This is a genomic window from Rhizobium sp. X9, from assembly GCF_018873185.1.
Classification (GTDB): domain Bacteria; phylum Pseudomonadota; class Alphaproteobacteria; order Rhizobiales; family Rhizobiaceae; genus Agrobacterium; species Agrobacterium oryzihabitans.
In genome coordinates this window covers 2885001-2942671 of record NZ_CP071311.1, presented here as the reverse complement: position 1 = coordinate 2942671, position 57671 = coordinate 2885001, and the positions used below count along the sequence as shown (strand labels likewise).

The following is a 57671-nucleotide window of genomic DNA, read 5'->3' as shown; positions in this document are numbered from 1 at the left end:
CGTCATCCTGGGTGATCGTCATCAATTGATGGGAGCCGAAACTGCCGTTTTTCAGCGGCAGTTCCTTCAAGGTGGCGTTCGCGTAACGGCGGGATGCCTCCGTGCGCGCAAGCCTTTCGGGCGTCAGCGGCATCAGGCCGGAATAAAGCCATTGCGGCGTTCCCGTCATGAAGATGATGCCTTCCGGATCCGATACGAGGATGCGGTTCTCGCCATCACCGAAGGATGCCTCTATGCCTTCAATATCGACCTTGAAGACGATGACGCCCTTGATCTCCTCGTTGAAAAGGATGGGGGCGGAGAAATAATAGCCACGTTTGTGAGAGGTTGTGCCAAGCGCGAAGAAACGTGACTTGAAGCCCTTTGCGGCATCCTGAAAATAGGGTCGGTAGCTGAAATTCTCGCCGACGAAGCTCGTCGGTCCATCGTAATTGCTGGCGGCGATCGTCTCTCCGTCCAGCGTGATGATGTAAATATCGGAGGATTCCAAGAGGGTGTTGATGGATTTGAGATAGACATTGGCGCGCTGGCGCAGCGCCTCATCCTTCGGATGCGCGACCAGCTCCTCAATGTCGTCGTGATCGGCAATCAGAGCCGGCAGCGGTTCGTAACGGCTCAAAAGCCCGCCGAGGGCAGAGACAGCCAGCCTGAGGGTGGTGCGGCCCTGGTCGGATACTTCGCCGAAATAGCTTTCCGCGATGATGCCGCCACCCTTCGTCACGGCGCCGTAGCCGAGACCGAGGCTGAGAAGCATCAACAAAATCCAGCGATATTTCACCGAAACTCCCCCTAACGCGCGCCAAACTGCTCTCCCGAGCAGAGTGTAGGAGGAGTGGCTGAATTTTCCAAGTGAGTGGAAAAGACAGCCAAACGGTCCTGAAAACAAAAAACCGGCCACGAGGGCCGGTTTTTTGCACATACAATGTCGGAAACGCTTATGCGCTTTCCTTCGGCGTCAGAACCTGGCGGCCGCGATACATACCGGTCTTCAGATCGATATGGTGCGGACGGCGCAGTTCGCCGGAGTTCTTGTCTTCAACATAGGTTGCAGACTTGAGACCGTCAGCCGAGCGGCGCATGCCACGCTTGGACGGGCTTGTTTTTCTTTTTGGTACAGCCATTTTTGTTACTCCACTTTAGCGGCGAAACAACGGAACCGGCCAGAACCAAAGGCCGAATGTCGGGTGTCTCGATATCGGAAATTTGGCGCGCTTATACATGCCCAAACGGGCTTTGACCAGCCCTGACGCGCATTTTTTCCGATTCAGCGGAACAGGGACGAGGAGCAGGCTGCAGGTGTGCGCAAATCAGGCCTCACTTCTATCAAAAACGATGAGTTCCTTGAAGTGGTTCATGTCCATGAATTCACAGAAAGCAGGCGGGCGCATCTCGATGACAGGGGCTGCTGCGCGCAGTTTTTCCAGCTCTTCGTCCAGCATTGCCTGCCACCGCGGCAGGCTTTCCGGCGCAAACCAGCGCGTTATGTAGGACAGCGTGATATGAAACTCATAGCTTTCGTGATCGGGATGGCGGTAACCGAAGGCTTCGGCAAATGCATCGCGCCACAGAGCGACGATCCGGTCGTCCTCAGCGGTCGCCCCCTTCATCACCAGTCCCGTCGGTTTAAGACCCGTCACCTGCATGTTGAAGCCCGGCAGAACCGGAAAGGCCGAAAGACGGTCACGATAATATTCCGTCATCGTGTCGATCGGCGTATCGAGCGGCATTTCCTCGGGCCAATAGGGCGCCATGCGCCGGAACTCGATGATGCCCTGAAACACCGTCATGTGCAGGCTGGAAACCGGCGTGAAGGCGAGCAGCGATGCCTCGGGCATGTCCAGAAAGCGCTGGCGTGTCCTGATGATCGCGCTTTCTGTCTGCGAGCCTTCAACGAGATGGCAGACGACGGTATTACCCGGCTCGGGCAGAAATTCGCGCTCGGCGTTAAAGCGGCTACCGAGATGGCGCGGCGGCTGATCGTGGTTGGCCGCGGATATATATTCAAGATCTTTAGAGACGAGCGGGGCGTGCATGGGGAAACTCCTTTTGAGACGTTTCCCCTAGTCCCGATACGCAACAGATCAATGACATCGACCGGTGGATTTCGCAGGTCCTGCGACCTTTCAGTGCGCCTCATCCCAGTTGTCGGCCGCGCGCGCATCCACCTGCAACGGCACCTTCATGGATATCGCCGGCATCGCCGCATTTTCCATCACGGAGACGACAACGGGCAGGGTCTTTTCGATTTCGGCTTCCTCGACCTCGAAGATGAGTTCGTCGTGAACCTGCAGCAGCATGCGGGCGGAAAGCTTCTCCGCCTCCAGCGCCGGCTCGATACGGACCATGGCCCGGCGGATGATATCGGCAGCGGAGCCCTGGATCGGCGCGTTGATGGCCGCGCGTTCGTTGAAGGCCTTCACGGAAGGGTTGGACGAGCGGATCTCCGGATAATGGGCGCGGCGGCCGAAAATCGTTTCGACATAACCGTTCTCGCGGGCGAAAGCCTTGGTCGCTTCCATGTAGTCGCGAATGCCGGGAAAGCGCTCGAAATATTTCTTGATATATTCCCCCGCTTCAGAGCGGGCAATGCTGAGCTGGTTGGCCAGCCCGAAAGCGGAAATGCCATAGATGATGCCGAAGTTGATGGCCTTGGCGCGGCGGCGCACCTCCGACGGCATGCCTTCCACCGGCACACCGAACATTTCCGATGCGGTCATCGCATGAATGTCGATGCCGTTTTCAAACGCGTTGCGAAGTTGGGGAATATCCGCGACATGGGCAAGCACGCGCAATTCGATCTGGCTGTAATCGGCGGAAAGAAGCTTGTGACCGGGCGTGGAGATGAAAGCCGTGCGGATCTTGCGGCCTTCTGCTGTGCGCACCGGGATGTTCTGGAGGTTCGGCTCCGAAGATGACAGGCGCCCCGTCGTGGTGGAGGCAAGCGCGTAGGACGTATGCACCCGCTTCGTCTCCGGGTGAATATAGCCGGGCAGCGCATCCGTATAGGTCGATTTCAGCTTGGTCAGCTGACGCCAGTCGACGATCTTGCGCGGCAGTTCGGCACCTTCCGCCGCCAGATCTTCCAGCACCTGCGCCGATGTCGACCATTGACCGGTCTTTGTTTTCGAGCCGCCAGGCAGGCCCATCCGGCCGAACAGGATATCACCAAGCTGCTTGGGCGATCCGATATTGAAACGCTCGCCCGCCAGCTGATAAACCTCCTCTTCGAAGGCAGCCGCCTTCTGGGCCAGTTCGCCGGAGAGACGCGACAGGATCTGCCGGTCCACGGTGATGCCGCGCTCCTCCATATGCGCCAGAACCGGCACGAGGGGGCGTTCCAGCCGCTCATAGACCTTGGTCAAGCGCTCGGCGGCAAGCCGGGGCTTCAGCACCATCCAGAGGCGCAAAGTTACATCCGCATCTTCCGCCGCGTAAGCCGTCGCCTTGTCGATATCGACGAAATCGAAGGTGACGCTCGACCTGCCCGACCCCGTCACGTCCTTGTAGGCGATCGGTTTGTGACCGAGCCAGCGTTCGGACAGCGAATCCATGCCATGCGTGGCCTTGCCGGCCTCCAGAACATAGGAAATCAGCATGGTATCGTCGAAACTCTGCATGACGACGCCGTGGCGTTTCATCAGCAGGTAATCATATTTGAGGTTCTGGGCGATTTTCAGAACGGCCGGGTCCTCAAGAAGGCTCTTCAGACGCTCCAGCGCCTCACTAAACGGCACCTGCCCTTCGGCGAGCTTGATGCCATCGCTGAAAAGATCGCCACCCGAGCCGGTCTTGTGCGTCAAGGGAACATAGGCGGCGCGGATATCGGTGCCCGAGGCATCCTTGCCATTATCGGCAATCGCCAGCGAAAAACCGACGAGCTCGGCCTGCATGGGGTCGAGCGAGGTCGTTTCCGTATCGAAGGCGACGACGCCCGTTTCGCGGGCCGCCGCAACCCAACGGTCCAGCTCCGCCAGATCCCTGATCGTCACATAGGCGGCCGTGTCGATCTTGGCGGCGGCGAAAACCGTCTGCCGTGCCGTGGCAAGATCGGCAGGCGCGCTGCCCTCCCCTGTCGCCTTCCTTGCAGGCGCTGCCGGTGAAGCCTGTGAACTCGCATCAGCGGCCGTTTCACCAGACGTTATGACGGCGGCCGGCGCATCGAGATCGGGACCATGCGCATCGGCACCCCATTGCACCGGTACATTGGCGGGGTCAATGGCCGAGGCATCGGTTTCGGTCGCTTCGGCAACCCGGCGCGTCAGCGTCGTAAACTCCATCGCCTTCAGGAAGGCAATGAGTTTCGGGCCGTTCTGCGGTTCGAGCACCAGCGCGTCAAGGGACTGGTCCAAAGGTACATCGGTTCTGAGCGCCACGAGCTGCCTGGAAAGGCGGGCAAGTTCCGCATTGGCGATGATGTTTTCCCGGCGTTTCTGCTGCTTGATTTCATCTGCGCGCGCCAGAAGGGTATCGAGATCGCCGTATTCCTCCAGCAATTGCGCCGCCGTCTTCGGGCCAATGCCGGGAATGCCGGGGACATTATCGGTGGAGTCGCCGGTCATCGCCTGAAGGTCGATCATCTTTTCGGGACCTACGCCCCATTTTTCGATGACATCGGGAATGCCGATCTGCTTGTCCTTCATGGCGTCGTACATGTGCACATTGGCCGTGACGAGCTGCATCAGATCCTTGTCGGAAGAGATGATGGTGACGTCGGCGCCGATCGCCTCCGCCTGTCGGGCGTAAGTGGCGATGATATCGTCCGCCTCGAAGCCTTCCGTCTCGATGCAGGGAAGATTAAAGGCGCGTGTTGCCTCACGGATCAGGCCGAATTGCGGAACCAGATCTTCCGGCGGCGCGGTGCGGTTGGCCTTGTAGAGATCATAAAGTTCATTGCGGAAGGTTTTCGACGAATAGTCGAAAATCACGGCGAAATGCGTGGGCGTGACGCCGACATCGGTATTGCGCGCATCCTTCAGGAGCTTCCACAACATGTTGCAGAAGCCGGAAACGGCGTTGACCGGCAGCCCGTCCGACTTGCGGTTCAGCGGCGGAATGGCATGGAACGCCCGGAAAATGAAACCGGAACCGTCAACGAGGAAGAGATGATCGCCTTTTTTCATGGCGATATGGATAGCGCGGGGCTGTTTTGACGTCCATAGAAACTTCGCACAACGCACCGCAAAGCGCTTGAAGCGAAGCGTCTGGAAAGGCCCGTTAAATTCACCTGAACGTTACCGATTTGTAATGGATTTTCCCTTGAAAAGCCGCATTTGCAGACACATTTCATAGAGGACGGCGCCTGATCACGCCGTAGTCTGATTGTAGGCTCGTCCCCCGCCGCATCAGACCGGACAAAGGCCTTTCCCCCTCTCCGGGCCTTTGTCCTCCAATACGACCGCCATGGCCGACCCCTCCCGGCCATGGCGGTTTTATTTTGTGCCGTGTTTCGGACTGGCCTAAACATATCATGCGATATATATCGCACTATCGAAATCGCGCGGAATGCGCCGGCTACGAAGTTTACGGACGGACGAATGGGTTTTTCCCGGGACGAATCGGCGATCTATCTCGCCGCGAGAATGGCAAGGGAATTCACCATGGCGCTCCAGAAGCGAGCCGCCGCGCTGGGTTTCTCTCCCGGGCAATTCCCTATTCTCATCGAACTCTGGCATGAGGAAGGCCTGACGCAGCGGCAATTGCTCGATAGAATCGACATCGAACAGGCAACACTCGCCAATACGCTATCGCGCATGGAGCGTGACGGGTTGATCATCCGCAAATCCCATCCAAGCGACCGCCGCGCGCAGATCATCGAACTGACGCAGCGTGGCAGGGATCTGGAGGCGAATGCGATTGCCGCTTCCGAGGCCACCGAGGACACGCTGCTCAAGGATTTCCGGCGTTTCGAAAGGCAGCTGCTGCTGGAATATATGCGCCGGGCAATCGAGAGCGCAAAAAAGGCCAAATAGCTTTTGCCTTTCTAAACCGCTCTGTCTTCGCCATGGCGCCTTTCATTGCCGAAAGCGTCTCAAGTTTTTGTTTCTGCGCGGTTTCGGATGGAAAACCGCTTCGCAGTTTTCCTGAACTGCTCTATCGTTCGCGCGGCTGCGCGGTTGCCGATTCAACGACACGTCAGCCCCTTGTTCCCACGCGATGCGCGATGCCCGGATATTTCGTCCCATCGCCGGGTCACGACAGACATGACAGGATCAGCGATGACAGACGTTTCCCCCATTCTTTCCACGGCCGACGACAACCTCACCTCCAGCCTCGAGCGGCTGTTCGAACTTGTTCGCATCCCCTCTATTTCCACGGACCCCGCCTACAAGGCGGAGTGCCGCAAGGCGGCGGAATGGCTGGTCAGGACACTTTCCTCACTGGGCTTTGAAGCCTCCGTTCGCGACACGGCCGGCCATCCGATGGTGGTGGCGCATCACGATGCAGCCACGAAAGACGCACCGCATGTGCTTTTTTATGGCCACTACGATGTGCAGCCGGTCGATCCGCTCAACCTTTGGGAAAACGATCCGTTTGAGCCTGCGGTAAAAGATATCGGCGCAGGCAGGCAGGTGATCACCGGGCGTGGAACGGCTGATGACAAGGGCCAGCTAATGACCTTCGTGGAAGCCTGCCGGGCCTACAAGGCGGTCAATGGCGGCCTGCCGGTGCGCGTTACCATTCTTTTCGAAGGCGAAGAAGAATCCGGGTCGCCGTCGCTGAAGCCGTTCCTCGAAGCCAATGCCGATGAGCTGAAGGCCGATTATGCGCTGGTATGTGACACGGGCATGTGGGACCGCGATACGCCCGCCATCGCCGCTGCCCTTCGTGGCCTGGTCGGCGAGGAGATCGTCATCACCGCAGCCGACCGCGATCTGCATTCCGGCCTTTTCGGTGGTGCTGCCGCAAATCCCATCCACATCCTGACCGATATTCTCGCCGGTCTGCATGACGAGACCGGCCGCGTGACACTTGCCGGCTTTTACGACGGCGTCGAGGAAACGCCCGCCAATATCAAGGCTTCCTGGGAAACGCTGGGCCGCAGTGCGGAGGCCTTCCTCGGTGAGGTCGGGCTTTCTGTTCCCTCGGGCGAAAAGGGCCGCTCCGTGCTGGAGCAGACCTGGGCGCGTCCGACGGCGGAGGTAAACGGCATCATCGGCGGCTATACCGGCGACGGCTTCAAGACCGTGATCGCCGCCAAGGCGTCTGCCAAGGTTTCCTTCCGCCTTGTTGGAGAACAGAACCCGGCAGCCATCCGCGAGAGCTTCCGGGCCTATGTCCGCTCGAAAATCCCGGCGGATTGCTCGGTGGAATTTCATGAGCACGGCGCATCGCCGGCCATCCAGCTTTCCTATGATTCACCTGTCCTGACGAAGGCCAAGAATGCGCTTTCGGAAGAGTGGCCCAAGCCCGCCGTTGTGATCGGCATGGGTGGCTCGATCCCGATCGTCGGCGATTTCCAGAAGATGCTGGGCATGGATTCGCTGCTCGTCGGCTTCGGCTTGACCGATGACCGCATTCATTCGCCGAATGAAAAATACGACCTGCAGTCATTCCACAAGGGCATCCGCTCGTGGGTTCGTATTCTCGACGCGCTCGCAACGAAGTAGTCAAAAGAAAGGAGGCGCCGGTTGCCCGACGCCTCTCTTCTTTTCGGTTTTTGATCGCCAAAAACAAAAAGGCCGGGCAAGCCCGACCTTTCCATCCGTTTTTTCGTCAGTGCCAGTACATCCGTGGTCAAAGCGTTGAAACGGTCTGATGTTCCTGAGCGCGTCGATGATATCGACGCTGCTTTCACCATCAGGATCGGCTGCTTCGGTTAATCTTTGGTTAACGCAACAACAGCGGCACTTTTAAACATGCCAGCCTGACGGTTCCTGTCCGGAGCACCGTTGAACCCTATATTGGTATGCGATCCGCGTTTTTCAAGACCGGCCGGTCGATGGACGTCGCGCCAAAAGAAAAAGGCCGGAAAAAATCCGGCCTTTTCATTTGGTATCAATGACCCGTAGGCCAGATCGCTTAATCAGGCAGCGACGAGGTTGCCTGCGGACATCTTGCCCGAGCGGCGATCCTGCATCAGCTCGTAGGAGAGCTTCTGACCGTCGTTGAGGGCGGTCAGACCGGCGCGCTCAACTGCAGAGATGTGCACGAATACGTCCTGCGAACCGTCGTCAGGCTGAATGAAGCCGTAGCCCTTGGTTGCGTTGAACCACTTTACTGTACCAGTCGCCATAACGATTTCCTTCCGTTGGCAATTGTATTTGCACTGCGCGCAGTGCGGTCTTGGGTCGAATTTGAAGGAAAGATCGTCGTGCGCACCTCAAAAAGGTACCGAAGCTCTGGTCGTCAAACAAATATCGATGGGCGAACACCTAGGTTGGCAAGGGCGAAAAGTCAAGTTTCTTTGAAAAAGACGGGCGATCTTTGTGAACCGCCGGGAAACAAAAGCTGCAGGAAACAAGGCCTTAAACAGCAAAAACCCGGCGCGGGAGGAGGTGCGCCGGGTTCTTGAAACTGACTGACAATTGGGAGGAGGAGTATTGTCAGTCCAATCGGGCGACGCTGGGAGGAGGAGTGCGTCGCTTCGATGTTTTGAACATACAGGATACCAGCTTAAAAAACAGACGCTTCATCGCAGCGCAGCATTGCACAAAATGCATAGCTATCTGGTGGCATCTTGAAGCCTCTCCGCTTACCGCCTAATAAATACGCATGACCATAGAATCCGTCAGAGCCTTTTTCACCGAGAATTCGCCCGAAGTGGCCGTGATCGAAACCGAAGCGAGCTCGGCGACGGTTGCACTGGCTGCCGAAGCACACGGTGTCGATCCCGACCAGATCGCCAAGACAATCTGCCTGAAAGCGGGTGACACCATTCTTCTCGTCGTCGCCGCCGGCACGAAACGGCTCGATAACCGCAAATTCCGCGATCATTTCGGGGCCAAGCCGCGCATGCTGGGACCGGAAGAGGTGGTTGTCGTGACCAGCCATCCCATCGGCGGCGTTTGCCCCTTCGGACTGCCCGCGCCGCTTCCCGTATTTTGCGACATATCTCTTAAAAACTATGACGAGGTAGTTCCGGCAGCGGGCGCCACCAATGCGGCGGTGCGGATTTCGCCCGTTATGATGGCGCAACTGACGGGAGCGGAATGGGTCGACGTCTGCCAATGACGCCGATTTGATCCATCCAGGACTTAACCCCGCCTTAAATTGCCGCATTTAAACTCTTCATCCTGGATTAAGGATCGCGCAGGCATAGAAGCCTGAAGCCCACGTGAGGGGCGCGCGCGGTTTCGCGAATAAGGAGCGATTTCGGCTGGATGGCAGGCAAGGGCAAATCACGCGAACGGGTAGAACCTTCCTTCGGGGATTTCCACGAGTCCGGCGATGACCTGCGCCTCGATGCCAGCGAGCGCATCAGCGGAACAGCAAAGCAGCCCGCCAAGAAATCAAAGGCCGCGAGCGGCCGTGCCAAACCACAAAAAAGGGAAAAGCGCAGCCGCAGTTCCGGCCGTGGCCCGACGGGCATGATCCGTTCCTTGGTTTACTGGTGCATCGTGCTTGGTATCTGGGGTGGGATCGGCATTGCCGGTCTGGTCTTTTATTATGGCGCGCGCATGCCGAGCGCCAGCAGCTGGTCGATTCCTGAACGTCCGCCGAATGTGAAGATCGTGTCGGTGAACGGTAGCGTGCTCGCCAATCGCGGCACCACGGGTGGCGAGGCCCTCGCGCTCGAAGACATGTCGCCTTACATTCCGCAAGCGGTGATGGCGATCGAGGACCGCCGGTTTTATTCGCATTTCGGGGTCGATCCCCTTGGTCTGGGGCGCGCTATCGTCACCAATGTGCTGACGGGGCGAACCGTGCAGGGCGGCTCAACGCTGACGCAGCAGCTGGCGAAGAACCTCTTCCTTTCGCCGGACCGGACGCTGGAGCGCAAGGTTCAGGAAGTGCTTTTGTCCTTCTGGCTGGAGCATAAATACACCAAGGATCAGATTCTCGCGATGTATCTCAATCGCGTCTATTTCGGATCCAACGCCTATGGTGTTGAAGCCGCCTCCCGGCGCTACTTCAACAAATCCGCACGCGACGTTAATCTTGGCGAGGCCGCGACACTTGCCGGGCTTCTTAAAGCACCCTCTCGCCTTTCACCGGCGCGCGACCCGCAAGCGGCCGAGCAGCGGGCGCAGGTCGTGCTGCAATCCATGCGCGATGTCGGCTTCATCACCGATGACGAGATCAAAACCGCCATGTCGCAGCCGCCGACCAAGGCCAAACGTTTCTGGTCCGGCGCCGAGCATTATGCCGCCGATATGGTGCTGGAGGAAGTTCGCGGCCTGATTGGCGACGTCAAGCAGGACATCGTCGTCGACACGACCATCGACCCCAATCTCGAACGCGACGCGGAAAAAGCGCTGAGCCATGTTCTGCAGGGCGACGGCAAGAAGCAGGGCGCCTCGCAGGCGGCTCTCGTTTCCATCGATGGTACAGGCGCGATCCGGGCCGTGGTGGGCGGGGCGGATTATGCCGAAAGCCAGTTCAACCGCGCCGCCAAGGCGAAACGGCAACCCGGCTCGGCATTCAAGCCTTTCGTTTACGTCGCCGCGCTCGAATCGGGGCTTACACCTTACACCATTCGCAATGACGGCCCGGTCCGCATCGGAAACTGGACACCGGAAAACTACGAGAAGAAATATCGTGGCGAAGTCACGCTTGCCACGGCGCTCGCCAATTCGCTGAACACCATTGCCGCGCAGCTGGTGATGGAAGTCGGTCCCGATCGTGTGACCCAGGTGGCGCATCGCATGGGAATCGAATCGGAACTGCAGAACAATGCCTCCATCGCGCTCGGCACCTCGGAAGTATCGCTGATGGAGCTGACGGCCTCCTACGCTCCCTTCATGAATGGCGGCTACAAGGCCACGCCGCATATCGTCAAGCGCATCACCGATGCAGACGGCAAGGTGCTCTACGAAAACAAATACGACAATCCGCCGCGCGTGCTGAGCGAAGAGATCGCCGCGACCATGAACGGCATGTTGTCGCGCGTCATCACCGAAGGCACCGGAAAGGCCGCGCGCCTGCAAGGCTGGCAGGCAGCCGGAAAATCCGGCACGACACAGTCTTTCCGCGATGCACTTTTTGTCGGTTACACAAGCAACCTGACCACGGGCGTCTGGTTCGGCAATGACGATGGCACGTCGATGAAAAAGGTCACCGGCGGCGGGTTGCCGGCAAAGGCCTGGAAGGATTTCATGACCGCCGCCCATTCCGGCCTCTCGCCTTCGCCGCTCTTCGGTCTTGGCGGTGGCAATGTACCGCCCCTTGGGGAAATGCAGCAGCCGGCACCTGAAAATGCACCCTCCTCCATCGGCGACATCATTTCCAATGCGCTTGGCGGAGGCTCGACAAATAGCCGCGCCTATCCCGAGGCACCCGTTTCGCCGAACGCCGGTCAGCCGGGTGCGCCCATGCCGCCGACAAACATTCCCTCACGCGACATGGAACCCGGCTACTCAGCAGGAAACGGACCCGTGCCGCCCGCCGATATCGGCGCTCAGGCGCCTGCCACATCCGGGCCGAAGCAGACGACCCTGCTTGATATATTGATGGGGAACTGACCACTTTTCAGGTCACCGGCAGACCGATTTCCCGGGACGGCGAGCGGTATTGACGATCTCACCACCGGCTAGCCATTCACCCTTTCCAAAGGCTTGATGACATCCGATCCGCAGCCACGGGCGGCGGCGACGCTCGGCTCGCAACATATGCGTGCAGACGCATTAACCGTAGATTGCCATTTGCGCAAAGACGGTTACATTTCGGATGACTTTTTACGGTAAATGAATTATTAATCGTTCATATAAATTAATTTTCTTGTTTCAGAATAACTTTTCAGGGCTCTATATTATGCTGGGTACTAAAGGCTCATCGCATGCCGTTTTTTACGGCGCTCCCTATTCCACGGCAGCCACTTTTGAAGCTTCGGAAACGCAACCTTCCGTTTTGGAAAGTAATATCTCGGCGTTCCAGCGCGGCCAGTTCGCACTCAAAAGAACAATCGACATTGCAGGGGCGTCCATCGCCCTTGTTGCACTCGCCCCGGTCCTGCTGACCGTTGCGGTTCTGGTGAAATTCGACAGCAAGGGGCCGGTCCTGTTCTCGCAGGTCCGCTGGGGCATGAACGGCCGGAAAATCCGCGTCTATAAATTTCGCTCGATGAGAACCGAGCTGGGCGACGCCACCGGCGTGGCACAGACGGTGAAGAACGATCCGCGGATAACACGTATCGGCGCCGTTCTCCGCCGTACGAATATCGATGAGCTGCCGCAGCTCATCAACGTGCTGAAAGGCGACATGTCTTTGGTCGGCCCACGCTGCCATGCCATCGGTATGCTGGCGGCTGGCCGTCTTTATGAGGACCTTGTTCCCCACTACCACATGCGGCACCGGGTGCGGCCAGGCATTACCGGTCTTGCCCAGATGCGGGGATTACGCGGCCCGACCGACCGCAGCGACAAGGCGCGCGCCCGGATCGTTTCCGATCTTTATTACGTCGAGAATTTTTCGGTCTGGCTGGATATCAAGATCATGGTCGGGACCGTTATTTCCGAATTGCGCGGCGGCAAGGGTTTCTGACCTTTCAAACGCGGGATGCACGCCAGAATCAAAAAAGCCCGGCATCGCTGCCGGGCTTTTTCATGAAACATGAATTCGTCAGTTCGTCGGCGCGGGAGCGGCAGCCGGATCCGGCAGCGGCGCCGGGTTTGCCGACAGCGTGCGCAGATAGGCGATGAGATCGGCGCGTTCCGTTTCCTTCTTCACACCCGCAAAGCCCATGGCCGTGCCGGGAACGTGCTTCTTGGGAGCTTCGAGGAAGAAGCTGAGATGATCGTAATCCCAATGCACGGAACCACCCTTGGAGAAATCCTTCATCCCTGCGGAGTAGCTGAAACCTTCATGGCTGGCGATCGGCCGGTTGACGATATCGAAGAGATTGGGGCCGACCTTGTTTGCACCACCACTCTCTCCGGTATGACAGCTCGTACACTTCTTGAAGACCGTCTCGCCCTTGGCGGCATCGGCGTTCGCAAGCAATTGTGCGATCGGCGTCGCCGCGGCAGCGGTTTCTCCGCCACCTGCTTCGCCGCCACCCTCTGCCGCAGCAATGGCGTAACCTTCCTTTTCGGGCGCGGGCGCATGGAAAATGCCCTCAGACGCAATTGACACCGACATCAGGACGAAAACCGTGCCCAAAAGCGCCCCAACGCCCATATTTACATAAGAATTCATCTAAACGCGCTCCCTCGCATCCGCTCTATATATAACGGGCATCTTGAAATTGCTCGAAAGCTATGGCTTTTGCACAGCCTGCGCAACTTGAATAATGCTCCCCACACCGTGACGTTTTGACACTTTTCGGGCGGGATTTGAAGGGTGTCGGATGAAGAATCGGGATTTCGAGAAAGCTGTCGTCCTCATACCGGCGCGGATGGCATCCACACGCCTGCCCGGCAAGCCGCTCGCGGACATTGGCGGCAAGCCGATGATCGTGCAGGTTGCGCTGAGGGCACGTGAAGCAGGGGCCGAGCGAATCGTCGTCGCGGTGGATGACGAACAGGTTTTTTCGGCCGTGAAAAATGCCGGTTTCGATGTGATGATGACGCGCGACGATCACCAGTCCGGTTCTGACCGCATTTTCGAGGCTTTGCAGAAGGCCGACCCCTATGGCAAGGCCGAATATGTCATCAATGTCCAGGGCGACCTTCCGACGATTGAGGCGGAAACAATCCGCGCTTCGCTGCGCCCGCTGGAAAATCCTGCCGTCGACATTGCGACGCTGACGGTCGAAATCACCGACGAGGAAGAAAAAACCAATCCGAACGTCGTGAAAGTCGTCGGCAGCCCGCTTTCCGAGACGCGATTGCGCGCGCTTTATTTTACCCGCGCGACCGCGCCTTACGGTGATGGGCCGCTTTATCACCATATCGGGCTTTACACCTATCGCCGCGCAGCACTCGAGACATTCGTGAGCCTTCCGCCATCGCCGCTGGAGAAACGCGAGCGGCTGGAACAGCTACGCGCACTGGAAGCCGGCATGCGCATCGATGCTGAAATCGTCCGCTCCGTGCCGCTTGGCGTCGATACGCCGCACGATCTCGAAAAAGCCCGCACTATTCTTGCAAGCAGATCTCTCTAACGGACAGTCCCATGACCTTGAGCACAAAACGCATTGCCTTTCAGGGCGAATTCGGCGCGAATTCCGACATGGCCTGCCGCGACATGTTCCCGGACATGGAGCCTTTGCCGTGCCCGACCTTCGAGGACGCCTTCAACGCCATTGAAAACGGCGAAGCCGATCTTGGCATGATCCCGATCGAGAACACGCTGGCCGGCCGCGTTGCGGATATTCACCACCTGCTGCCGGAATCGCGCCTTCACATCATCGGTGAATATTTCATGCCGATCCGCTTCCAGCTGATGGTGATGCCGGGTGTGAAAAAAGACGAGATCCGCACCGTCCACAGCCACATCCACGCGCTTGGCCAGTGCCGCAAGATCATCCGCTCCAACGGCTGGAAGCCGGTTATTGCCGGCGATACAGCGGGCGCTGCCAAGCAGGTTTCCGAAAAGGGCGATCGCAGCATGGCAGCCTTGGCGCCGCGTCTTGCCGCCGATCTTTACGGTCTCGATATTCTGGCTGAAAATGTCGAGGATTCGGAAAACAACGTCACCCGCTTCGTGGTGCTTTCCCGTGATGAAAACTGGGCCAAGCGCCAGCCCCGCGGCGATTCTCCCGACGAAATCATCGTCACGACTTTCGTGTTCAACGTCCGCAACATTCCGGCCGCGCTCTACAAGGCCATGGGCGGCTTTGCGACAAACGGCATCAACATGACCAAGCTGGAAAGCTATCAGCTGGGCGGAAAATTCGTGGCGACGCAGTTTTACGCCGATATTGAAGGCCACCCGGATGACGAACCGGTACGGCATGCGCTGGACGAGCTGCGCTTCTTTTCCGAGAAGGTCCGCATTCTCGGCGTCTACAAGGGCCATGCGATGCGCGGCAAGCTCAACCAGAGCTGAGCCTGCCGAACGCGATTATTTCGTCCATTCCACCCAATCGCGCATCAGCCGGTGCGCGATTGCGCCACCGGGAGGCGCGGAAAAGCCCTCACCTGTTGCCGTCTCCAGCATCTTGGCGACTTCCGCCCGTGTGAACCAGCGGCAATCCTCCAGTTCGATCTCATCTCGGGCAATATCGAAGGACAGTGCCTCGGCATAACAGCCGATCATCAGCGTATGCGGCATCGGCCAGGGCTGGGAGGCGTGATAACGCACGCGGCCGACTTCAACACCGGATTCCTCGTGCGTCTCGCGGCGAACGGCCTGCTCTATCGTTTCACCCGGTTCCACGAAACCGGCAAGGCAGGAATACATGCCCGGTGCAAAATGTGCGCCCCGGCCAAGCAGGCAAAGATCGCGCTCGATATCGATCGTCATCATGATGACAACGGGGTCGGTGCGGGGAAAAATCGTGTGATTGCAGGCGGCGCAGATGCGCTTGTAGCCGCCGATGCGCAATTCCATTGTCCCGCCACACCGTCCACAGAAACGGTTGTCGCCGTTCCAATGCGTTAGGCTGACGGCCTGGGCAACCTCGCTCAGCAATTCCTCATCGAGAAGATGATCGCGATAGAGGGTGCGTGCGTCGGCAAGCTTGTAGTGGCTGGCCAGCTGGTCCTCGGCAACAGCAACCGGCACCGCAATTCTGGGCTCGCCGGTTTCGCGATATCCGAGCAGAACGGCATTGTCGAAATCCGGCTGCAACTCCGCCAGCTCATAGGCGGAAAACAGGGGATCGATGACCTGTTCGTCGTGCTTCAGGACAAGCCGGTTTCCGGAAAAAGCGAAAATGTGGGTGCCGTCGACTTTCAGCGCATCGGCAACGCAATCTTCCGTCCGTTTTTCGGCAAAACGGTCCAGGGCGTTCTTGGAAAAGGCTGTCAGCAGGCTTGCTTCGGGATGGGGGGCAGTGGTTTCAAAAATAGTCATGGAGATCATCAGAGCGCGCCGGAGATTTTTTTCATGAGAGTTTCCTTTTCACCCGCAGCATAGGGCACCGCCGTTCCGTGACCCCAGACAGGGCCGGGCCAGCAGGTGTCACCTTCATTGCGAGCAATAATATGGACGTGCAGTTGCCGGACGATGTTGCCGAGCGCGCCGACATTGATCTTGGTCGCCCCGGTCACCTGTTTCAGCGCGGTGGCGACGAGATTGGTCTCGAAGGTCAGCACGGCCTGATCGAGCGGGGTAAGATCGAACAATTCGCTGGCACCGTCTCTCTGTGGCACCAGCACCAGCCAGGGCCAGCGGCTGTCATTCTGCAAACGCAGTTCACATAGTCCCAAACGCGTCACAAGTATGCTGTCGCGCGCCAGCCTGTCGTCCAGCCGGAATGTCTCCAAGGCGTCCTCCATGTTTGTTTTCACCGTGATAGCAGTTTTTTGAATGCTTGGCTTGCATTTGCTGTCGATATTGCCGATATGTGGCCCCGGGAGGTTGGTGGTGGACGAGCCACTCGCCAACCGGGTCAGGTCCGGAAGGAAGCAGCCCTAACGAGCCAGGCACGGGTCGCCGTGCCAGCCTCCCACCCTTTTTTTAAAAGACGTGCTCAGCTTTCGCCGGGCCAGTTCAGCGCCCCTAGAAAAACTGGCAAAACAAACTGGCGAGGCGATGAGCGACACCGTACCCACCACAACAAGCGAATCCCAGGGCGGGACCGGCTACCGGGTACTGGCACGCAAATATCGCCCGAAGGATTTTTCCGATCTGATGGTCGGCCAGGAGCCGATGGTTCGCACGCTGACCAATGCGTTCGAGACCGGGCGCATCGCGCAGGCCTATATGCTGACCGGCGTTCGCGGCGTGGGCAAGACGACCACGGCGCGCATTCTCGCCCGGGCGCTGAATTACAAGACAGACACCATCGACAAGCCGACCATCGACCTGCGCATCCCCGGTGAACATTGCCAGGCGATCATGGAAGGCCGCCACGTCGACGTGATCGAGATGGACGCCGCCTCCCATACCGGTATTGACGACATTCGCGAGATCATCGAGCAGGTTCGTTACCGCCCGGTCTCGGCGCGATACAAGGTCTATATCATCGACGAAGTGCACATGCTTTCAACGCAGGCTTTCAACGGTCTTCTGAAGACGCTGGAAGAGCCGCCGGAGCATGTGAAATTCATCTTCGCAACCACTGAAATCCGCAAGGTTCCGATTACCGTCCTGTCGCGGTGCCAGCGCTTCGACCTGCGCCGCATCAGCGCCGCCGATCTTGTCGGCCTTTTCACCGCCATTGCCGGCAAGGAAGGCTTCGAGGCCGAACCGCAGGCGCTTTCGATGATCGCCCGCGCAGCCGAAGGCTCTGCCCGCGACGGTCTTTCCCTGCTCGATCAGGCCATCGCCCATGGCGGCGGACGCGTGGAAGCCGAAGCCGTGCGCGGCATGCTCGGCCTTGCTGACCGGGCCCGCATCGTTGATCTCTTCCAGCACGTCGTCAAAGGTGATGTTGCGGCGGCACTTTCGGAGTTCAACGGGCAATATGAGGCGGGTGCGAACCCCGTCGTGGTGCTGAACGATCTTGCCGATTTCACCCATCTCGTCACCCGCATGAAATATGTGCCTGACGCGGCGGAAGACCCCTCGCTTTCAGAAATAGAACGCGTGCGCGGTGCGGAATTTGCCGAGACGATTGCGGTGACCGCGCTTTCGCGTATCTGGCAGATGCTGCTGAAAGGCATTCCGGAAACGGAAAATGCCTCGCGTCCCGCAGGTGCGGCCGAAATGGTGTTGATCCGCCTTTCGCACGCCGCCAATCTTCCGGCACCGGAAGATGCGGCTCGACGCCTGCTCGAACTTTCCAACGGCGATGGCGGCTATTCGAATGGCGCGCCTTCGGGCGGCGGCAATGGCGGCGGTGCGCGTGCCTATTCGTCAGGGCAGACGGTAGCCGCAGGAAGACCTGTGGAGCTTCCCGCCCAGAGGCCGGCGAGCTCGCAGCCTTCGACCATGCTGCGCGCCGTGCCTGACAGCCGCCCGCAGGAAATGCAGGTCGCGGCACCGAAAACCGAAGAGCGGCCGGAGCCGAAAGTTCCTGTTAATTCCGTGCAGGATATCGCCGATCTGTGCCAGAAAAATCGCGATCCCGTCATGCGGGCAAAGGTTCGCAACTTCGTGCGGCTGGTGCGACTGGAACCGGGCCGGCTCGACATGCGCCTCGGCGATGGCGCACCCGGATCGCTCCCCGGCGAGCTCGGCGTCAAGCTGAAGGAGTGGACCGGTATCCACTGGATCGTCAGCCTCAGCAAGGAACAGGGTCAGCCGACGCTGGTTGAAGCCGAGGGCAGCGCGCGGGACGCCCGCCTCGTCGATGCGAGGCAGGACCCTGACGTGGCGGCCATTCTTCAGCAGTTTCCCGGTGCAAAAATCACCGACGTGCGCATTCGCGTTACCCAGCAGGACGAGCCCGACGAAATCGCCCCGGCCCCTTCGGTTGCCGAATCGAGCGAAGGCGACATCCTTCCCGGCGACGACATCGAATTTTAATACATAACAAAAACAGGAGTCTGGCACATGCGCGACATCATGGGCATGATGGGCAAGGTCAAGGAAATGCAGGCCAAGATGGAAAAGCTGCAGGCGGATATCGCCGCGCTTGAAGTCGAAGGCAAGTCCGGCGGCGGTCTCGTCACCGTGAAGCTGAACGGCAAGGGCAGCATGCTCGGCCTGAAGATCGATCCGTCGCTCTTCAAGGAAGACGACGTCGAAATCCTCGAAGATCTGATCGTTGCCGCCCATAATGACGCCAAGGAACGCGCCGAGGCCATAACTGCAGAAAAAACCAAGGAAATCACCGCCGGCCTGCCGATCCCGCCCGGCATGAAGCTACCGTTCTGATAGTCTCTCGAAATCAGACTTCCAGCATGGCGCGGAAGCGGCTTGCAAGCGGCGTGTCGAGATAGGCAGCGCGTTCGTCCTCGGTGAGTTGCATGGGGCGGAAGCGCTGCAGAATAACCGGTATGGGCAGTTTCGTTCCCTGATAGGGTTCAAACACAACGTCCTCACCAGCCATGAGCATTCCGCCTTTCAGGACCCGGCAGTAAAAGCCCGGATGGCCCGCCTTGCGGAAGCGCGGGGCGAAATCGGGCTCGCCGATCCGGGCTGAGAGGGTCGCGCAGGGAATTCGGGCAGCCGTCACCTCCAACGCCACCTCCTTGGTCCGGAACCTGTCGCCCACATGCAGCTTTGCGCTGTCGATGCCCCCCAGGACCAGATTTTCCCCGAAAAAACCGGGCTCGATGCTGAGACCAAGCGTGTCGGACCAGAAATCGAGATCCACGGAGCCCATGGCGTAAATCGCCTGATCCGGCCCGCCGTGATGTTTGCGATTGCAGACGGCGTCGCTGACAATGCCTTCAGCATCCACAATCACCGCACCTTGCACGGCATGTTTGAAAATGCCCGTCTTTGCCGTCTTTCCCGGCAGGGTCGTCGCCTCGCCCCGGCATACCGCCCTTATTTTCATGGACTGCCCTTTGCGCTTCATGATTCCCGTTTCCCGATTTATGCAGTAGAAAGCGCTCATGGCAAAACGAGTCACCGGCCCCGAAATCGAAAAACTGATCCAGCTGCTTGCAAAAGTGCCGGGGCTTGGGCCCCGCTCGGCGCGGCGGGCGGCGCTGCATCTCATCAAGAAGAAGGAACAGCTTCTTGGGCCTCTCGGCCATGCCATGGGTGAGGCCTATGACAAGGTGAAGATCTGCTCCTGCTGCGGCAATGTGGATACCATCGACCCCTGTACCGTCTGCACCGACGAGCGGCGTGACCAGGCGGTCATCATCGTGGTGGAAGACGTTTCGGATCTGTGGGCGCTGGAGCGGGCGGGCGCCATGAACACCGCCTATCACGTGCTGGGCGGTACGCTGTCGCCGCTTGATGGCGTCGGGCCGGAAGATCTGAACATCAAGGGATTGATCGATCGCGTCAGCGTCGGCGGTATCCGCGAACTCATCATCGCGGTCAATGCGACGGTGGAAGGACAGGCGACCGCCCATTACATCACCGACCGTCTGGCCGATTTCGGCGTCAAGATCACCCGGCTTGCGCATGGCGTGCCGGTGGGCGGCGAACTGGACTATCTCGACGAAGGCACATTGACGGCCGCGCTTCGGGCGCGCACGACGATCTGACGCCTTCCCTCCCCGTCATCCAAAGAGGAGACCGAATGCGAAACCGATTTGATTCCTTGTCTTGGCGCATTTCCGGACGGAAAAGCTTTAAGGCACTGGCCGCCATTCTTTCCGTTTTTTCAGCAACGACCGCTTTTGCGCAGTCGGCACCGACAGGCGCAGCCGCAGCCCGATACGACGCCGAATTTAACGTCTGGCTGAAAAAGGAAATCTGGCCGGAAGCCCGCAAGGCCGGCATATCGCAGAAAACACTTGAGGCCACGCTCAGCGGTCTTTCCATCAGCTGGAACCTGCCTGATCTCGTTATCCCCGGCCAGAAACCGCCGAAGGAACAGAGCCAGAGTCAGGCGGAATTCTCCTCCCCGGGAGCCTATTTCTCCGAAAAACGGCTGCAGGGATTGGCCGGCACCGGCCGCTCGCTTGCCGCCACGCATGCGGCGACGCTGCGCAGGATCGAGGCGAAATACGGCGTGCCCGGCAATATCGTCATCGCGATCTGGGGCCGCGAATCCGGTTTCGGCCGGGCAAAACTGCCGCATTCGGTGGTCGATGTGCTGGCGACGAAAGCCTATATGTCCACCCGCAAGGAGATGTTCCGCACCGAGCTGATCGACGCGCTGAAAATCGTCGAGAGCGGCGATATTGCGGCCTCGCGCATGATGGGCTCCTGGGCCGGCGCGCTCGGCCAGCCGCAATTCATGCCGTCGAGCTATCTCAAATATGCCGTGGATTTCGATGGCGACGGCCACCGCGATATCTGGAATTCCGTGCCGGACGCGCTGGCATCCATAGCGAACTATCTTTCCCAGCGCGGCTGGCAGCGCAATCGCGACTGGGGTTTTGAAGTATCGATCCCCGCCAATGTTTCCTGCGCGCAGGAGGGCCCCGACCTTGCCCGGCCGGTGGCCGACTGGGCGAAGATGGGCATTACCCGCATTTCCGGAAAAGCCTTTCCGTCCAATGACCTATCCGCTGATGGCATGATGCTGGTTCCGGCCGGACGTCACGGGCCGGAATTCGTGGTGACGCCGAATTTCTACGTCATCAAGGAATATAATAATTCCGATCTCTACGCGCTCTTCATCGGCAATCTCGCCGACCGCATCGCCCATGGGGCAGGCCCGTTCAAGGGTGAATGGGGCAATGTCGGATCGATGCTGCGCTCGGATGTTCTCGCCATGCAGAAGGCGCTGGTGGCCAAGGGCTACGATGTCGGCAAGGCGGATGGGCTTGCGGGCTTCAAGACGCGCCGGTCGCTCGGAGACTGGCAGGCGAAAAACGGGCTCTCACCGACGTGTTTTCCAGATGCAAGCCTGAAGGCTAAGCTGAAATAGCACGTTACCGGCGACGTCGGAAAACCTCTCCGTCGTCATGCTCGGGCTTGTCCCGAGCATCTGCAACCGATTGATTTAACGATACGTGGTTGGATCCACGGGACAAGCCCGAGGATGACATCGAGGGTTATGGCAAGGGCCATCAATAGCCTTTTTACCTGTCCCGTTTCTGCCTCTCCCAGCCTCTCAGTGCTGGTCGGTATGGGGTTTGTGGAAGATATCGTCGGTCGGCGGAATGGTCTGCCGCTCGATCATCCGGTGCACGCGCGGCCGGGTCTTGCCGCGATGAAGCTCAAGCAGCCTGTCCCAGGCCTCCGCATCCGCCTGGGTGCGGCGGTGGTTGTGGCGGACATATTCCACCCATGTCGGCACATGGTAGCTTTCCGTCCAGATGTCAGGATTTTCCAGGTCGCGCATCAGGTTCCAGTTGCGTGCGCCATCACGCAGGCGGATGCGGCGGCGCTCCGCCATCAGCGGCAGGAACTCGCCGAGATCCTCGTCGTGGATTTCATAGTCGATGAGGATGGCGATCGGCCCACTGCGCGGCTTGATATCGAGCCTCAGCGGCGGCTCCACGAAGCGATTGAGCGGATCGAGATTGAGCGAGGCGAAGGCGGGCATGGCGAGCTTGAAGCCGACCACCACGCCAAGCAGCATCAGCACGCAGGAACAGAGAAGCGAGTAGGAAATGCCGTAATCTTCCGCGAGTTCACCCCACAGCCAGCTGCCGACCGCGATGCCGCCGAAAGTCAGCGTCTGGTAAAGCGACAGCGCCCGGCCGACCACCCAGCGCGGGGTGGAAAGCTGGACGATGGTATTGAACAGGGAAAGCGCCAGAACCCAGCAGGCGCCGGCCACCGTCAGGACAAGCGAGGTGATGATCGCACTCGTGCTGATTGCCGTCACGCCGGAACTGAAAGCGAAGCCTAAAAAGGCGACGCGCACGATCCATTCGCTGGACATGACTTCCCTCAGCCGGGCGCTGATGAGCGCACCGCCGATGGCGCCGACACCAAATGCACCCAGCATGACACCGTACGTCAGCGGCCCGCCTTCGACCAGATCGCGGGCGACGATCGGCATCAGGGCCAGGATGGCGCTGGCGGAGAGGCCAAAGAGAAAGCCGCGCACCAGCACCTTGCCGATATTGGGCGACATGGCCACATAACGCATGCCCGCAGAAATGGCGGCGAGAAGCTGCTCGCGCGGCAATGTCGAGGCATATTTCGGCGGCTGCCAGCGCAACAAGGCGTAGATCAGGGCGAAGTAGCTGAGCGCATTCACGAAAAACGCGGCGGCAGCACCTGCGGCCGCGACGATGATGCCGCCGATGGCCGGGCCGACGCTGCGGGTGATGTTGAAGCCGACGCTGTTCAATGTCACGGCGGCGGGCAGATCCTCGCGCGGCACCATTTCACCGACGGAAGCCTGCCAGGACGGATTGTTGAGCGCTGTGCCGCAGCCGATCATGAAGGTGAAGAAGAGCAGCAGCCAGGGCGTGAGCCAGCCGGACCAGGCAAAAACCGTGAGCAGAACGGAGGCCGTCAGCATCAGGAACTGCGCGGAAATCATGATGCGGCGACGGTCGAAACTATCAGCCAGCGCGCCTGAAATGAGTGAGAACATCATGATCGGCAGCGAGGTGGAGGCCTGCACCAGCGCGATCATGTTTTCCGAACTCGACAGCGACGTCATCATCCATGCGGCACCAACCGCCTGGATCAGTCCACCGAAATTCGAGGCAAGGCTGGCGACCCAGATTCGTCTGTAAGTCAAATGCCTTAAAGGCGTGAGTGGCGATTTACGGTCAGGCACGATCAGTCCACTTAATGCAACTGCGATCTATCAAACGGCAACTATAGACAGTGCCGACAATCATGCCAGCCTTTCCGACACGGTAAGGGTGAAAATATGGCCGGGGCCGTCACCGAAGTGGGGCTGCCTGCGAAAACCTTGCAATCCTGCCCCGATGGGTCTATATGACCACTGAAATTCTTGATCGCTTGATGAAGAGTGGGGCCGCAAGGCTCCGCTCTTTTTCGTTAGGCGAACCGGAAACCACGGGCTTCAGGGCCCGGCGAAAAAATCAACGACCGGAAGGCCAGATGGCAGACACCACATATGAACCGCGACTGATAACCGAAACGGGCATCGATCAGCGCATCGCCGAGATCATCGAGCCTGTTTTGACGGGCATGGAATATCTTCTGGTGCGCGTGCGGCTCTCCAACCAGAACGGCATGACGCTTCAGGTCATGGCTGAGCGCGAAGACGGAACAATGACCGTCCAGGACTGCGAAGCCATTTCGATGGCGATTTCACCTGTTCTTGATGTGGAAGATCCGGTCGATAAAGCGTATCATCTCGAAGTTTCCTCGCCCGGCATCGACCGGCCGATGGTTCGCAAATCGGATTTCACCCGCTGGCAGGGTCATCTGGTGAAGGTCGAAACCTCCATTCTGGTCGAGAACCGCAAGCGGTTTCGCGGCAAGATCGTTGAGGTCGATGCGGATGGCTTCAAGCTGGAACGCGACCAGATCGCCTATGGCGAGGAGCCGACAGTCATCATTCCGTTCAGCGCGCTTTCGGATGCGAAGCTCATTCTGACGGATGACCTTATTCGTGATGCACTGCGGGCAGACAAGGCGGCAAAGGCCGCCGCCGCAAACCAGAACGACGAAAACGAAGCAGACGAAGACTAATTCCAACGTAAAGCCCGAAAACGGGCGACCAACGCAATTATGCGACTTACGGAGACAGAAAAATGGCAGTGAGTGCTAACCGGCTTGAGCTTCTGCAGATCGCCGATGCTGTGGCGCGCGAAAAGGTCATCGACCGCGAAATCGTGCTTGCCGCAATGGCCGACGCTATCCAGAAAGCCGCCCGCTCGCGCTATGGTTCGGAAACCAACATTCGCGCCGACATCAACTCCAAGACCGGCGAAATCCGCCTGCAGCGTCTTCTGGAAGTTGTCGAGGCGGCCGAAGATTATTCGACCCAGATCCCGCTCGCACTGGCCCGCGACCGCAACCCGGACGCCAAGCTCGGCGACTTCATTGCCGATCCGCTGCCGCCGATGGATTTCGGCCGTATCGCCGCCCAGTCCGCCAAGCAGGTGATCGTGCAGAAGGTTCGCGAAGCCGAGCGCGACCGCCAGTATGACGAGTTCAAGGATCGCATCGGCGAAATCGTCAACGGCACCGTCAAGCGCGTCGAATATGGCAACGTCATCGTCGATCTCGGCCGTGGCGAAGGCATCATCCGTCGCGACGAGATGATTCCGCGGGAGAACATGCGTTACGGCGACCGCGTGCGCGCTTACGTCTACGACGTTCGCCGCGAGCAGCGTGGCCCGCAGATTTTCCTGTCGCGTACCCATCCGCAGTTCATGGTGAAGCTCTTCACCATGGAAGTTCCGGAGATTTACGACGGCATCATCCAGATCAAGTCGGTTGCCCGTGACCCCGGTTCGCGCGCCAAGATCGCCGTCATCTCGAACGACTCGTCGATCGATCCGGTCGGCGCCTGCGTCGGTATGCGCGGTTCGCGCGTTCAGGCCGTCGTCGGCGAATTGCAGGGCGAAAAGATCGACATCATTCCGTGGAGCCAGGAGCCGGCCTCCTTCATCGTCAACGCCCTGCAGCCGGCAGAAGTCGCCAAGGTCGTTCTGGACGAAGAATCCGAGCGCATCGAAGTGGTCGTTCCCGACGAGCAGCTTTCGCTCGCCATCGGCCGCCGCGGCCAGAACGTACGTCTGGCATCGCAGCTGACCGGCTGGGATATCGACATCATGACCGAGCAGGAAGAATCCGAGCGCCGTCAGAAGGAATTCAACGAGCGTACGGCACTCTTCATGGACGCCCTCGACGTCGATGAGATGGTCGGCCAGGTTCTGGCTTCCGAAGGCTTCGCGCAGGTCGAAGAACTCGCTTATGTCGATCTCGACGAAATCTCCTCCATCGATGGTTTCGATGAGGATACCGCCGATGAAATCCAGACCCGCGCCCGCGAATATCTGGAACGCCTGGAAGCCGAAATGGACGCCAAGCGCAAGGAACTCGGCGTTACCGACGAGCTTCGCCAGATCGACGGCCTGACCTCGCAGATGATGGTTGCGCTGGGTGAAGACGGCATCAAGACCATCGAGGACTTTGCCGGTTGCGCTGCGGACGATCTGGTCGGCTGGAGCGAACGCAAGGACGGCGAGACGAAGAAGTTCGAAGGCATCTTCTCCAAGCTCGACGTATCGCGCGTCGAGGCTGAGAACATGGTTGTGCAGGCCCGTCTTCTGGCTGGCTGGATCACGGCCGAGGAGCTCGCTTCCGAAGAGGAAGCCGATCTCGAAGCTGCCGAGGAGGCGGATACCGCCGAACAGGAATGACATCGCAGGCGCATGAGCTGGACGAGCTGCCCGAAACCGATGAGGACGGGCGGCTTGCTGGCAACGTCAATGGACGTATGTGCATTGTGACACGGCAGAGCGGATCGCCAGACGAGCTGATCCGCTTCGTCGCAGGGCCGGATGGCAACGTCGTTCCGGATCTGAAACGCCAATTGCCGGGGCGCGGCTGCTGGGTAACACCCGAGCGCGCCCTGATCGAGAAAGCCATTGCGAAGAAGCTCTTCGCACGGGCTCTCAAACGCGACGTCAAGGCCGGGCCGGAGCTTGTTGCTCTTCTTGACCGGCTGATGGCGCAGCAGCTTGCGGGAATGATGAACATGGCACGCAAGGCGGGCCAGTTCATCAGCGGCGCAACGAAGGTCGATGCCGCCGTCCGGTCCGGGAACGCGATTGCCGTGTTCCACGCGAACGATGCTGCGGCCGACGGCGTGAGAAAACTGGACCAGGCCCGAAAGGCCTGGGCGCTCGGCAGCGATGCCGGCAATGAAATTCCGTCTTTCCGGCTCTTCAGTGGAGCCGAAATGGACGAGTTGATGGGCCAGAATGCTTTTATCCATGCTTGCGCGCTTGCGGGGCAGGCGGGTGAGGGTGTAGTGAAGCGCGCAAAGATGCTTGAGCAGTACCGCCTTGGCGGTCAGCCTGAGGCGGAACGCGACGCTGCCCGGACAGAACAATGACGCGGTTACCGAACATGAGCGGTCGCCGCGTTCCGATGCAGCAATTGAACGACGAGGCCTGATGGACGTCATCCGGTTTTCGTCCGAAGGAACGGGAACGGAATGACCGACAACAACGACGACAAGACACTCAATGCGCCGGCCAAGAAGACTCTTACCCTGAAACCGGGCGGGATGAATCAGGGCACCGTGCGGCAGGACATGGGTCGAGGTCGCACAAACGCGGTTGTCGTGGAAACACGCAAGCGCCGCCCCCTGCGTCCCGAAGACGAGAAGCCGGTTCAGCCTGTTGCAGCACCACCGAAGCCGGTTGTAGCAGCAGCCCCGGCGCCTTCGGCGCCGCGCCCGCAGGCCCCCCAGCCGCGTATTCACCAGCCAGGTGGCCAGCAGCAGCGCCCGGGTTCTTCCCAGTCGCAGCAGCGTCCCGGCTCGTCCGCACCCCAGCAGCGCCAGCCTGACCGGCCGCGCGGCAATGTTCTGCACGACCTTTCAGCAGGCGAGATGGAAGCCCGTCGCCGCGCGCTGATGGAAGCGCAGGCCCGCGATGTCGTGGAAGCCAAGCAGCGCGCCGAAGACGAAGCGCGCCGCAAGGTCGAGGAAGAACGCCGCCTCGCCGCCGAAAAGGAAGAGGCAGCACGCCGCGCCATCGAGGAAGCTGCAGCCGCAAAGGTGGCGGCTAGCCAGCCTGCCGTTGAAGCAAAATCCGAACCGGCCGATGAAAAGCCGGCACAGGCCGCAGCACCGGCGCCACGCGCCGATGCCCGTCCTCAGCCTGCAGCCGCCGCTCCCCGCTCCGCTCCTGGCACGCCTGAAACCGTCGCTCCGCGCGGACGCCGCGCTGGTGGTGATGACGAGGACGATCGCGGTGCGCGCCGCGGCAGCAGCCTTCCGGCACGCGGCAAGGTCGCGGCGCCGGTTCCGGCCAAGCCCGCCGCCCGCCTGAAGACGGAAGAAGAACGCCGTCGTGGCAAACTCACCGTTACCTCGTCCAATCTGGATGAGGACGGCACGCCGCGTGGCCGCTCCATGGCATCCATGCGCCGCCGTCAGGAGAAATTCCGCCGCAGCCAGATGCAGGAAACCCGCGAAAAGGTCATGCGCGAAGTCATCCTGCCTGAGACCATCACCATTCAGGAACTGTCGCAGCGCATGTCCGAACGCGCCGTCGACGTCATCAAGTTCCTGATGAAGGAGGGCCAGATGATGAAGCCGGGCGACGTGATCGACGCCGATCTGGCGGAACTGATCGCCGTCGAATTCGGCCACACCGTCAAGCGCGTGTCTGAATCCGACGTTGAAGAAGGCATCTTCAACCAGGCTGACGACGCAGGCGAGATGGTTTCCCGTCCGCCGGTGGTCACCATCATGGGTCACGTCGACCACGGCAAGACCTCGCTGCTCGACGCCATCCGTCAGGCAAATGTTGTTGCTGGCGAAGCCGGTGGCATCACCCAGCATATCGGTGCCTATCAGGTCGAAAAGAACGGCCAGAAGATCACCTTCATCGACACCCCCGGCCACGCCGCCTTTACGGCAATGCGTGCCCGTGGTGCGCAGGCGACTGACATTGCCGTGCTGGTTGTTGCCGCAGACGACAGCGTGATGCCGCAGACGATCGAATCCATCAATCACGCCAAGGCTGCCGGTGTTCCGATCGTCGTTGCGATCAACAAGATCGACAAGCACGAGGCAAACCCTGAAAAGGTTCGCCAGCAGCTGCTGCAGCACGAAGTTTTCGTGGAATCGATGGGTGGTGAAGTTCTTGACGTCGAAGTGTCGGCCAAGAACAAGCTCAATCTCGACAAGCTGCTCGAAGCGATCCTGCTTCAGGCGGAAATCCTCGATCTCAAGGCAGATCCAAGCCGCACCGCAGAAGGCACGGTCATCGAAGCCGAGCTGGACCGTGGACGCGGCGCCGTCGCCACCGTTCTCGTGCAGAAGGGTACGCTGAAGCCCGGCCAGATCATCGTTGCCGGTGACCAGTGGGGCCGTGTGCGCGCGCTCGTCAACGACAAGGGCGAACACGTCAAGGAAGCCGGTCCGGCCATGCCGGTCGAAATCCTCGGCCTTTCCGGCACGCCGTCGGCCGGTGACCGTTTTGCGGTTGTCGAAAACGAAAGCCGCGCCCGCGAGATTTCCGAATACCGCCAGCGTCTGGCACGCGACAAGGCTGTCGCCCGCCAGACCGGTCAGCGCGGCTCGCTGGAACAGATGATGAGCCAGTTGCAGACTTCGGGATTGAAGGAATTCCCGCTGGTCATCAAGGCGGACGTGCAGGGTTCGGTCGAAGCCATTATCGCTTCGCTCGACAAGCTCGGCACAGACGAAGTCCGCGCTCGTGTCGTTCACTCTGGTGCTGGTGCCATCACGGAATCGGATATCTCGCTTGCCGAGGCATCCAACGCCGCGATCATCGGCTTCAACGTTCGCGCCAACGCACAGGCACGTACGGCGTCCGAACGCGCCGGTATCGAAATCCGCTACTACAACATCATCTACGATCTGGTGGATGACGTGAAGGCGGCGATGTCGGGTCTGCTTTCGCCGGAACGTCGCGAGACCTTCCTCGGCAATGCCGAAATTCTCGAGGTGTTCAACATTACCAAGGTCGGCAAGGTCGCGGGTTGCCGCGTCGTCGAGGGCAAGGTGGAACGTGGTGCGGGTGTGCGTCTGGTGCGCGACAACGTCGTTATCCACGAAGGCAAGCTCAAGACCCTCAAGCGCTTCAAGGACGAAGTCAACGAAGTGCCTGTTGGTCAGGAGTGCGGTATGGCATTCGAAAACTACGAAGATATCCGCGCCGGCGACACCATCGAGTGCTTCCGCGTCGAGCACATCACGAGAACGCTCTAAGCGTCTCGCCGCAAAACAGGATTTTTCTGTCGGGCGCCGGCTTAACCGGCGCTCGCTCCGTTTGAGGCATTACCAATGGCAAAAGCAACATCATCGGCCCCTTCGCAACGCATGCTGCGTGTCGGCGAACAGGTGCGCGCCGCACTGACCCAGATTCTCCAGCGCGGTGAAGTCCGTGACGACCTGATCGAAAGCACCGTCATTTCCATCTCGGAAGTGCGCATGTCGCCCGATCTCAAGATCGCGACCGCTTACGTGACGCCGCTTGGCGTTGCGGATCACACCGACATCATCAGCGCCCTCAACCGCCACGCCAAATTCATGCGCGGACGTCTGGGCCCCCAGCTGCGGCAAATGAAATACATGCCGGAACTGCGTTTCCGCGACGATACGAGTTTCGACAATTACCAGAAGATCGACGCACTCCTGCGGTCACCGGAGGTGCAGCGCGATCTTGGACCTTCAAACGAAAAAGACGACGAACAGAACTGAAGCATGTCCAAACCACGTAAACAGCAGCACCGCAAACCCAAGGGCCGCCCGATTTCGGGCTGGCTCATTCTCGACAAGCCGCTCGATTTCGGCTCCACCGAAGCCGTTTCCAAGATCAAGTGGCTGTTCAACGCCCAGAAGGCCGGCCACGCCGGCACGCTCGATCCGCTGGCTTCCGGCATGTTGCCGATTGCGCTGGGTGATGCCACCAAGACGGTTCCCTACGTCATGGACGGCCGGAAAATCTACGAGTTTACCGTCACCTGGGGCGAGGAGCGCACGACCGACGATCTGGAAGGCGAGGCCGTCAATTCCTCCGACCAGCGCCCCGACGAACAGGCGATCCGCGATATTCTGCCCAATTACACCGGCGTTATCATGCAGACGCCGCCGCAGTTTTCCGCCATCAAGATCGCCGGCGAGCGCGCCTATGATCTGGCGCGCGACGGCGAGACCGTGGAAATCCCGGCACGCGAAGTGGAAATTCACCGCCTGACACTGCTCGCCTGCCCCGATGCCAACACCGCCCATTTCGAGGTGGAATGCGGCAAGGGAACCTATGTGCGTGCACTCGCGCGCGACATGGGCCGCGATCTCGGTTGCTACGGCCATATTTCGCAATTGCGGCGTACCATGGTTGCGCCGTTCGGCGAGGACATGATGGTGCCGCTCGAGACCTTGACGGCGCTGGAAGCGATCGAAGATCGCGACGAGCGGCTTGAAGCACTGGACGCGTTTCTGATCGATACGGCAGAGGCGCTTTCCGCCCTTCCCCGCCTCATCATCAACGACGACCAGGCGCACCGGCTGAAAATGGGCAACCCTATCCTGCTGCGCGGGCGCGATGCGCCGGCCAATCACCCGGAAGCCTATGCCACCGCGCATGGCAAGCTGGTCGCCATCGGCGAGATCGGCGAAGGAGAATTCAGGCCGAAGCGGGTTTTCGGCTGAAACGGCTCCATCTATTCGCCTATGCGTTCCCCAACTGAAAACCGCTTCACACCTTTCCTGGAAACGCTCTGGGAGGCGCAGTCAATCGCCTCTTTCAATTGTACCCGGAATAGTTTATAGGCAGCGCCAGCTTGGGCTTTGCCTTTGCTGCCGAATGGCCTGAGCTGGACGACATCCCGGCTCTAGGCGTCCCATTTTTCCTTAAAATAGAAAGGATCGTCCGATGTCGATTACTGCAGAGCGCAAAGCCGCCCTCATCAAGGAATATGCAACGAAGGAAGGCGACACCGGTTCTCCGGAAGTTCAGGTCGCTATCCTGACCGAGCGGATCAACAACCTCACCGGTCACTTCAAGGACCACAAGAAGGACAACCACTCCCGTCGTGGCCTTCTGACGCTGGTTTCGAGCCGTCGTTCGCTTCTCGACTATCTGAAGAAGAAGGACGAAGCCCGTTACAGCAAGCTGATCGGTGCTCTCGGCATTCGCCGCTAAAACCTTATCCGGCGGGTCTCGCAAAGATACCCGCCGGTTTTTATATCCGGCCTTTTGAAGGTCATCGTGAATTTCCGGGCGTTTGCCACATCTATGGCCCCCGAACGATAAGGTAGCCCCGGATGGGCCGGTGTCGCCTTTTCAACCGCAGACCTGTCATGGGGCAGGATTGCCGGATGCTTGGACTTCGAAAGCCTCCGGCTGTCTTGCCCGTGATTGAGTCGTTCTTTGCCCCTACAAGGCGGGCAAGTACAAACAAGGACAAGATATGTTCAATCAACACTCCGTGGAAATCGAATGGGCAGGCCGCCCGCTGAAGCTCGAGACCGGCAAGGTTGCCCGTCAGGCTGACGGCGCCGTCATCGCAACCTACGGCGAGACGATGGTTCTCGCGACCGTAGTTTCCGCAAAGTCCCCGAAGCCCGGCCAGGACTTCTTCCCGCTCACCGTCAACTACCAGGAAAAGACCTACGCGGCCGGCAAGATCCCCGGTGGTTACTTCAAGCGCGAAGGCCGTCCGAGCGAAAACGAAACGCTGGTTTCGCGCCTGATCGACCGCCCGATCCGCCCGCTCTTCCCGGAAGGCTACAAGAACGACACGCAGGTTGTCGTCACCGTCATCCAGCACGATCTGGAAAATAACCCGGACGTTCTGTCGATGGTTGCCACCTCCGCAGCACTGACGCTTTCCGGCATCCCGTTCATGGGCCCGATCGGCGGCGCGCGCGTTGGCTACATCAACGGCGAATATGTTCTGAACCCGCATCTCGACGAGATGGAAGAATCCACTCTCGATCTGGTTGTCGCCGGCACCTCCGACGCTGTTCTGATGGTTGAATCGGAAGCCAAGGAACTGAACGAAGACATCATGCTCGGCGCCGTCATGTTCGGCCACAAGGGCTTCCAGCCGGTCATCGACGCGATCATCAAGCTCGCCGAAGTTGCCGCCAAGGAACCCCGCGAATTCGAACCGGAAGACTTCTCCGCGCTCGAAAACGAAATGCTGGCGCTCGCCGAAGCCGAACTGCGCGATGCCTACAAGATCACCGAAAAGGCTGCCCGTTACGCTGCCGTCGACGCTGTCAAGGCGAAGGTGAAGGCGCACTTCCTGCCGGAAGAAGGCGAAGCCAAGTATACGCCGGAAGAAATCGGCGCTGTCTTCAAGCACCTTCAGGCCAAGATCGTTCGCTGGAACGTTCTCGACACCAAGAGCCGTATCGATGGCCGCGACCTGTCGACCGTTCGTCCGATCATCTCGGAAGTCGGCCTTCTGCCCCGCACGCACGGTTCGGCACTGTTCACCCGTGGTGAAACCCAGGCGATCGTTGTTGCGACGCTCGGCACCGGCGAAGACGAGCAGTATGTCGACAGCCTCACCGGCATGTACAAGGAACGCTTCCTGCTGCATTACAACTTCCCGCCCTACTCGGTCGGTGAAACAGGCCGCATGGGCTCCCCGGGCCGTCGCGAAATCGGTCACGGCAAGCTCGCATGGCGCGCTATCCGCCCGATGCTGCCGACTGCGGAACAGTTCCCCTACACGCTGCGCGTCGTTTCCGAAATCACCGAGTCCAACGGCTCCTCGTCGATGGCAACGGTTTGCGGCACCTCGCTTGCACTGATGGACGCCGGCGTTCCGCTGGCAAAGCCGGTTGCCGGTATCGCCATGGGTCTTATCCTTGAGGGCGAGCGCTTTGCGGTTCTCTCCGACATCCTCGGTGACGAAGACCACCTTGGCGACATGGACTTCAAGGTCGCCGGTACTGCCGATGGCATCACCTCGCTGCAGATGGACATCAAGATCGCCGGTATTACCGAAGAGATCATGAAGATCGCTCTGGAGCAGGCACAGGGTGGCCGCAAGCATATCCTCGGTGAAATGGCCAACGCCATCACCGAGAGCCGTGGCCAGCTCGGCGAATTCGCACCGCGCATCGAAGTGATGAACATTCCGGTCGACAAGATCCGTGAAGTCATCGGTTCCGGCGGCAAGGTCATTCGCGAAATCGTCGAAAAGACCGGCGCGAAGATCAACATCGAGGATGACGGCACCGTCAAGATCGCTTCCTCTTCCGGCAAGGAAATCGAAGCGGCTCGCAAGTGGATCCACTCGATCGTTGCAGAACCGGAAGTCGGCCAGATCTACGAAGGCACGGTCGTCAAGACCGCCGACTTCGGCGCTTTCGTCAACTTCTTCGGCGCCCGCGACGGCCTCGTTCATATCTCGCAGCTTGCTTCCGAGCGTGTTGCCAAGACCTCTGACGTCGTCAAGGAAGGCGACAAGGTCTGGGTCAAGCTGATGGGCTTCGACGAGCGTGGCAAGGTTCGCCTGTCCATGAAGGTTGTCGACCAGGCCACCGGCCAGGAAGTCGCTGCCGACAAGAAGAAGGAAGACGGCGAAGCCGCTGCCGAATAAGGCCGCGCCGCCAGACCCTATCGAGGCGCGGGTTTTGCCCGCGCCTTTTTTCTATTAGAGCGTTTCCGCCTTTCTCCGAAACGCGAAAGCGCTCTACTTATTTGTTTTTACGCATTTTCCGGGCGTAAAACCGCGACGCAATTTTACTGGAAATGCTCGATCTTAAGGACGCTCCAATGAGCCGTGACGCAGTCAAAACCCTTTTCCATCCCTTTGCCGCAGAAATACTCGACATGCCGAAAGAGGGCGAGCGCGTTCTGTTTCTGGGAGCAGAGGCCGGCCCACGGCTGGACGGTTTTGATGCGGAGATCGTCGCGGTCCAGCATCTGAGGCCGCTCTACCGGCCCCTTCAGGCGCAGGGTGCGCAGGTCACACCCGATGTTTCGGGAGAGAACTACGATGCCGCGCTTCTGCTGTGCGGCAAACACCGTGGCGAAAACGAAAACCGTATTGCCGAAGCACTTTCGCGCGTGAAAGCCGGTGGCCTCATCGTTGCTGCCGGATCGAAGGAAGACGGTATTCTGACGCTGCGCAAGACGCTGGCGAAGCTTGGCATAGAAGCGGAATCGACGCCGAAATATCACGGCGTCGCCGTCTGGTTCAGACGGCCAGACGATGTGTCATCCGCCGTGTCAAAGCTTGCCCAGCATGCCGCCACGGTAGCAGGCCGTTTCACCGCCCTGCCCGGCATGTTCTCGCATGACCGGGTGGATGACGGCTCGGAGCTTCTCGCATCGCGCCTGCCGACCGACTTTGACGGCAATGCTGCCGACTTCGGTGCAGGCTGGGGTTATCTCTCGGTCATGCTGGCGGAAAAATCGCCGCGCACGGCCCGCATCGATCTTTTCGAAGCCGACTGGAACGCGCTCGAATTCGCCAAGACCAATCTTCTCGAGAATAATCCGCGGCTGACGGCACGCTTCTTCTGGCAGGATCTGGCAAACGAACCGCCGAAGGAAAAATACGACCTGATCATCATGAACCCGCCTTTCCACGCGGCGGGACAGGCGGCGGAACCCGCCCTTGGTCAGGCCTTCATCAAGGCTGCGGCGGGCGCGCTTCGCAGCGGCGGAAAGCTGCTGATGGTTGCCAATCGCGGCATGCCCTATGAGCCGGTGCTCGCAGCAGAGTTCCGCACCAGCGGCGAGGTATGCCGCAACGCACGCTTCAAGATCCTGAGCGCGCAGAAATAATCAGTTCGGCGGAATAATCAGCTCAGCAGCCATGCCCACAGCGACACGGAAAGAACACCGGTCGCCGTGGAAATGCTGATGGTGGAGGCCGCAACGCTGTGGCCGATACCGAAACGGTTGGCGATCAGCCATGCATTCACCCCCGTCGGCACGGAAGAGGTGAGCACCAGTGCGGCCGTCCATTCCCGGCTTAGACCGAGCCCATGGCCCATGGCCCACACACAGGCGGGCAGAAGCAGCAGCTTGAAAACCGTCATGGTGACGGCGATGCCCAGATTGCCGCGAATGGTGTATTTCGTCAGCGCCATGCCGAGCGAGATAAGTGCCGCCGGTCCCGCCATGGAAGCGATCTGGTCAACCACGGTCTTGAGGATAGGCGTCAGCGTCACACCGGAAACATTGGTTGAAAGCCCGATGAAAAGGCCGATCACCAGCGGATTGGTGACGAGGTTTCGGCCCACCTGCTTGAAGACCGCAACCATGCTGCGTTTTTCGCCGCCAACCGCCTTGTGTGTGGCGTTCTCCATCAGGATCGTGCCGGCGATCATCATGACCGGCAGGTGAATGGCCAGCAGAATGGACAGGGCGACCAGCCCCTCATCTCCCACGGAGCGCCCGACGAGCGGCAGGCCGATGAAGATATTATTGGCAAAGGCCGAGGAGATGCCGGCTATGACGGCGATGCGGACATCCTGCTTGAAGACATAACGCGTGACGACATGGCCGACCGTCCAGGTTACGGCGACACCCGCAAAATATGTGAGCCATAGGCGAAAAGGCGATGCGCCGTGAAAATTCGCTTCCGCGAGCGTTCGGAAGATCAGGGTCGGCACGGCGATCTTGAACACGAAATCGCTGAGAATCTCGCCGGCATCGGCCCTGAACAGACCGGCCTTGACGGTGAGCCAGCCGATCAGGATGAGAATGAAGATGGGAGCGACGTTCGCGGCAACGGCAGACATGGAGGGAAAGCTTTCGCGGCTTTGCGGGAGATACTCCGCTTTAGAGCGTTTTCCGAGGGAATGGAATCGCGAAAACGCTATGCCGCCCTGTTTTCATGCAATGCGGAAGAACCTTCATGCTACCGGAGCAAGGCGCACGTGCCGAAGCTTCTCCCCGCTCAGTCCATGGCGCGGAGGCAATGAGCCAAAAGAAAAAGCGGGGTTTCCCCCGCCTTTTGTCATATCCGTTATATGCCGCCAGTACATCCGTGACGGAGATAACGGTGGAGCCAGAAAACCTCATGTCTTCCATTCAGGTCCGTATTCACACACCTTTTGCTCTGACCGGAGTGATAGCTTAACCATATTACAGCCAAATGACGCGTCTCGCTCTCTCGTGGAGAACGGCATATTTCCCTCATGGGCTTTTCTTGAGGCCAGAAATGTTTAAGACCATTCGGAAAATACCCACCGCCAACCGGATAGGCCCATGACGAAATTCGACGTACTGACTGTCGGCAATGCCATCGTCGACATCATTTCCCGCTGCGATGATCAGTTCCTGAACGACAATGCCATTACCAAGGGTGCGATGAACCTCATCGACGCGGAGCGGGCCGAACTGCTTTATTCGCTGATGGGACCGGCTCTGGAGGCATCCGGCGGAAGTGCGGGCAACACCGCCGCAGGCGTGGCGAATTTCGGCGGCAAGGCCGCTTATTTTGGCAAGGTGGCCGAAGATCAGCTCGGAGAAATCTTCCAGCACGACATCCGCGCGCAGGGCGTTTATTTCGAAACCAAACCGGAAGGGACGTTTCCGCCGACCGCCCGTTCGATGATCTTCGTCACCGAGGATGGCGAACGCTCGATGAACACCTATCTCGGCGCCTGCGTGGATCTCGGTCCGGAAGACGTCGAAGAGAATGTGGTGGCGGATACGAAAGTCACCTATTTCGAAGGTTATCTGTGGGATCCGCCGCGCGCCAAGGACGCCATTCGCGAATGCGCCCGCATTGCGCATGAGAACGGCCGCGAAGTCTCCATGACGCTTTCCGACAGTTTCTGCGTCGGCCGCTATCGTGAAGAATTTCTCGACCTGATGCGTTCCGGCACGGTGGACATCGTTTTCGCCAACAAGCAGGAAGCGCTTTCGCTTTACGAAACCGACGATTTCGAGCTGGCTCTGACGAAAATCGCAGCCGATTGCAAGATCGCAGCCGTGACGATGAGCGAAGAAGGCGCCGTCATCCTGCGCGGTACGGAACGCGTGAAGGTGGACGCCTATCCGGTGCATGATGTGGTCGACACGACGGGTGCCGGCGATCTTTTCGCCGCCGGCTTCCTGTTCGGCTATACGCAGGACCGGTCGCTTGAAGATTGCGGCAAACTCGGCTGCCTGGCAGCCGCCGCCGTTATTCAACAGGTCGGGCCACGCCCCATGTCATCCCTGAAGGTTCTGGGCGCGAAACACGGCCTTATTTAAAGGCCTCGCCGGGGTAAGCACCCCAGATTTCGCCCTGCGACACCCAGCCCGAGGCCTGACCGGCCTCGGCGCGGCACCAGTCACCGTTGCATTCGCCTATCCTGAAGACGACGCCCGGCTCCAGCCGGGCGATGACGGCAGCGCCCGACTGCGCATCGCGGCGCATGTTCACGTAGACTTCCTTGCCCTTGCCGCGCATCCAGGGGGCGGCAACCGCCGTGCGTTCACCCGAAAGCAGCGCCTGGTTGACCCAGCCTTCCGTGCCGTCGGCATCACGGATGCGCCGCCAGTTTTCATATTCCTGGATGATTTCCACCGGCATTCCCGATTTCAGATACATCCAGGAGACGGCATAATCCGTGCTGGGGCCGATGCGCATGTTGACGCGCTTTGATTTCAGGCTGACGAACCGCGGCAGAGGCAGGCCGCTTGCGCCCTTGGCAGCGCCCTGCGCCATGGCTTCGGTCGCCGCACCAAGGAGGCCCAAAGACAATGCAATGCAAACGATAGAAACCACACTGCGCATGCCCATTTCCGTTTCCCGCCTTCTGCAAACCGGATGATATTCGAGGAGGCTCGTTTCCACATGCCTCAAGCTTCAGCGAGATTTGTTTGTCTTCGCCGGTGGGTCTGGTAGAAACGCCCTGATTGAAAGAAATTATCGCTCTTTCTGGTTAATGACTTCTGAACAAGGCAGCGGCAAACGATGACCCACAAGAAGAGACCGACAGTCTATATCACCCGCAAATTGCCTGACGTCGTCGAAACCAGAATGCGGGAACTCTTCGATGCCGAACTGAACATCGATGATACGCAGCGCAGCGAGGAAGAGCTTGTGGCCGCCATGCAGCGGGTCGATGTTCTGGTGCCGACCGTGACCGACCGCATTACCGCCGCCATGATCGACAAGGCCGGGCCACAGCTGAAGCTGATTGCGAGCTTTTCCAACGGCATAGACCATGTGGATGTCGACGCCGCCGCCCGAAAGGGCATCACCGTCACCAACACCCCTAACGTGCTGACCGAAGACACTGCCGATATCACCATGGCGCTGGCGCTGGCCGTGCCGCGCCGCATGATCGAAGGCACACGCGTTCTCGCCAATGGTGCGGACGAATGGCTGGGCTGGTCACCGACCTGGATGCTCGGGCGGCGCATTTCCGGCAAGCGCATCGGCATTGTCGGCATGGGCCGCATCGGCACGGCGGTTGCGCGGCGCGCCAAGGCCTTCGGCCTTTCCATTCATTATCACAACCGCAAACGCGTCAATCCGGCCACCGAGACGGAGCTTGAGGCAACCTACTGGGACAGTCTTGACCAGATGCTGGCGCGGGTGGACATCGTTTCCGTCAATTGCCCCTCGACGCCGGCAACCTATCACCTGATCTCGGCGCGGCGGCTCGCGCTGATGCAGCCGACCAGCTACATCGTCAACACGGCGCGCGGCGACATCATCGATGAGGCGGCGATGATCCAGTGCCTTCGCGAAGGAAAGATCGCCGGCGCCGGGCTCGATGTCTACGAGAACGAGCCTGCGGTAAACCCAAAGCTCATCAAGCTCGCCAAGGAAGGCAAGGTCGTGCTGCTTCCGCATATGGGTTCGGCGACGATCGAAGGCCGCATCGAAATGGGCGACAAGGTCATTATCAACATCCGCACGCTGTTCGACGGCCATCGCCCGCCCAACAGGGTGCTGCCGGGGCGAAACTGAACGGGTTCAGGCAAGCCGTGTCTGATCGTCACATCGGAGGGGGAGTTCAATGGCAATCCAGGCGAAGTTTCTGCTGCTCATATCGGTCCTCATCGTTCTAATTAGCGGCCCGGCCCGTGCTGCCCCGCCCTCACCCGAGGAAACCGCGGAACTCTATTATCACGCCTGGCTGAATTTTGATCGCGCCAGCATGGTTCGCCTCAGCAAGGAATGGGGATCGTCGGGTAGCGGGCAGCGCTACACCGACATGGATCTGGTTTCCAACCCGGTTGCATGGCAGCGCAAATACAAGGGCATGCACGCTCCCAAGGGAACCACGAACGAGCAGTCCGACCAGTTCGCACGGCTCTGGGTCGCGAGCACGGAGCGGGTGCGCTGCCATGCCGAAGCTGCGCGTATCGGCTCGCAATCGCCCACGGGTCTCTCTGTGGCGCGCGTAAAGATGAACTGCTCCCTGCAGGATGTCGGGCCTGCATTCCAGCGGCTGAAGGCAGCCGCAAATGCGGAGGATATTGGCGATAAAACCCGCATGCCTTCCGCGAAACTCATGAAGCAGATGGTCGACGCCACGAAGTCGGCTCCGCTCACCCACAAGGTCGCTACGGAAATCCAGCTCGTCAGAGGTCCGGATAAAGGCGTCTGGCGGGTCGGATCGGCTGAGGTTCAGCCACAGACGGGACTTGACCGTGTCTCTTCCGTCTTTCTCTCCCAAATGCTTCAGTCCGGTCTTTTGCGATAGACTTTGCCGGGCGGAACGGAACGGCCTCAGCCGAGAAATTTCGTCATTTCAATCGAAGTCGTGCGGCTGTAACCGGGATGGGCATTTTCGGCGGTCTTGACGAAACCCCAGGCGGCGAATTTGGCATGATTGGCGATAAGCTCGATACGAGTTTCCAGCCGCAGCGCCGGTAACGCCAATTCGCGGGCCAGCGCTTCGGCCTGTTCCAGAAGCATGCTGCCGATGCCCTTTCCCTGGGCTTTCGGGGAAACACAGAGTTTGCCGACATAAAGACTGGCCAGTGGCTCCGGCCGGCAAAACAGGCAGCCCACAATCTCATCGCCATCAAGCGCCACGAAGGCGATCTCCACTCTCGCCTTCTCCGCCAGATTTTCAAGCGTCAGGCGATGGGCTGAGGATGGCGGGTCTATGACGCCATCCATATAGGCGAAGGAGGACATGATGAGCCTCAGCAATTCCTGCCAGCGACTGAATTCTTCCCCGATCTTGGCGATCTCGATCATGGTTTCTTTTCCGCTGACCGCCGCCTGTAACGAACGGTTTCGAAACGGGCTGACAGGGCATCATAAAGGAGCAGGCGGCCGATCAACGGCTCCCCGGCACCGGTGATCACCTTGATCGCCTCCATGGCCATGATGGTGCCGATCACCCCGGTCAGCGCCCCGACAATGCCCGTTTCGGCGCAATTCGGAATAAGGCCCTGTGGCGGCGGCTCGGGAAACAGATCGCGGTAACCCGGCAAAAGATTGCCATCGGCACTCGCCTCATAGGGTTTGAGCACCGTCACGGAACCATCGAAACGACCGACGGCACCCGTGACCAGCGGCCGTTTTGCGGCTTCTGCGGCGTCGGCTGCGGCATAACGCGTATCGAAATTATCCGAGCCATCAATAAGGAGATCGAAGGATGGCAGATGGTCATGCGCCCAGACCTCAGAAAACCGCTCCTCATACACAAGGGTGCGGACATGCGGGTTGAGCCGGGCGATGGCTGCACGGGCGCTTGCGGTTTTCAATTCGCCGATTGTGCCGCTATCGTGGATCACCTGCCGCTGGAGATTGGAGAGGGAAACCACATCGTCATCGATCATGCCGAGCGTGCCGACACCGGCAGCGGCCAGATAATGAAGGACAGGGGCGCCGAGACCGCCAGCCCCGATCACCAGCACGCGCGCCGCTTTCAGCCGCTGCTGCCCGGCACCGCCGATTTCCGGCAACAGAATGTGGCGCTTGTAGCGTTCGATTTCCTCCGGGCTCAGCGGGTCCATGTCGCACTCCATCTCTCTGCCGTCATGCCGTGACGCTCCCGTGGGAAACATTGAAGAATTGCGCCCGCTCGCCAAGGGCGGAGAACATCGCCGCATCCGTTCCGGTCATGAAACTCTGGCCGCCGAGTGCGTGGATGAGATCGAACAGAGCGGCACGCCTTCCCTCGTCCAGATGGGCGGCGATCTCGTCCAGCAGTAGAACCGGCGCGTGGCCGGTCATATTGGCGGTAAGCTGCGCATGGGCAAGCACCAGCCCCACCAGCAGCGCCTTCTGCTCCCCTGTTGAACAGCGTTCGGCTTCCATGTTCTTTTCCGCATGGCGCACGAAGAGATCGACGCGGTGCGGACCATCGAGCGTGCGGCCGGCTGCGGCGTCACGATACCGGCCCTCACGCAACATCAGGCCATATTCGTCTTCGAGATCAACGGCCGGCCGGTTCAGCATGTCGTCCATGAAACCGGAAAGCGAAAGCGCCGCCGATGGGAAGGCCGCGTCGCCCGCTCTGCCTTCGATGAGGCTCTTCAAAAGGCCAAGCATTTCATAACGGGCGACAGCCATGGAGATGCCGAGTTCCGCCATCTGCTTTTCTATCCCGTCCAGCCAGACCGGATCGAAACGGCCTTCAGAAAGCAGGCGGTTGCGGCCGCGCATGGCCTTTTCGAAATCGCTCGCCCGCCGCCCATGGGCAGGATCGAGCGACAGCACCAGCCGGTCGAGAAAACGCCGGCGATCCGAGGACGAGCCGGTAAAGAGACCGTCCATGGCGGGCGTCAGCCACAGCACACGCAGATGATCCGTCAATTCATCGACCGACTTCACCGATGTTCCGTTCAGCCTCAGGCGACGCGAGACCACCTCACCGTCGCCTTCGATCCCGGTCCCAATGGCAACTTCGCCATCCATGCCATCCACATCCGCAAAAATCGAAAAACCGACGGCTTCCGCACCGACGCGAGTGACATCGGACAGGGTGGCGCGGCGCAGGCCCCTTCCCGGTGAAAGAAAGGACACCGCCTCGAGGAGATTTGTCTTGCCGGAACCGTTGTCGCCCGTCAGCACCACATGGCGGTCATCAAGCGTGAGCGACGCTGCCGCATAATTGCGGAAGTCCGTGAGTTTCAGCCGTAAAAGCGACACCTTATTCGTCATCTGTACGGCCTAAAACGAACATCGCCGGATAGCAAGGTGGGGAACGTCCCTCCCATATCGAAGACCCTGCCCAACAACGCAATCCATTCTCCAGTAGCAACTTTTTTAGCGCCCGGTTATTTATGAGCCGGTCCTCATCACCGGTAACCCCATTCATGCGCCTGATCTTATCGCTCCTTCTCGCTCTCGGCCTTCTTTCATCCTGCGCAGGCAGGCCGGGGGCGGATGTGCTGCAGGCCATAAATACCAAGACCGGCGACGCGAAAATCGTGACCGCCTATGTGGCGAGCACGCGGGAAAGAAACAAGGAAGCCAAAAAGGGCTTCACCGCGGAGCGCGCGGCCGAGCCCAACTATGCACGCTTCGACATTTCCATTCCGCCCGACCATAAAAGCGGAAATATAGAATGGTCCAAAGGCAAGCCTGACCCGAAAAAGGATTTTGTCGTCACCAAAGCCGACACACTGACGAAAACACGCTTCAACGAAGATCTTGGAGATGTCACACGGTCCGGCAAACAGATCGCCCTTTTTGTCCATGGCTATAATTACAGCTATCAGGAGGCCCTGTTCCGCGCGGCACAAATGGCCGCCGACGCCAATATGGATGGCGTGCCGCTGGTCTTTTCCTGGCCGTCGCAAGCGAGCGTCACCGGTTATGTGGCCGACAAGGAATCAGCGACCTATTCGCGCGACGCGCTGGCCATGGTGCTGACCGACCTTACCCGGCAGACACCGCGAAAAAGCATTGTCGTGTTCGGTCACAGCATGGGTGGCTGGCTGGTCATGGAAGCGCTGCGGCAATTGCGCTTCGAAGGCAGGAACGATGTGCTCTCCAAACTACAGGTCGTGCTGGCCGCGCCGGATATCGACGCCGATGTGTTCCGCAAGCAGATCGAGGTGGTAGGACGGCTCAATCCGCCGCTCACCGTTCTCGTCTCCAAAGACGATCGAGCCCTGAAGGCCTCCTCTATCCTGGGGGCCGACGTCACCCGTATCGGCGCGCTGGATGTGACCGATCCGCAGGTGCAGGAGGCAGCCCTGAAAGAGGGCGTGCAATTCGTGGATATTTCCAATCTGAAGGCGTCGGACCCGCTCAACCATGACCGCTATGCGGCACTGGCATCGCTGGTGCCACAACTGGAGGCGAGCCGGAACGGCAACGGCGAAAACGGCATAGGCCGCGCGGGCGCCTTTGTGTTCGATGCAATCGGGGCAACCGTCTCCAGCCCCTTCCGGCTTGCGAGCCAGGTGGTGAACCCGCAATAGCTTTTGCGGGTCCTTTCGACATAGCGGTTTTAGAAATCCCAGTCTTCGTCTTCGGTCGCGACCGCCTTGCCGATGACATAGGATGAGCCGGAACCCGAGAAGAAGTCGTGATTTTCGTCGGCATTGGGCGAGAGCGCCGACAGGATCGCCGGATTGACCCGGCAGGCCTCGGCGGGAAACAGCGCCTCGTAACCCAGATTCATCAGCGCCTTGTTGGCGTTGTAGTGCAGGAACTGCTTGACGTCTTCGGTCAGCCCGACGCCGTCATAGAGGTCTTCGGTGTATTTCGCTTCATTGTCATAAAGCTCGAGCAAGAGATCGAAGGCGAAATCCTTGATCTCCTGTTTTTCGCTTTCGCCCAGACGCTCCAGCGCCCGCTGGAACTTGTAGCCTATGTAATAGCCGTGCACGGCCTCGTCGCGGATGATGAGACGGATCAGATCTGCGGTGTTGGTCAGCTTCGCCCGGCTTGACCAGAACATCGGCAGATAGAAGCCGGAATAGAACAGAAAGCTCTCCAGAAACACGCTGGCGACCTTCATTTTCAACGGATTGCCGCTGTCATATTCGCGCATGATGAGTGCGGATTTACGCTGCAGGAACTCGTTTTCCTCCGACCAGCGATAGGCGTCATCGACGTCAGGCGTGGAGCAGAGCGTCGAGAAGATCGAGGAATAGGAGCGTGCGTGCACGGCCTCCATGAAGGAGATGTTGGACAGTACCGCCTCCTCATGCGGCGTGGCCGAATCCGCCATCAGGCGCACGGCGCCGACACCGTTCTGGATGGTGTCGAGCAAAGTCAGTCCGGTGAAGACGCGGATCGTCAGTTTCTGCTCTTCCGGCTTCAGCGTTCCCCAGGAGGGGATGTCGTTGGAGAGCGGCACTTTTTCCGGCAGCCAGAAATTCGATGTCAGGCGGTTCCAGACTTCGAGATCCTTGTCGTCCTCGATACGGTTCCAGTTGACCGCGCGAATGCGGGACACGGGTTTTACGGCAATGTTCATTCTCTTGTCCCTCAATTCAGAGCGTGCAGGAAACGCAGCCCTGAACCTGCGTGCCTTCCAGCGCCATCTGGCGCAAACGAATGTAGTAGATCGTCTTGATGCCCTTCTTCCAGGCGTAGATCTGCGCGCGGTTGATATCGCGCGTCGTCGCCGTATCGCGGAAGAACAAAGTCAGCGACAGGCCCTGGTCGACATGCTGGGTTGCCGCCGCATAGGTGTCGATGATCTTTTCCGGGCCGATTTCATAGGCATCCTGATAATATTCGAGATTATCATTCGAGAGATAGGAAGCCGGGTAATAAACACGGCCGATCTTGCCCTCTTTGCGGATTTCGATTTTCGAGACAATCGGATGAATGGAAGAGGTGGAGTGGTTGATATAGGAGATCGAACCGGTTGGCGGTACGGCCTGGAGGTTCTGATTATAGAGGCCGGAAGCCATGACGGCCTCCTTCAAGGTTTTCCAGTCCTCCTGTGTCGGAATGGAAATGCCGGCTTTTTCGAAGAGGTCGCGGACCTTTTCCGTCGCAGGCAGCCACTCCCGGTCGGTGTATTTATCGAAATACTCGCCCGAGGCATATTTGGAGTTTTCAAAGCCCTTGAAGCTCTGGCCCCTTTCCACGGCAAGGCGATTGCTGGCGCGGATGGCGTGGTAGGTCACCGTATAGAAATAGATATTGGTGAAATCGACGCCTTCTTCGGAACCATAGAAGATGCGCTCCCGCGCCAGATAACCGTGCAGGTTCATCTGGCCGAGCCCGATGGCGTGGCTGGCATCATTGCCCTTTTCCACCGAGGGTACGGAAGAGATGTGGCTCATGTCTGACACTGCCGTCAGCGCCCGAATGGAGGTCTCGATCGTCTTGCCGAAATCGGCCGAATCCATTGCTGATGCAATGTTGAGCGAGCCGAGATTGCAGGAAATATCCTTGCCCATATGGCTATAGGACAGATCGGCGTTGAACTCGCTCGCTTCGCTGACCTGAAGAATCTCCGAGCAGAGATTGCTCATGCTGATACGACCGGCGATCGGATTGGCGCGGTTCACCGTATCCTCGAACATGATGTAGGGATAACCGCTTTCAAACTGGATTTCGGCGATGACCTGGAAGAACTCACGCGCCTTGATCTTCTTCTTGCGGATGCGGCTGTCGGCGACCATTTCATGATATTTTTCGGTGACCGAAATCTCGGTCAGCGGCACGCCATAGACCCGCTCCACATCATAGGGCGAGAACAGATACATATCCTCGTTGTTGCGGGCGAGTTCGAAGGTAATGTCGGGGATCACCACGCCGAGCGACAGGGTCTTGATGCGGATTTTTTCGTCGGCGTTTTCGCGTTTCGTATCAAGGAAACGCATGATATCCGGATGGTGGGCATGCAGATAGACCGCGCCGGCACCCTGTCGCGCGCCAAGCTGGTTGGCATAGGAAAAACTATCCTCCAGCAGCTTCATGACAGGAATGACGCCGGAAGACTGGTTTTCGATCTGCTTGATCGGCGCTCCGAATTCGCGAATATTGGTCAAGGACAGCGCCACGCCGCCGCCGCGCTTGGAAAGCTGCAGGGCCGAATTGATGGAGCGGCCTATGCTCTCCATATTGTCTTCTACACGCAGCAGAAAACACGAGACCAGCTCACCACGGCTTTTCTTGCCGGCGTTGAGAAAGGTCGGCGTTGCCGGCTGGAAGCGGCCCGAAATAATCTCGTCGACCAGATCGCGGGCAAGCTGCTCATCGCCGCGCGCCAGAGCCAGCGCCACCATGCAGACGCGATCCTCGTAACGCTCCAGATAGCGTTTTCCGTCGAAGGTCTTCAGCGTATAGGAGGTGTAATATTTGAAGGCGCCGAGAAAGGTCGGAAAGCGGAATTTCCGGGCATAGGCTTCATCGTAGAGGTCACGAACGAAATTGAAGGAATACTGGTCCAGCACCTCCTGCTCGTAATATCCTTCGGTCACCAGATAATCGAGCTTTTCCCTGAGGTTATGGAAAAAGACGGTATTCTGGTTGACGTGCTGGAGGAAATATTGCCTCGCCGCAAGGCGGTCCTTGTCGAGCTGGATTTTTCCATCCGCGTCATAGAGGTTCAGCATCGCGTTCAGCGCGTGGTAGTCCAGCCCAGTATCGACCGGTTTCTGGCTTGCGGCTACCGGCTGTTTGGCGTCCTTGCGCAGCGCGCTCGAGGTCAGCGTGTCCAAAATCGTTCCAATCCATGTTTGACATTGGCGACATCTTCCTCCGTGCCGAGAAGCTCGAAGCGATAGAGAAACGGCACCGCGCATTTGCGCGAGACGATATCTCCGGCGGATGCGAAAGCTGCGCCAAAATTCGTGTTTCCCGCCGCAATGACGCCGCGAATGAGGTTTCGGTTGGAAGGCTCGTTCAAGAACCGGATCACCGGTTTCGGCACGGCCCCTTTCGTGCCGCCGCCCCCATAGGTGGGGGTGACGAGTACATAGGGTTCCGACACATGCGGCACCTCCTCCTCGGCACCCAGCGGCAGGCGAAACAATCGTCGTCCCAGTTTCTGAAGGAAGCGATGCGTGTTTTCAGACCGGCTGGAATAATAGACGATCAGCCCCATCGCCCGCCGCCTCAGCTGATCGAGCCGATCATATCTGGACGGAAACCCGCCCAGTGGCGCTCGCCGGCGACGACCACCGGAACCTGCATGTAACCAAGGCCGCGAACATGATCGAGCGCATCCGCATCTTCGGAGATATCGATGATCTCGTAGCTCACGCCAATGCGGTCGAGTGCGCGATAGGTGGCGGTGCATTGGACGCAGGCGGGCTTGCTGTAAACGGTGACGGTCATGATTTCCTCTTTCGAAGCCGCTTTTGCACACGGCTCAACATTGCCGATTGCGATCGCAATCGGTTGGCGATGGTTCTGTCATTCAGGTGGCGGGCACGGCCTTTAGCCGTGGAAAATCATTCTCTACGCCGACGAGCGCAGGAACTCAAAAAAATGCACTGGCATGACTTCACCCCGAAGCTTGTTCTGGAGGGGGCAGAAAAGGGCGCACGCAAATCATTTGCGTCAACACCTTCCTCCGGACACCCCGCCCGTGGACGTTTGCGCTCAAGGCAGGTCTCCTGACTTGCGGGTCACAACATCTATTCCGGCCTTCCCGGAGCTTTCGGCTCCAGTGACCCAAATCGGAACGATGCTCACCGCTTACAGTTGCGGGGGCAGTTTCGGCCTTGCTCCGCCATTAATGGCGTTACGCACCGAATTCCCGTCTTAGCTCCCGACGCTTGCGAATCGGAAGAACCTCGAACACCACATATAGTATATGAGGAAATTTTCTCGTCAATAAATAGACATGGAAAAGCCCCACCCTGTGGATCAAAAAGATTCAACACAGAGTCAACAAAGGCTTAACGATAAATGGAGTTGCCGCTCAAGACGGGAAAAGCGTTAATCTATTCCCAGATATCGATGCGAATATCGGCGGGGCGAGTGTTCTCGATTACCCTTTTTCCGTTGGGAAGATCGTTCTCAAAAAGTTTGGCGTGGATCGCAGCCGCATCGAGACCGTAACCCTGCCATCTGTTCCGCAGCCTCTCTTCAAGCACCGCGACGGACGGGCCAACGAAGATGGTGAGGTCAAAGCTGTCGGAAAGCGTGGTCCAGGGCGCTTCATTCAGCAGGAGATAATTGCCTTCGGCAAGGACAAAGCGTGTCTCTGGCGGGACAGCACGGGCGGAGGCGATGGCAATTTCGCGGGAACGGTCAAAAACCGGAACAAGCACCTCCTGTCCGCCCTTGCGGACGGCGGAGACGATATCGAGGAAACCACGCACATCGAAGGTTTCGGGAGCGCCCTTTCGCGGCAGCAGCCCCCGCTCTTCGAGAATGCCATTGTCCATATGAAAGCCATCCATCGGCAGGACGGCAGCCGTTTCGCTCCGCGCCAGCAGAGCGTCGCAGAGCGCATCCGCCAGCGTGGATTTGCCGGCCCCAGGGGGACCGGCAATGGCGATGATGAAACGGGATTGGCCCTCTGCCCGCCGAAGAACGTCTTCGACGATCGTCTCAAGCTTCAGCGTCATGCGGCAAGCGTTTCCTTTGGCGCTTCCTTGGCGCCGGTCATGAAGGCAACGGCGTCGGACATGGTGTAATCCTTCGGATTGATGACGCACAGGCGCTTGCCCAGCCGGTGAATATGGATGCGATCCGCAACCTCGAAAACATGCGGCATGTTGTGAGAGATGAGAACGATCGGCAACCCGCGCGAGCGCACATCCAGAATAAGCTCCAGAACGCGGCGGCTTTCCTTGACGCCGAGCGCTGCGGTCGGCTCGTCGAGGATGACGACCTTGGAGCCAAAGGCAGCCGCGCGCGCCACGGCGACACCCTGACGCTGGCCACCGGACAGGGTTTCCACCGCCTGATTGATGTTCTGGATCGTCATCAGGCCGAGTTCCGACAGTTTCTCGCGGGCGAATTTTTCCATGGCCGGTCGGTCCAGCGCCCGAAACAGGCTTCCCTGAATTCCGGGTTTTCGGATTTCCCGGCCGAGGAACATATTGTCGGCTATGGAAAGCGCCGGTGAGAGCGCGAGGTTCTGATAGACCGTCTCGATGCCAGCCTTGCGCGCCTCGATCGGCGAGCGGAATTGGACGGGCTGGCCCTCCAGTCGGATTTCCCCTTCATCGGGTGTCACCGCGCCGGAAATCGCCTTGATGAGAGAGGATTTGCCGGCGCCGTTATCGCCGATCACCGCCAGGATTTCGCCCGGATAGAGATCGAAATCGGCATGGTCGAGAGCGGTCACGCGACCATAACGCTTGACGAGATTGCGTGCTGTGAGAATGGGTTCTTTTGCCATCAGCCTGCTACCTTTCTGATCCACTGGTCGATTGCGACAGCCATGATGATGAGGACGCCAATCAACAGATAGGTCCATTGCGGGTCTGTTCCGATAAGCCGGAGGCCGAGCGAGAAGACGCCGACGATCAGGGCGCCGAAAATCATGCCCATGATGGAGCCGCGCCCACCGAACAGCGACAGGCCGCCGATAACCACCGCAGTGATGGATTCGATATTGGCAAATTGACCGGCTGTCGGCGAAACCGAACCGATACGGCCGATGAGGGCCCAACCGGCGAAGGCGCAGATGAGACCGGAGAGCGTGTAAACCGTCGTCAGCATGCGCTTGACGTTGACGCCGGCAAGTTCGGCGGCATCCGGATCGTCACCCACCGCATAAAGATGACGGCCCCAGGCGGTTCGGTTGAGCACATACCAGAGCAAGGCGACGAGCAGAACCATGGCTATGACGCCATAGGTGAAGACCGCATTGCCAAAACGGATATTGGCGCCGAAGAATTGCAGGATCGGCGCTTGCTGGGCGATGTCCTGGGCGCGGATCGTCTCATTCGCGGAATAGAGGAAGTTGGTCGCGAGGACGATCTGCCACATGCCGAGCGTGACGATGAAAGGCGGCAGCCGCATGCGCGAAACCAGGATGCCGTTGATGAAACCGCAGAATGCGCCAACGGCAAGGCCACAGAGAATGGCAAGCTCCGCCGGCAAACCGTAGCGGAAGGTGAACTGCCCCATGACGACGGAGGACAGAACCATGATCGCACCGACCGAGAGATCGATACCCGCCGTCAGGATGACCAGCGACTGCGCCGCGCCGACGATGCCGACGATCGCCACCTGCTGCAGGATGAGGGTCAGCGAAAAGGCCGAAAAGAACTTGCCGCCGAGGAGCAGGCCGAAAACAGTCAGCGACAGCACCAGAACGATAAGCGGCACGGCGGCCGGGCTGGAATGGAGAAAATGCTGGAATTTTTCCAGCGTATTCTTGTCGTGCGTGTCGAAAGCGGCGACCTGCGTCGAACTTTCCGAGAGCACTTTTTCAAATTCATTATGCGGCTGAGACCGCACCGGCTGATCGCTCATGGATTTTCCTCCCGATCGCTCCATCGCATCGGCCCCGAAACGGGAAACCGTCTCCAAAGAGAATGATGCGTAGATTCAAAGTGTTGTGAGGCAGCCTCTGTCATCCCTTCAGGATGCGGCACACCCGTTTGTTCCTTTGTCCGATCCCCCGGATCGTGCCTGAAATCATTCTGGGTCCAAGGGCGGGGGCAAAGATTGCCCCCGCGGGTTTCAACGGCGAGGCATCAGCCCCAGCACTTGTTGAGACCTTCCTTCGTGTCGATGGAATCGAGGCCCTTGACCGGCTTGTCGGTCACCAGCGTCACGCCGGTATCGACGAAGTTCTTGCCTTCGGTCGGCTTCGGCTTTTCACCCGTGTCAGCGAACTTCTTGACGGCTTCCACGCCGAGCGCTGCCATCAGCAGCGGATATTGCTGCGAGGTCGCGCCGATCACGCCTTCAGCAACGTTCTTGACACCCGGGCAACCGCCATCGACGGACACGATCAGCACGTCCTTCTCACGACCGACCGCTTTCAGCGCCTCGTAAGCACCGGCAGCTGCAGGCTCATTGATGGTGTGAACGACGTTGATGGTCGGATCCTTCTGCAGTAGATTTTCCATCGCCGCGCGGCCGCCTTCCTCGTTACCATTGGTGACATCATGGCCGACAATGCGCGGATCGTTTTCATCGCCGATCTTGTTGATGTCCTTCACGTCGATGCCAAAGCCCTTCATGAAGCCCTGGTTGCGCAGCACATCCACGGTCGGCTGGGAGGGGGTAAGGTTGAGGAAGGCGATTTTCGCGTCCTTGACCTTGTCGCCGAGGGTGCCGGCCGCCCATTTGCCGATCAGTTCACCGGCCAGAAGATTGTCGGTGGCGAAAGTGGAATCGGCGGCATCTACGGGCTCCAGAGGTGTATCGAGAGCGATGACCAGAAGACCGGCGTCACGCGCCTTCTGCACGGCCGGAACGATGCCCTTCGTGTCGGATGCGGTGATCAGGATACCCTTGGCGCCATCGGCGATGCAGGTCTCGATGGCAGCAACCTGGCTTTCGGAATCACCGTCGATCTTGCCGGCATAGGATTTCAGCGTCACGCCGAGTTCTTTAGCCTTGGCGGTCGCACCTTCCTTCATCTTGACGAAAAAGGGATTGGTATCTGTTTTGGTGATGAGGCACACCGACGTATCGGCGGCGGACGCGACGGAAGCGAAAGAAACGCCAAGCGCAAGCGCGCCCAGAAGAGCGGAAACAGTGGTCTTCATTTGTGATCCTCCCAATGGATATTTAAGCACCGTGACGGTTACTCGACGATCCGTCTCCTCCGAGAACAGTGACCGTTGGCACAGATGGAACCACCAAAGGAAACGGCTGTCAATAAATAAATCCGATTGAATTATTAATTCGATATGGCATTCTAATATACGGCAGGGAGGAATATCGCCGCGTCGTTTAACGTTGCGATAGCAAGATTGCCATAAAGCCTGCGAGTATCGGTCATGTACGGATATGCGGGCGGGAGGATGACATTATGAGACAATCTGTCGAGACGGCGCCGCCAACGCCGCCCACCACCATGGATATGAGCGGCGGCGCCAACCAGATCGGGGTGCGCGCCTATAATGAGCGGCTCGTGCTTTCCCTCGTTCGCCGTCATGGCGGATTGTCGAAGGCTGAAATCTCCAGGCTCTGTGGTCTCTCGGCACAGACCGTCTCCGTCATCATGCGCTCACTCGAAAAGGATGGTCTTCTCATTCGTGGTGAAAGGCTGCGCGGCAAGGTGGGGCAGCCATCGACACCGATGCGCCTCAACCCCGACGCTGTCTTCTCTTTCGGCGTCAAGATCGGCCGGCGCAGCGTCGATCTCGTGCTTATGGATTTTGTCGGCCGGATCAGGCTCAAGCTGCGCAGAACCTATCCCTACCCCATGCCGGAATGGATATTGCCCTTTGTGACAGAGGGCATAACGGAACTCGAAACGAAGCTGTCTCCCGCCGAACGCCAGAAAATTGCGGGCGTCGGCATCGCCGCGCCATTTGAGTTGTGGAACTGGGCGCAGGAGGTGGGTGCACCGCAAATTGAAATGGAACGGTGGCGGGGCGTCGATATCCGCTCGGAAATTGCCGAAAATGTCAGCTATCCGGTTTTCCTGCAGAATGATGCCACCAGCGCCTGTGGCGCCGAACTGGTTTTTGGCGCGGGCCAGAACTATGCGGACTTTCTCTATATCTTTATCGGCTCCTTCATCGGCGGTGGCGTTGTTTTGAATTCGGCGCTGTTTTCCGGAAAGACGGGAACGGCCGGCGCGATCGGCCCCCTGCCGGTGCAGGGGCAGGATGGTAATACGGTTCAGCTTCTGAAGATCGCGTCGATCTTCGTTCTGGAAAACATGCTGCGCGAAAAGGACATCGATCCGCGCCCCCTCTGGTTTTCACCCGACGAATGGATCGATTTTGGTGAGCCGCTGGAAAGCTGGATCACCAAAACCGCCGCCGCACTAGCTCAGGCCGTCATTGCCGCCGCCTCCATCATCGATTTTTCCAGCGTGATCATCGATGGCGGTTTTCCCGGCTGGGTCAGAACCCGAATAGTTGCCGCCACCCGGCTCGCCCTCAAGCACCACGATCTTCAGGGCGTCACATTGCCGGAGATCATCGAAGGCGTGGTTGGCAGCCAGGCCCGGGCGATCGGGGGAGCAAGCCTACCGCTGTTTTCCCGATATCTCATCGATCAGAACGTGCTGTTCAAGGATACGACAGGCTGAGGCTTGCGGCTTCGGTGATATTTCACGCAACTCTTTGCCGGATTCAAGCGTTCAATCGCTGGCGGCATGTTCCACGATAGCCGCCAGAAAAGCCGGACCGTATCGTTCGAGCTTGGTGTCTCCCACTCCTGGTATCTGCGCCATTTCGCGCGCCGAGGCCGGTCTTGCGGCTGCAAGCTCGATAAGCGTCTTATCGTGGAAAATCACATAGGGCGGAACGTTCTGCGCGCGGGCAATTTCCATGCGCTTCGCACGCAGTGCCTCGAAGAGACTGCGATCGGCCTCCGGCAAAACCGCAGAGGCGGGCTTGCGGGTTGCCTGTTGTCGCGTTGATCGGGGGGCGGATGGTATCCTCAGCATCAGGGAAGGTTTTTCCCGCAGGAACCGCCTTCCTTCCTCGGAAATAGACAATCCACCGTGACCGGACAGATCGACCTCAATCAGGCGCAGCGCAACCATCTGGCGCAGAATGGCTCGCCAGGTGCGGTTGTCATGCTCCTTGCCGATCCCGTAAGTCGTGATGCGGTCATGCCCGAAACTGGAGATCCGCTCATCCTCCACTCCCAGCAATACGCGGATGACATAGGCCTGACCGAAACGCTCGCCGGTGCGATAAATACAGGAAAGCAGCTTCTGCGCGGCGATGGCCCCATCAAACAGGTCCGGCGGCTCCGCGCAGGTGTCGCAATTGCCGCATGGCTCACAGCGATCGCCGAAATAGGACAACAGCACCTGCCTGCGACAACCGGCGGTTTCCGCAAGACCGAGCAGCGCATCGAGCTTCTGGCGCTCCATATATTTACGCTGATCCCCAGCGTCGGACTCTTCGATAAAGCGGTTACGCAGGGCAATATCCTCATAACCGTAGAGCATGAGTACCTCTGACGGCAGGCCATCACGGCCGGCGCGGCCGGTTTCCTGATAATAAGCTTCGATGCTGCCGGGCAGATCAATATGCACAACGAAACGTACATCTGGCTTGTCGATGCCCATGCCGAAGGCAACGGTTGCAACGATGATGACCGCCTCGCCGTGCTGGAAACGGGTCTGGTTCGCCTCGCGGGCAGATTTATCCATGCCGGCGTGATAGGGCAGCGCATCGCGACCTTCCTCGCGCAGCCACGCCGCCGTCTCGTCGACCTTGCGTTTGGAAAGGCAATAAACGATACCGCTTTCCTCTTCGCGACCTTTCAGAAAGCGCTTTAGCTGCGCGCGGGGATTATCCTTTTCCATGATCGCGTAGCGGATATTGGGGCGATCAAAGCCCGCGATAAAGGCATCGCTTCCTTCGATCCCTAGATGCCCTAAAATTTCCGCGCGGGTTGGCTCGTCCGCAGTCGCCGTCAGCGCCATGCGTGGGGTATCCGGAAAGCGTTCGATCAGCGCGTCGAGCTGGCGGTATGGCGGGCGGAAATCATGCCCCCACTGCGACAGGCAATGAGCCTCGTCGACCGCAATCAGCGACAGGGTAATCGGTTGAAGCGCATCCAGAACATCGGGCTTGAGAAGCGTCTCCGGCGCCGCATAAAGAATGTCGACTTTACCCGCACGCATATCCTGCCAAAGCGCCCGTCGCTCGTCCGGCAAAAGATCGGAATTCAGAGCTTCAGCCCGCACGCCCGCCTGACGCAGGGCGGCTACCTGATCGACCATCAGCGCGATCAGGGGCGAAACGATCAACCCCATGCCGTTACGGGCGAGCGCCGGGATCTGGTAACAAAGCGACTTCCCGCCCCCGGTCGGCATCAACACGAAAGCATTGTTGCCCGCCATCACATGCCGAATGATTTCGGCCTGCTGCCCGCGAAACGTATCGTAGCCATAGACGGCCTTGAGGATCTGCAAAGGATCGGTGGTCACGGCGGCTTTCTTCTGAGCTGGACGGTTGGCGCATCATGGCCAAATCCGGGTCTATCGCAATGCCGAAAGGCTGAATCAGCCGCATAAAACGAGTGGGAATTGCAGGTTGATGCTCAGCCTGTTTCAACAGCCTGAGGTCCGGGCTGTTCAAACACCAAAAGGGCTCCGAGTTTCCCCGGAGCCCTTTGATTGATGCTTGTATTTTTGGTTGCGGGGGCAGGATTTGAACCTGCGGCCTTCAGGTTATGAGCCTGACGAGCTACCGGGCTGCTCCACCCCGCGGAATGCGTTATCATAGCATAAAGGCCGCTTTATGCGGCCTTTTGATCGGGGCTTGAAGCCCTTTATTTGTGATTGAGAAGATGTTTGTTGCGTTTTGCAGACCTGGCAGCGACCTACTCTCCCGCGTCTTGAGACGAAGTACCATTGGCGCTGGGGCGTTTCACGGCCGTGTTCGGAAAGGGAACGGGTGCAGCCGCCCCGCGATAACCACCAGGTCGGCAAAACGCAACAGAGTTCATGTTTTCACATGACTGTTGTTTCGAGAAGCTGGGAAGCTTGCGCTTCGTTTTAATTTACACGTCTTTCTGTGACCTGTCCGTATGTTTCCCATACAGACCAGAGGTCGTCGCGCCCTGTGGCGCGGCCCGTCCGGAGCCCTTCGGGCGTCAGGACAGAACAGATGATGCTCATCTTCGATGAGCATGAACAATGGGAACGAAGAAGTCGATCGAGCTATTAGTAACGGTAAGCTTCACATGTTGCCATGCTTCCACACCCGTCCTATCAACGTGGTCGTCTTCCACGGCTCTGATAGGGAACACTCGTTTTCAGGTTGGTTTCCCGCTTAGATGCCTTCAGCGGTTATCCATTCCGTATATAGCTACTCTGCTATGCCCTTGGCAGGACAACAGATCCACCAGAGATACGTCCATCCCGGTCCTCTCGTACTAGGGACAGATCCTGTCAATATTCCTACACCCACGGCAGATAGGGACCGAACTGTCTCACGACGTTCTGAACCCAACTCACGTACCGCTTTAAATGGCGAACAGCCATACCCTTGGGACCTGCTCCAGCCCCAGGATGCGATGAGTCGACATCGAGGTGCCAAACAACCCCGTCGATATGGACTCTTGGGGGTCATCAGCCTGTTATCCCCGGCGTACCTTTTATCCGTTGAGCGATGGCCCTTCCACACGGGACCACCGGATCACTATGACCGACTTTCGTCTCTGCTCGACTTGTCAGTCTCGCAGTCAGGCGGGCTTATGCCATTGCACTCGACGACCGATTTCCGACCGGTCTGAGCCCACCATCGCGCGCCTCCGTTACTCTTTCGGAGGCGACCGCCCCAGTCAAACTACCCACCATACACTGTCCCGGATCCGGATAACGGACCGCGGTTAGACATCCACGAAGATAAGGGTGGTATTTCAAGGATGGCTCCACAAAGACTGGCGTCCCTGCTTCAAAGCCTACCACCTATCCTACACATGCCTTGGCGAATGCCAGTGTAAAGCTATAGTAAAGGTGCACGGGGTCTTTCCGTCTGACCGCAGGAACCCCGCATCTTCACGGGGAATTCAATTTCACTGAGTCTATGTTGGAGACAGCGGGGAAGTCGTTACGCCATTCGTGCAGGTCGGAACTTACCCGACAAGGAATTTCGCTACCTTAGGACCGTTATAGTTACGGCCGCCGTTTACTGGGGCTTCAGTTCAGAGCTTGCACCCCTCCCTTTAACCTTCCAGCACCGGGCAGGCGTCAGACCCTATACGTCGTATTGCTACTTCGCAGAGCCCTGTGTTTTTGATAAACAGTCGCTACCCCCTGGTCTGTGCCACCCCATCATAGTTGCCTAAAATGGGGTCACGCTTCTTCCGAAGTTACGCGTGCAATTTGCCGAGTTCCTTCAACATAGTTCTCTCAAGCGCCTTGGTATACTCTACCTGACCACCTGTGTCGGTTTCGGGTACGGTCTATACGGTGGAGCTATTTCCTGGAACCTCTTCGCCGCACATTCAATCCAATAAGAATGTACAACACACGAGATCCGTCACTACCACCAGGCCCACGAATATTAACGTGGTTCCCATCGACTACGCGTGTCCGCCTCGTCTTAGGGGCCGGCTAACCCTGCTCAGATTAACTTTAAGCAGGAACCCTTGGTCTTTCGGCGAGGGAGTCTCTCACTCCCTTTATCGTTACTCATGTCAACATTCGCACTTCCGATATCTCCAGCAGCCCTCACGGGTCCGCCTTCACAGACTTACGGAACGCTCCGCTACCACATGCCTTACGGCATATCCTCAGCTTCGGTGCATGGCTTTAGCCCCGTTACATTTTCGGCGCAAAGACCCTTATTTAGACCAGTGAGCTGTTACGCTTTCTTTAAATGATGGCTGCTTCTAAGCCAACATCCTGGTTGTTTTGGGATCCTCACATCCTTTCCCACTTAGCCATGACTTGGGGACCTTAGCTGGAGGTCAGGGTTGTTGCCCTTTTC

Annotated in this window: 49 protein-coding genes, 1 tRNA gene, 2 rRNA genes, 1 other RNA gene and 1 riboswitch (2 of these 54 cut by a window edge); of the genes, 26 read left to right on the top strand and 27 right to left on the bottom strand. The window is 59.0% G+C overall.

Annotation, left to right across the window (positions count from 1 at the left end; genetic code table 11):
• From JZY08_RS14105 to polA, 4 genes are all read right to left on the bottom strand, one after another.
• Positions 1 to 754 carry the 5' end (the start) of a sensor histidine kinase gene (locus JZY08_RS14105; RefSeq protein ID WP_216330477.1) on the bottom strand. It extends 1049 nt beyond the left edge of the window, so 754 of the gene's 1803 nt are visible here — the first part of the coding sequence; its start codon is at positions 752 to 754; the stop codon falls past the left edge of the window.
• 181 nt (positions 755 to 935) lie between these two features.
• On the bottom strand, positions 936 to 1121 hold the full coding sequence (gene rpmF, locus JZY08_RS14100; RefSeq protein WP_003507205.1) for a 50S ribosomal protein L32: 186 nt from the start codon (positions 1119 to 1121) through the stop codon (positions 936 to 938).
• 186 nt (positions 1122 to 1307) lie between these two features.
• Entirely contained in the window at positions 1308 to 2033 is a 726-nt protein-coding gene (locus JZY08_RS14095; RefSeq protein ID WP_137038459.1) for a DUF1868 domain-containing protein, read from the bottom strand.
• Positions 2034 to 2123: 90 nt separating this feature from the next.
• A complete protein-coding gene (polA, locus tag JZY08_RS14090; RefSeq protein WP_216330476.1) occupies positions 2124 to 5120 on the bottom strand; it encodes a DNA polymerase I in 2997 nt (998 codons plus the stop codon).
• 414 nt (positions 5121 to 5534) lie between these two features.
• Between polA and JZY08_RS14085 the strand changes: the two genes are divergently transcribed.
• Positions 5535 to 5969 (top strand): MarR family winged helix-turn-helix transcriptional regulator, encoded by a 435-nt coding sequence (locus JZY08_RS14085; RefSeq protein ID WP_216330475.1) that lies wholly within the window; start codon positions 5535 to 5537, stop codon positions 5967 to 5969.
• Between the two features lie 246 nt (positions 5970 to 6215).
• Complete coding sequence (locus JZY08_RS14080; protein WP_082183401.1) at positions 6216 to 7607, top strand: dipeptidase; 1392 nt, start codon at positions 6216 to 6218, stop codon at positions 7605 to 7607.
• A gap of 416 nt (positions 7608 to 8023) precedes the next feature.
• Here the strand turns inward: JZY08_RS14080 and JZY08_RS14075 are convergent, their stop codons facing one another.
• A complete protein-coding gene (locus JZY08_RS14075) occupies positions 8024 to 8233 on the bottom strand; it encodes a cold shock domain-containing protein (RefSeq protein ID WP_003492998.1) in 210 nt (69 codons plus the stop codon).
• Positions 8234 to 8712: 479 nt separating this feature from the next.
• Here JZY08_RS14075 and JZY08_RS14070 point away from each other — a divergent pair, with 479 nt between their 5' ends.
• The 3 genes from JZY08_RS14070 to JZY08_RS14060 all read left to right on the top strand — a co-directional run bounded on the left by JZY08_RS14070 (position 8713) and on the right by JZY08_RS14060 (position 12639).
• Positions 8713 to 9171, top strand: coding sequence for a YbaK/EbsC family protein (locus JZY08_RS14070; RefSeq protein WP_082183398.1), 459 nt, complete (start codon positions 8713 to 8715; stop codon positions 9169 to 9171).
• A 149-nt stretch (positions 9172 to 9320) separates the two neighbouring features.
• Positions 9321 to 11621: a transglycosylase domain-containing protein gene (locus JZY08_RS14065; RefSeq protein WP_216330474.1), complete on the top strand. Its 2301-nt coding sequence runs from the start codon at positions 9321 to 9323 to the stop codon at positions 11619 to 11621.
• Between the two features lie 289 nt (positions 11622 to 11910).
• Positions 11911 to 12639 carry a sugar transferase gene (locus JZY08_RS14060; RefSeq protein WP_003492987.1) on the top strand — a complete coding sequence of 243 codons (729 nt, stop codon included), beginning with the start codon at positions 11911 to 11913 and terminating at the stop codon, positions 12637 to 12639.
• 78 nt (positions 12640 to 12717) lie between these two features.
• Here the strand turns inward: JZY08_RS14060 and JZY08_RS14055 are convergent, their stop codons facing one another.
• Positions 12718 to 13293: a cytochrome c family protein gene (locus JZY08_RS14055; protein WP_035219687.1), complete on the bottom strand. Its 576-nt coding sequence runs from the start codon at positions 13291 to 13293 to the stop codon at positions 12718 to 12720.
• A gap of 151 nt (positions 13294 to 13444) precedes the next feature.
• On the opposite strand from JZY08_RS14055, the gene JZY08_RS14050 reads away from it, so the two are divergent.
• A complete protein-coding gene (locus tag JZY08_RS14050; RefSeq protein WP_216330473.1) occupies positions 13445 to 14200 on the top strand; it encodes a 3-deoxy-manno-octulosonate cytidylyltransferase in 756 nt (251 codons plus the stop codon).
• 11 nt (positions 14201 to 14211) lie between these two features.
• On the top strand, positions 14212 to 15087 hold the full coding sequence (locus JZY08_RS14045; protein WP_216330472.1) for a prephenate dehydratase: 876 nt from the start codon (positions 14212 to 14214) through the stop codon (positions 15085 to 15087).
• Between the two features lie 15 nt (positions 15088 to 15102).
• On the opposite strand, the gene nudC is transcribed toward JZY08_RS14045, so the two are convergent.
• Together nudC and JZY08_RS14035 are read right to left on the bottom strand one after the other, a co-directional pair.
• Positions 15103 to 16065, bottom strand: coding sequence for an NAD(+) diphosphatase (gene nudC, locus JZY08_RS14040; RefSeq protein ID WP_003492979.1), 963 nt, complete (start codon positions 16063 to 16065; stop codon positions 15103 to 15105).
• Entirely contained in the window at positions 16065 to 16481 is a 417-nt protein-coding gene (locus tag JZY08_RS14035) for an HIT domain-containing protein (RefSeq protein WP_035241346.1), read from the bottom strand. Before JZY08_RS14035 ends, nudC begins: the two co-directional genes overlap by 1 nt.
• A gap of 77 nt (positions 16482 to 16558) precedes the next feature.
• Between JZY08_RS14035 and ffs the strand changes: the two genes are divergently transcribed.
• The 3 genes from ffs to JZY08_RS14020 all read left to right on the top strand — a co-directional run bounded on the left by ffs (position 16559) and on the right by JZY08_RS14020 (position 18966).
• An RNA gene (gene ffs / locus JZY08_RS14030) (signal recognition particle sRNA small type) lies at positions 16559 to 16655 on the top strand.
• Between the two features lie 82 nt (positions 16656 to 16737).
• Positions 16738 to 18615, top strand: a complete 1878-nt coding sequence (locus JZY08_RS14025; RefSeq protein ID WP_003492974.1) for a DNA polymerase III subunit gamma/tau — start codon at positions 16738 to 16740, stop codon at positions 18613 to 18615.
• Positions 18616 to 18642: 27 nt separating this feature from the next.
• Positions 18643 to 18966 carry a YbaB/EbfC family nucleoid-associated protein gene (locus tag JZY08_RS14020; RefSeq protein ID WP_003492973.1) on the top strand — a complete coding sequence of 108 codons (324 nt, stop codon included), beginning with the start codon at positions 18643 to 18645 and terminating at the stop codon, positions 18964 to 18966.
• A gap of 13 nt (positions 18967 to 18979) precedes the next feature.
• Here the strand turns inward: JZY08_RS14020 and JZY08_RS14015 are convergent, their stop codons facing one another.
• Positions 18980 to 19615 (bottom strand): MOSC domain-containing protein, encoded by a 636-nt coding sequence (locus JZY08_RS14015; RefSeq protein ID WP_216330471.1) that lies wholly within the window; start codon positions 19613 to 19615, stop codon positions 18980 to 18982.
• Positions 19616 to 19652: 37 nt separating this feature from the next.
• Here JZY08_RS14015 and recR point away from each other — a divergent pair, with 37 nt between their 5' ends.
• Together recR and JZY08_RS14005 are read left to right on the top strand one after the other, a co-directional pair.
• Entirely contained in the window at positions 19653 to 20258 is a 606-nt protein-coding gene (recR, locus tag JZY08_RS14010) for a recombination mediator RecR (protein ID WP_003492968.1), read from the top strand.
• A gap of 35 nt (positions 20259 to 20293) precedes the next feature.
• Positions 20294 to 21592, top strand: a complete 1299-nt coding sequence (locus JZY08_RS14005; RefSeq protein WP_216330470.1) for a lytic murein transglycosylase — start codon at positions 20294 to 20296, stop codon at positions 21590 to 21592.
• Positions 21593 to 21778: 186 nt separating this feature from the next.
• Here the strand turns inward: JZY08_RS14005 and JZY08_RS14000 are convergent, their stop codons facing one another.
• Positions 21779 to 23407 carry an MFS transporter gene (locus tag JZY08_RS14000; RefSeq protein WP_035241342.1) on the bottom strand — a complete coding sequence of 543 codons (1629 nt, stop codon included), beginning with the start codon at positions 23405 to 23407 and terminating at the stop codon, positions 21779 to 21781.
• 290 nt (positions 23408 to 23697) lie between these two features.
• On the opposite strand from JZY08_RS14000, the gene rimP reads away from it, so the two are divergent.
• The 9 genes from rimP to JZY08_RS13955 all read left to right on the top strand — a co-directional run bounded on the left by rimP (position 23698) and on the right by JZY08_RS13955 (position 35069).
• On the top strand, positions 23698 to 24294 hold the full coding sequence (gene rimP, locus JZY08_RS13995) for a ribosome maturation factor RimP (RefSeq protein WP_003492962.1): 597 nt from the start codon (positions 23698 to 23700) through the stop codon (positions 24292 to 24294).
• Positions 24295 to 24356: 62 nt separating this feature from the next.
• On the top strand, positions 24357 to 25973 hold the full coding sequence (gene nusA / locus JZY08_RS13990) for a transcription termination factor NusA (protein ID WP_137038449.1): 1617 nt from the start codon (positions 24357 to 24359) through the stop codon (positions 25971 to 25973).
• A complete protein-coding gene (locus JZY08_RS13985) occupies positions 25970 to 26671 on the top strand; it encodes an RNA-binding protein (protein ID WP_216330469.1) in 702 nt (233 codons plus the stop codon). The genes nusA and JZY08_RS13985 overlap by 4 nt, the downstream gene beginning before the upstream one ends.
• A 102-nt stretch (positions 26672 to 26773) precedes the next feature.
• On the top strand, positions 26774 to 29524 hold the full coding sequence (gene infB / locus JZY08_RS13980; protein ID WP_216330468.1) for a translation initiation factor IF-2: 2751 nt from the start codon (positions 26774 to 26776) through the stop codon (positions 29522 to 29524).
• Positions 29525 to 29599: 75 nt separating this feature from the next.
• Positions 29600 to 30016: a 30S ribosome-binding factor RbfA gene (rbfA, locus tag JZY08_RS13975; protein WP_035241339.1), complete on the top strand. Its 417-nt coding sequence runs from the start codon at positions 29600 to 29602 to the stop codon at positions 30014 to 30016.
• A 3-nt stretch (positions 30017 to 30019) separates the two neighbouring features.
• Positions 30020 to 30967 (top strand): tRNA pseudouridine(55) synthase TruB, encoded by a 948-nt coding sequence (gene truB / locus JZY08_RS13970; RefSeq protein WP_137038445.1) that lies wholly within the window; start codon positions 30020 to 30022, stop codon positions 30965 to 30967.
• A 223-nt stretch (positions 30968 to 31190) separates the two neighbouring features.
• The gene (gene rpsO, locus JZY08_RS13965; protein WP_003492949.1) at positions 31191 to 31460 is read left to right on the top strand and encodes a 30S ribosomal protein S15; all 270 of its coding nucleotides are present in this window, start codon (positions 31191 to 31193) and stop codon (positions 31458 to 31460) included.
• Between the two features lie 268 nt (positions 31461 to 31728).
• Positions 31729 to 33876: a polyribonucleotide nucleotidyltransferase gene (gene pnp / locus JZY08_RS13960; RefSeq protein ID WP_082183370.1), complete on the top strand. Its 2148-nt coding sequence runs from the start codon at positions 31729 to 31731 to the stop codon at positions 33874 to 33876.
• 176 nt (positions 33877 to 34052) lie between these two features.
• Positions 34053 to 35069 (top strand): class I SAM-dependent methyltransferase, encoded by a 1017-nt coding sequence (locus JZY08_RS13955; protein WP_216330467.1) that lies wholly within the window; start codon positions 34053 to 34055, stop codon positions 35067 to 35069.
• A gap of 17 nt (positions 35070 to 35086) precedes the next feature.
• Here the strand turns inward: JZY08_RS13955 and JZY08_RS13950 are convergent, their stop codons facing one another.
• Positions 35087 to 36031 (bottom strand): AEC family transporter, encoded by a 945-nt coding sequence (locus JZY08_RS13950; RefSeq protein WP_216330466.1) that lies wholly within the window; start codon positions 36029 to 36031, stop codon positions 35087 to 35089.
• A 469-nt stretch (positions 36032 to 36500) separates the two neighbouring features.
• Between JZY08_RS13950 and JZY08_RS13945 the strand changes: the two genes are divergently transcribed.
• Complete coding sequence (locus JZY08_RS13945; protein ID WP_082183365.1) at positions 36501 to 37493, top strand: adenosine kinase; 993 nt, start codon at positions 36501 to 36503, stop codon at positions 37491 to 37493.
• On the opposite strand, the gene JZY08_RS13940 is transcribed toward JZY08_RS13945, so the two are convergent.
• Positions 37486 to 38019 (bottom strand): SH3 domain-containing protein, encoded by a 534-nt coding sequence (locus JZY08_RS13940; RefSeq protein WP_175414384.1) that lies wholly within the window; start codon positions 38017 to 38019, stop codon positions 37486 to 37488. The genes JZY08_RS13945 and JZY08_RS13940 overlap by 8 nt on opposite strands.
• Before the next feature lie 180 nt (positions 38020 to 38199).
• Here JZY08_RS13940 and JZY08_RS13935 point away from each other — a divergent pair, with 180 nt between their 5' ends.
• Both JZY08_RS13935 and JZY08_RS13930 read left to right on the top strand, forming a co-directional pair.
• Positions 38200 to 39204 (top strand): D-glycerate dehydrogenase, encoded by a 1005-nt coding sequence (locus JZY08_RS13935; RefSeq protein ID WP_216330465.1) that lies wholly within the window; start codon positions 38200 to 38202, stop codon positions 39202 to 39204.
• A 49-nt stretch (positions 39205 to 39253) separates the two neighbouring features.
• Complete coding sequence (locus tag JZY08_RS13930; protein WP_216330464.1) at positions 39254 to 39943, top strand: hypothetical protein; 690 nt, start codon at positions 39254 to 39256, stop codon at positions 39941 to 39943.
• Positions 39944 to 39969: 26 nt separating this feature from the next.
• Here the strand turns inward: JZY08_RS13930 and JZY08_RS13925 are convergent, their stop codons facing one another.
• Genes JZY08_RS13925 through recF form a run of 3 tightly spaced genes read right to left on the bottom strand, consistent with a single transcriptional unit; the run spans position 39970 to position 42360 of the window.
• A complete protein-coding gene (locus tag JZY08_RS13925; RefSeq protein ID WP_216330463.1) occupies positions 39970 to 40446 on the bottom strand; it encodes a GNAT family N-acetyltransferase in 477 nt (158 codons plus the stop codon).
• Complete coding sequence (locus tag JZY08_RS13920; protein ID WP_216330462.1) at positions 40443 to 41210, bottom strand: molybdopterin-synthase adenylyltransferase MoeB; 768 nt, start codon at positions 41208 to 41210, stop codon at positions 40443 to 40445. Before JZY08_RS13920 ends, JZY08_RS13925 begins: the two co-directional genes overlap by 4 nt.
• Positions 41211 to 41232: 22 nt before the next feature.
• Complete coding sequence (gene recF, locus JZY08_RS13915; protein ID WP_216330461.1) at positions 41233 to 42360, bottom strand: DNA replication/repair protein RecF; 1128 nt, start codon at positions 42358 to 42360, stop codon at positions 41233 to 41235.
• Positions 42361 to 42515: 155 nt separating this feature from the next.
• On the opposite strand from recF, the gene JZY08_RS13910 reads away from it, so the two are divergent.
• Positions 42516 to 43628: an alpha/beta hydrolase gene (locus JZY08_RS13910; protein ID WP_003492919.1), complete on the top strand. Its 1113-nt coding sequence runs from the start codon at positions 42516 to 42518 to the stop codon at positions 43626 to 43628.
• Positions 43629 to 43657: 29 nt separating this feature from the next.
• Here JZY08_RS13910 and nrdF read toward each other — a convergent pair whose 3' ends face one another.
• From nrdF to JZY08_RS13870, 8 genes are all read right to left on the bottom strand, one after another.
• Entirely contained in the window at positions 43658 to 44632 is a 975-nt protein-coding gene (gene nrdF / locus JZY08_RS13905; RefSeq protein WP_003492917.1) for a class 1b ribonucleoside-diphosphate reductase subunit beta, read from the bottom strand.
• Positions 44633 to 44648: 16 nt separating this feature from the next.
• Positions 44649 to 46835: a class 1b ribonucleoside-diphosphate reductase subunit alpha gene (gene nrdE / locus JZY08_RS13900; RefSeq protein WP_137038439.1), complete on the bottom strand. Its 2187-nt coding sequence runs from the start codon at positions 46833 to 46835 to the stop codon at positions 44649 to 44651.
• Positions 46823 to 47221 (bottom strand): class Ib ribonucleoside-diphosphate reductase assembly flavoprotein NrdI, encoded by a 399-nt coding sequence (gene nrdI, locus JZY08_RS13895; RefSeq protein ID WP_082183347.1) that lies wholly within the window; start codon positions 47219 to 47221, stop codon positions 46823 to 46825. The genes nrdE and nrdI overlap by 13 nt, the downstream gene beginning before the upstream one ends.
• Positions 47222 to 47232: 11 nt before the next feature.
• Positions 47233 to 47454: a glutaredoxin-like protein NrdH gene (gene nrdH, locus JZY08_RS13890; RefSeq protein WP_003492911.1), complete on the bottom strand. Its 222-nt coding sequence runs from the start codon at positions 47452 to 47454 to the stop codon at positions 47233 to 47235.
• Between the two features lie 253 nt (positions 47455 to 47707).
• A riboswitch (cobalamin riboswitch) is annotated at positions 47708 to 47933 on the bottom strand.
• A 132-nt stretch (positions 47934 to 48065) separates the two neighbouring features.
• Complete coding sequence (locus tag JZY08_RS13885) at positions 48066 to 48695, bottom strand: nucleoside triphosphate hydrolase (protein ID WP_216330460.1); 630 nt, start codon at positions 48693 to 48695, stop codon at positions 48066 to 48068.
• A complete protein-coding gene (locus JZY08_RS13880) occupies positions 48692 to 49474 on the bottom strand; it encodes an ATP-binding cassette domain-containing protein (RefSeq protein ID WP_035241325.1) in 783 nt (260 codons plus the stop codon). The genes JZY08_RS13885 and JZY08_RS13880 overlap by 4 nt, the downstream gene beginning before the upstream one ends.
• Positions 49474 to 50556, bottom strand: a complete 1083-nt coding sequence (locus JZY08_RS13875) for an ABC transporter permease (RefSeq protein WP_216330459.1) — start codon at positions 50554 to 50556, stop codon at positions 49474 to 49476. Before JZY08_RS13875 ends, JZY08_RS13880 begins: the two co-directional genes overlap by 1 nt.
• A gap of 224 nt (positions 50557 to 50780) precedes the next feature.
• Entirely contained in the window at positions 50781 to 51803 is a 1023-nt protein-coding gene (locus tag JZY08_RS13870; protein ID WP_216330458.1) for a sugar ABC transporter substrate-binding protein, read from the bottom strand.
• A gap of 266 nt (positions 51804 to 52069) precedes the next feature.
• Here JZY08_RS13870 and JZY08_RS13865 point away from each other — a divergent pair, with 266 nt between their 5' ends.
• A complete protein-coding gene (locus JZY08_RS13865) occupies positions 52070 to 53302 on the top strand; it encodes an ROK family transcriptional regulator (RefSeq protein ID WP_003492901.1) in 1233 nt (410 codons plus the stop codon).
• Positions 53303 to 53353: 51 nt separating this feature from the next.
• Here JZY08_RS13865 and recQ read toward each other — a convergent pair whose 3' ends face one another.
• From recQ to JZY08_RS13845, 4 genes are all read right to left on the bottom strand, one after another.
• Positions 53354 to 55162, bottom strand: a complete 1809-nt coding sequence (gene recQ / locus JZY08_RS13860; protein WP_216330457.1) for a DNA helicase RecQ — start codon at positions 55160 to 55162, stop codon at positions 53354 to 53356.
• Between the two features lie 205 nt (positions 55163 to 55367).
• Positions 55368 to 55444 (bottom strand) — tRNA-Met (locus JZY08_RS13855).
• 100 nt (positions 55445 to 55544) lie between these two features.
• Positions 55545 to 55659, bottom strand: a 5S ribosomal RNA gene (gene rrf / locus JZY08_RS13850).
• Between the two features lie 220 nt (positions 55660 to 55879).
• Positions 55880 to 57671 (bottom strand): 23S ribosomal RNA (locus tag JZY08_RS13845) (it continues 1004 nt past the right edge of the window).

Coding starts and splice junctions, on each gene's coding strand:
- rpmF (WP_003507205.1), bottom strand. CDS start 1,121: ATGGCTGTACCAAAAAGAAAAACAAGCCCGTCCAAGCGTGGCATGCGC.
- JZY08_RS14095 (WP_137038459.1), bottom strand. CDS start 2,033: ATGCACGCCCCGCTCGTCTCTAAAGATCTTGAATATATATCCGCGGCC.
- polA (WP_216330476.1), bottom strand. CDS start 5,120: ATGAAAAAAGGCGATCATCTCTTCCTCGTTGACGGTTCCGGTTTCATT.
- JZY08_RS14085 (WP_216330475.1), top strand. CDS start 5,535: ATGGGTTTTTCCCGGGACGAATCGGCGATCTATCTCGCCGCGAGAATG.
- JZY08_RS14080 (WP_082183401.1), top strand. CDS start 6,216: ATGACAGACGTTTCCCCCATTCTTTCCACGGCCGACGACAACCTCACC.
- JZY08_RS14075 (WP_003492998.1), bottom strand. CDS start 8,233: ATGGCGACTGGTACAGTAAAGTGGTTCAACGCAACCAAGGGCTACGGC.
- JZY08_RS14070 (WP_082183398.1), top strand. CDS start 8,713: ATGACCATAGAATCCGTCAGAGCCTTTTTCACCGAGAATTCGCCCGAA.
- JZY08_RS14065 (WP_216330474.1), top strand. CDS start 9,321: ATGGCAGGCAAGGGCAAATCACGCGAACGGGTAGAACCTTCCTTCGGG.
- JZY08_RS14060 (WP_003492987.1), top strand. CDS start 11,911: ATGCTGGGTACTAAAGGCTCATCGCATGCCGTTTTTTACGGCGCTCCC.
- JZY08_RS14055 (WP_035219687.1), bottom strand. CDS start 13,293: ATGAATTCTTATGTAAATATGGGCGTTGGGGCGCTTTTGGGCACGGTT.
- JZY08_RS14050 (WP_216330473.1), top strand. CDS start 13,445: ATGAAGAATCGGGATTTCGAGAAAGCTGTCGTCCTCATACCGGCGCGG.
- JZY08_RS14045 (WP_216330472.1), top strand. CDS start 14,212: ATGACCTTGAGCACAAAACGCATTGCCTTTCAGGGCGAATTCGGCGCG.
- nudC (WP_003492979.1), bottom strand. CDS start 16,065: ATGATCTCCATGACTATTTTTGAAACCACTGCCCCCCATCCCGAAGCA.
- JZY08_RS14035 (WP_035241346.1), bottom strand. CDS start 16,481: ATGGAGGACGCCTTGGAGACATTCCGGCTGGACGACAGGCTGGCGCGC.
- JZY08_RS14025 (WP_003492974.1), top strand. CDS start 16,738: ATGAGCGACACCGTACCCACCACAACAAGCGAATCCCAGGGCGGGACC.
- JZY08_RS14020 (WP_003492973.1), top strand. CDS start 18,643: ATGCGCGACATCATGGGCATGATGGGCAAGGTCAAGGAAATGCAGGCC.
- JZY08_RS14015 (WP_216330471.1), bottom strand. CDS start 19,615: ATGAAGCGCAAAGGGCAGTCCATGAAAATAAGGGCGGTATGCCGGGGC.
- recR (WP_003492968.1), top strand. CDS start 19,653: ATGGCAAAACGAGTCACCGGCCCCGAAATCGAAAAACTGATCCAGCTG.
- JZY08_RS14005 (WP_216330470.1), top strand. CDS start 20,294: ATGCGAAACCGATTTGATTCCTTGTCTTGGCGCATTTCCGGACGGAAA.
- rimP (WP_003492962.1), top strand. CDS start 23,698: ATGGCAGACACCACATATGAACCGCGACTGATAACCGAAACGGGCATC.
- nusA (WP_137038449.1), top strand. CDS start 24,357: ATGGCAGTGAGTGCTAACCGGCTTGAGCTTCTGCAGATCGCCGATGCT.
- JZY08_RS13985 (WP_216330469.1), top strand. CDS start 25,970: ATGACATCGCAGGCGCATGAGCTGGACGAGCTGCCCGAAACCGATGAG.
- infB (WP_216330468.1), top strand. CDS start 26,774: ATGACCGACAACAACGACGACAAGACACTCAATGCGCCGGCCAAGAAG.
- rbfA (WP_035241339.1), top strand. CDS start 29,600: ATGGCAAAAGCAACATCATCGGCCCCTTCGCAACGCATGCTGCGTGTC.
- truB (WP_137038445.1), top strand. CDS start 30,020: ATGTCCAAACCACGTAAACAGCAGCACCGCAAACCCAAGGGCCGCCCG.
- rpsO (WP_003492949.1), top strand. CDS start 31,191: ATGTCGATTACTGCAGAGCGCAAAGCCGCCCTCATCAAGGAATATGCA.
- pnp (WP_082183370.1), top strand. CDS start 31,729: ATGTTCAATCAACACTCCGTGGAAATCGAATGGGCAGGCCGCCCGCTG.
- JZY08_RS13955 (WP_216330467.1), top strand. CDS start 34,053: ATGAGCCGTGACGCAGTCAAAACCCTTTTCCATCCCTTTGCCGCAGAA.
- JZY08_RS13950 (WP_216330466.1), bottom strand. CDS start 36,031: ATGTCTGCCGTTGCCGCGAACGTCGCTCCCATCTTCATTCTCATCCTG.
- JZY08_RS13945 (WP_082183365.1), top strand. CDS start 36,501: ATGACGAAATTCGACGTACTGACTGTCGGCAATGCCATCGTCGACATC.
- JZY08_RS13940 (WP_175414384.1), bottom strand. CDS start 38,019: ATGCGCAGTGTGGTTTCTATCGTTTGCATTGCATTGTCTTTGGGCCTC.
- JZY08_RS13935 (WP_216330465.1), top strand. CDS start 38,200: ATGACCCACAAGAAGAGACCGACAGTCTATATCACCCGCAAATTGCCT.
- JZY08_RS13930 (WP_216330464.1), top strand. CDS start 39,254: ATGGCAATCCAGGCGAAGTTTCTGCTGCTCATATCGGTCCTCATCGTT.
- JZY08_RS13925 (WP_216330463.1), bottom strand. CDS start 40,446: ATGATCGAGATCGCCAAGATCGGGGAAGAATTCAGTCGCTGGCAGGAA.
- JZY08_RS13920 (WP_216330462.1), bottom strand. CDS start 41,210: ATGGACCCGCTGAGCCCGGAGGAAATCGAACGCTACAAGCGCCACATT.
- recF (WP_216330461.1), bottom strand. CDS start 42,360: ATGACGAATAAGGTGTCGCTTTTACGGCTGAAACTCACGGACTTCCGC.
- JZY08_RS13910 (WP_003492919.1), top strand. CDS start 42,516: ATGCGCCTGATCTTATCGCTCCTTCTCGCTCTCGGCCTTCTTTCATCC.
- nrdF (WP_003492917.1), bottom strand. CDS start 44,632: ATGAACATTGCCGTAAAACCCGTGTCCCGCATTCGCGCGGTCAACTGG.
- nrdI (WP_082183347.1), bottom strand. CDS start 47,221: ATGGGGCTGATCGTCTATTATTCCAGCCGGTCTGAAAACACGCATCGC.
- nrdH (WP_003492911.1), bottom strand. CDS start 47,454: ATGACCGTCACCGTTTACAGCAAGCCCGCCTGCGTCCAATGCACCGCC.
- JZY08_RS13885 (WP_216330460.1), bottom strand. CDS start 48,695: ATGACGCTGAAGCTTGAGACGATCGTCGAAGACGTTCTTCGGCGGGCA.
- JZY08_RS13880 (WP_035241325.1), bottom strand. CDS start 49,474: ATGGCAAAAGAACCCATTCTCACAGCACGCAATCTCGTCAAGCGTTAT.
- JZY08_RS13875 (WP_216330459.1), bottom strand. CDS start 50,556: ATGAGCGATCAGCCGGTGCGGTCTCAGCCGCATAATGAATTTGAAAAA.
- JZY08_RS13870 (WP_216330458.1), bottom strand. CDS start 51,803: ATGAAGACCACTGTTTCCGCTCTTCTGGGCGCGCTTGCGCTTGGCGTT.
- JZY08_RS13865 (WP_003492901.1), top strand. CDS start 52,070: ATGAGACAATCTGTCGAGACGGCGCCGCCAACGCCGCCCACCACCATG.